The organism is Dietzia cinnamea NBRC 102147, from assembly GCF_001571065.1.
GTDB lineage: Bacteria > Actinomycetota > Actinomycetes > Mycobacteriales > Mycobacteriaceae > Dietzia > Dietzia cinnamea.
Genome location: NZ_BCSW01000001.1, coordinates 167325 through 224392, shown reverse-complemented (window position 1 = coordinate 224392; position 57068 = coordinate 167325). Strand labels below are relative to the sequence as shown.

50 protein-coding genes, 2 tRNA genes and 1 pseudogene (2 of these 53 cut by a window edge) are annotated in these 57068 nt (G+C 72.2%); 28 read left to right on the top strand and 25 right to left on the bottom strand.

What is annotated here, in order from left to right:
- The 8 genes from DCI01S_RS01040 to mbhE all read right to left on the bottom strand — a co-directional run.
- On the bottom strand, positions 1-819 hold the 5' portion of the coding sequence (locus DCI01S_RS01040; protein WP_061227579.1) for a TIGR03857 family LLM class F420-dependent oxidoreductase. It extends 378 nt beyond the left edge of the window; the window shows 819 of its 1197 coding nt (coding positions 1-819); it begins with the start codon at positions 817-819; its stop codon lies off the left edge, out of view.
- A 117-nt stretch (positions 820-936) separates the two neighbouring features.
- On the bottom strand, positions 937-2322 hold the full coding sequence (mgtE, locus tag DCI01S_RS01035; RefSeq protein ID WP_061227548.1) for a magnesium transporter: 1386 nt from the start codon (positions 2320-2322) through the stop codon (positions 937-939).
- Between the two features lies 1 nt (position 2323).
- Complete coding sequence (locus DCI01S_RS01030) at positions 2324-2674, bottom strand: cation:proton antiporter (RefSeq protein ID WP_063935410.1); 351 nt, start codon at positions 2672-2674, stop codon at positions 2324-2326.
- A 5-nt stretch (positions 2675-2679) separates the two neighbouring features.
- Positions 2680-2952: a monovalent cation/H+ antiporter complex subunit F gene (locus DCI01S_RS01025; RefSeq protein ID WP_061227546.1), complete on the bottom strand. Its 273-nt coding sequence runs from the start codon at positions 2950-2952 to the stop codon at positions 2680-2682.
- On the bottom strand, positions 2949-3281 hold the full coding sequence (locus tag DCI01S_RS01020) for a Na+/H+ antiporter subunit E (protein WP_061227545.1): 333 nt from the start codon (positions 3279-3281) through the stop codon (positions 2949-2951). The genes DCI01S_RS01025 and DCI01S_RS01020 overlap by 4 nt, the downstream gene beginning before the upstream one ends.
- Positions 3278-4846 carry a proton-conducting transporter transmembrane domain-containing protein gene (locus tag DCI01S_RS01015; RefSeq protein ID WP_061227544.1) on the bottom strand — a complete coding sequence of 523 codons (1569 nt, stop codon included), beginning with the start codon at positions 4844-4846 and terminating at the stop codon, positions 3278-3280. The genes DCI01S_RS01020 and DCI01S_RS01015 overlap by 4 nt, the downstream gene beginning before the upstream one ends.
- Positions 4843-5175 (bottom strand): sodium:proton antiporter, encoded by a 333-nt coding sequence (locus DCI01S_RS01010; protein WP_061227543.1) that lies wholly within the window; start codon positions 5173-5175, stop codon positions 4843-4845. Before DCI01S_RS01010 ends, DCI01S_RS01015 begins: the two co-directional genes overlap by 4 nt.
- Complete coding sequence (mbhE, locus tag DCI01S_RS01005) at positions 5172-8243, bottom strand: hydrogen gas-evolving membrane-bound hydrogenase subunit E (protein WP_061227542.1); 3072 nt, start codon at positions 8241-8243, stop codon at positions 5172-5174. The genes DCI01S_RS01010 and mbhE overlap by 4 nt, the downstream gene beginning before the upstream one ends.
- Positions 8244-8424: 181 nt before the next feature.
- Between mbhE and DCI01S_RS01000 the strand changes: the two genes are divergently transcribed.
- Positions 8425-9897: a hypothetical protein gene (locus DCI01S_RS01000; protein WP_061227541.1), complete on the top strand. Its 1473-nt coding sequence runs from the start codon at positions 8425-8427 to the stop codon at positions 9895-9897.
- Between the two features lie 56 nt (positions 9898-9953).
- On the opposite strand, the gene DCI01S_RS00995 is transcribed toward DCI01S_RS01000, so the two are convergent.
- The 4 genes from DCI01S_RS00995 to DCI01S_RS00980 all read right to left on the bottom strand — a co-directional run bounded on the left by DCI01S_RS00995 (position 9954) and on the right by DCI01S_RS00980 (position 15705).
- Positions 9954-12044, bottom strand: coding sequence for an acyl-CoA dehydrogenase family protein (locus tag DCI01S_RS00995; RefSeq protein WP_061227540.1), 2091 nt, complete (start codon positions 12042-12044; stop codon positions 9954-9956).
- Between the two features lie 110 nt (positions 12045-12154).
- Positions 12155-12228, bottom strand: a tRNA-Pro gene (locus tag DCI01S_RS00990).
- A gap of 52 nt (positions 12229-12280) precedes the next feature.
- Positions 12281-13264, bottom strand: a complete 984-nt coding sequence (locus DCI01S_RS00985; protein ID WP_061227539.1) for a metallophosphoesterase — start codon at positions 13262-13264, stop codon at positions 12281-12283.
- Between the two features lie 62 nt (positions 13265-13326).
- On the bottom strand, positions 13327-15705 hold the full coding sequence (locus DCI01S_RS00980; RefSeq protein WP_061227538.1) for a transglycosylase domain-containing protein: 2379 nt from the start codon (positions 15703-15705) through the stop codon (positions 13327-13329).
- Between the two features lie 268 nt (positions 15706-15973).
- On the opposite strand from DCI01S_RS00980, the gene DCI01S_RS00975 reads away from it, so the two are divergent.
- Complete coding sequence (locus DCI01S_RS00975) at positions 15974-16351, top strand: WhiB family transcriptional regulator (RefSeq protein ID WP_061227537.1); 378 nt, start codon at positions 15974-15976, stop codon at positions 16349-16351.
- Positions 16352-16493: 142 nt separating this feature from the next.
- On the opposite strand, the gene bagB is transcribed toward DCI01S_RS00975, so the two are convergent.
- Together bagB and bagA are read right to left on the bottom strand one after the other, a co-directional pair.
- Positions 16494-17603 (bottom strand): ArsA family ATPase, encoded by a 1110-nt coding sequence (gene bagB, locus DCI01S_RS00970; protein WP_061227536.1) that lies wholly within the window; start codon positions 17601-17603, stop codon positions 16494-16496.
- A gap of 1 nt (position 17604) precedes the next feature.
- Positions 17605-18660, bottom strand: coding sequence for an ATPase BagA (gene bagA / locus DCI01S_RS00965; protein WP_082767571.1), 1056 nt, complete (start codon positions 18658-18660; stop codon positions 17605-17607).
- Between the two features lie 65 nt (positions 18661-18725).
- On the opposite strand from bagA, the gene DCI01S_RS17085 reads away from it, so the two are divergent.
- The 4 genes from DCI01S_RS17085 to DCI01S_RS00950 all read left to right on the top strand — a co-directional run bounded on the left by DCI01S_RS17085 (position 18726) and on the right by DCI01S_RS00950 (position 21479).
- Entirely contained in the window at positions 18726-18896 is a 171-nt protein-coding gene (locus tag DCI01S_RS17085) for a DUF4177 domain-containing protein (protein WP_007629907.1), read from the top strand.
- The gene (locus tag DCI01S_RS00960) at positions 18896-19375 is read left to right on the top strand and encodes a RidA family protein (protein ID WP_061227535.1); all 480 of its coding nucleotides are present in this window, start codon (positions 18896-18898) and stop codon (positions 19373-19375) included. Before DCI01S_RS17085 ends, DCI01S_RS00960 begins: the two co-directional genes overlap by 1 nt.
- A 2-nt stretch (positions 19376-19377) precedes the next feature.
- On the top strand, positions 19378-20238 hold the full coding sequence (locus tag DCI01S_RS00955) for an MBL fold metallo-hydrolase (RefSeq protein ID WP_061227534.1): 861 nt from the start codon (positions 19378-19380) through the stop codon (positions 20236-20238).
- Between the two features lie 251 nt (positions 20239-20489).
- The gene (locus DCI01S_RS00950) at positions 20490-21479 is read left to right on the top strand and encodes a type IV toxin-antitoxin system AbiEi family antitoxin domain-containing protein (protein ID WP_061227533.1); all 990 of its coding nucleotides are present in this window, start codon (positions 20490-20492) and stop codon (positions 21477-21479) included.
- Between the two features lie 133 nt (positions 21480-21612).
- On the opposite strand, the gene DCI01S_RS00945 is transcribed toward DCI01S_RS00950, so the two are convergent.
- Positions 21613-22317 (bottom strand): Crp/Fnr family transcriptional regulator, encoded by a 705-nt coding sequence (locus DCI01S_RS00945; RefSeq protein WP_007629917.1) that lies wholly within the window; start codon positions 22315-22317, stop codon positions 21613-21615.
- 324 nt (positions 22318-22641) lie between these two features.
- Between DCI01S_RS00945 and nth the strand changes: the two genes are divergently transcribed.
- The 4 genes and pseudogenes from nth to DCI01S_RS00925 all read left to right on the top strand — a co-directional run bounded on the left by nth (position 22642) and on the right by DCI01S_RS00925 (position 26274).
- Positions 22642-23433, top strand: a complete 792-nt coding sequence (nth, locus tag DCI01S_RS00940; RefSeq protein ID WP_061227532.1) for an endonuclease III — start codon at positions 22642-22644, stop codon at positions 23431-23433.
- Positions 23430-24122: a TlpA family protein disulfide reductase gene (locus tag DCI01S_RS00935; RefSeq protein WP_007629921.1), complete on the top strand. Its 693-nt coding sequence runs from the start codon at positions 23430-23432 to the stop codon at positions 24120-24122. The genes nth and DCI01S_RS00935 overlap by 4 nt, the downstream gene beginning before the upstream one ends.
- Positions 24123-24211: 89 nt before the next feature.
- Positions 24212-24877: pseudogene (locus tag DCI01S_RS00930) on the top strand (NUDIX hydrolase); the annotation flags it as partial.
- A 200-nt stretch (positions 24878-25077) separates the two neighbouring features.
- On the top strand, positions 25078-26274 hold the full coding sequence (locus DCI01S_RS00925; protein ID WP_061227531.1) for a MarP family serine protease: 1197 nt from the start codon (positions 25078-25080) through the stop codon (positions 26272-26274).
- 92 nt (positions 26275-26366) lie between these two features.
- On the opposite strand, the gene DCI01S_RS00920 is transcribed toward DCI01S_RS00925, so the two are convergent.
- The 4 genes from DCI01S_RS00920 to DCI01S_RS00905 all read right to left on the bottom strand — a co-directional run bounded on the left by DCI01S_RS00920 (position 26367) and on the right by DCI01S_RS00905 (position 30722).
- Entirely contained in the window at positions 26367-27236 is an 870-nt protein-coding gene (locus DCI01S_RS00920) for an alpha/beta fold hydrolase (protein ID WP_174521495.1), read from the bottom strand.
- 95 nt (positions 27237-27331) lie between these two features.
- On the bottom strand, positions 27332-27850 hold the full coding sequence (locus DCI01S_RS00915; protein ID WP_061227529.1) for a phage holin family protein: 519 nt from the start codon (positions 27848-27850) through the stop codon (positions 27332-27334).
- Positions 27851-27931: 81 nt separating this feature from the next.
- A complete protein-coding gene (acs, locus tag DCI01S_RS00910) occupies positions 27932-29899 on the bottom strand; it encodes an acetate--CoA ligase (protein WP_061227528.1) in 1968 nt (655 codons plus the stop codon).
- A gap of 154 nt (positions 29900-30053) precedes the next feature.
- Positions 30054-30722: a PRC-barrel domain-containing protein gene (locus DCI01S_RS00905; RefSeq protein WP_061227527.1), complete on the bottom strand. Its 669-nt coding sequence runs from the start codon at positions 30720-30722 to the stop codon at positions 30054-30056.
- Positions 30723-30868: 146 nt separating this feature from the next.
- Here DCI01S_RS00905 and DCI01S_RS00900 point away from each other — a divergent pair, with 146 nt between their 5' ends.
- Positions 30869-31627 carry a Fic family protein gene (locus tag DCI01S_RS00900; protein ID WP_061227526.1) on the top strand — a complete coding sequence of 253 codons (759 nt, stop codon included), beginning with the start codon at positions 30869-30871 and terminating at the stop codon, positions 31625-31627.
- Positions 31628-32088: 461 nt separating this feature from the next.
- On the opposite strand, the gene DCI01S_RS00895 is transcribed toward DCI01S_RS00900, so the two are convergent.
- A complete protein-coding gene (locus tag DCI01S_RS00895) occupies positions 32089-32922 on the bottom strand; it encodes an HAD family hydrolase (RefSeq protein ID WP_082767578.1) in 834 nt (277 codons plus the stop codon).
- Between the two features lie 435 nt (positions 32923-33357).
- Here DCI01S_RS00895 and DCI01S_RS00890 point away from each other — a divergent pair, with 435 nt between their 5' ends.
- The 7 genes from DCI01S_RS00890 to DCI01S_RS00860 all read left to right on the top strand — a co-directional run bounded on the left by DCI01S_RS00890 (position 33358) and on the right by DCI01S_RS00860 (position 38313).
- Positions 33358-34428 (top strand): CpaE-like family protein, encoded by a 1071-nt coding sequence (locus tag DCI01S_RS00890; protein WP_156482522.1) that lies wholly within the window; start codon positions 33358-33360, stop codon positions 34426-34428.
- Entirely contained in the window at positions 34418-35596 is a 1179-nt protein-coding gene (locus tag DCI01S_RS00885) for a TadA family conjugal transfer-associated ATPase (RefSeq protein WP_043567754.1), read from the top strand. The genes DCI01S_RS00890 and DCI01S_RS00885 overlap by 11 nt, the downstream gene beginning before the upstream one ends.
- Positions 35593-36486, top strand: a complete 894-nt coding sequence (locus DCI01S_RS00880; protein WP_061227524.1) for a type II secretion system F family protein — start codon at positions 35593-35595, stop codon at positions 36484-36486. Before DCI01S_RS00885 ends, DCI01S_RS00880 begins: the two co-directional genes overlap by 4 nt.
- Positions 36483-37175, top strand: coding sequence for a type II secretion system F family protein (locus DCI01S_RS00875; protein WP_165001089.1), 693 nt, complete (start codon positions 36483-36485; stop codon positions 37173-37175). Before DCI01S_RS00880 ends, DCI01S_RS00875 begins: the two co-directional genes overlap by 4 nt.
- 138 nt (positions 37176-37313) lie before the next feature.
- The gene (locus DCI01S_RS00870) at positions 37314-37514 is read left to right on the top strand and encodes a DUF4244 domain-containing protein (RefSeq protein ID WP_082767577.1); all 201 of its coding nucleotides are present in this window, start codon (positions 37314-37316) and stop codon (positions 37512-37514) included.
- Complete coding sequence (locus DCI01S_RS00865; RefSeq protein WP_061227521.1) at positions 37511-37873, top strand: TadE family type IV pilus minor pilin; 363 nt, start codon at positions 37511-37513, stop codon at positions 37871-37873. The genes DCI01S_RS00870 and DCI01S_RS00865 overlap by 4 nt, the downstream gene beginning before the upstream one ends.
- A 98-nt stretch (positions 37874-37971) precedes the next feature.
- A complete protein-coding gene (locus DCI01S_RS00860; RefSeq protein ID WP_368664630.1) occupies positions 37972-38313 on the top strand; it encodes an Rv3654c family TadE-like protein in 342 nt (113 codons plus the stop codon).
- Between the two features lie 90 nt (positions 38314-38403).
- Here DCI01S_RS00860 and DCI01S_RS00855 read toward each other — a convergent pair whose 3' ends face one another.
- Positions 38404-40737 carry a DNA 3'-5' helicase SftH gene (locus DCI01S_RS00855; protein WP_061227520.1) on the bottom strand — a complete coding sequence of 778 codons (2334 nt, stop codon included), beginning with the start codon at positions 40735-40737 and terminating at the stop codon, positions 38404-38406.
- 214 nt (positions 40738-40951) lie between these two features.
- Here DCI01S_RS00855 and DCI01S_RS00850 point away from each other — a divergent pair, with 214 nt between their 5' ends.
- The 3 genes from DCI01S_RS00850 to DCI01S_RS00840 all read left to right on the top strand — a co-directional run bounded on the left by DCI01S_RS00850 (position 40952) and on the right by DCI01S_RS00840 (position 42689).
- Positions 40952-41155, top strand: coding sequence for a cold-shock protein (locus DCI01S_RS00850; RefSeq protein WP_007628711.1), 204 nt, complete (start codon positions 40952-40954; stop codon positions 41153-41155).
- A 103-nt stretch (positions 41156-41258) separates the two neighbouring features.
- Entirely contained in the window at positions 41259-41846 is a 588-nt protein-coding gene (locus DCI01S_RS00845) for a hypothetical protein (RefSeq protein ID WP_063935388.1), read from the top strand.
- Positions 41847-41903: 57 nt separating this feature from the next.
- Positions 41904-42689 carry an NRDE family protein gene (locus DCI01S_RS00840; RefSeq protein ID WP_061227518.1) on the top strand — a complete coding sequence of 262 codons (786 nt, stop codon included), beginning with the start codon at positions 41904-41906 and terminating at the stop codon, positions 42687-42689.
- A 76-nt stretch (positions 42690-42765) separates the two neighbouring features.
- On the opposite strand, the gene DCI01S_RS00835 is transcribed toward DCI01S_RS00840, so the two are convergent.
- Together DCI01S_RS00835 and DCI01S_RS00830 are read right to left on the bottom strand one after the other, a co-directional pair.
- Entirely contained in the window at positions 42766-43836 is a 1071-nt protein-coding gene (locus DCI01S_RS00835) for a 2-oxoacid:ferredoxin oxidoreductase subunit beta (RefSeq protein ID WP_061227517.1), read from the bottom strand.
- 26 nt (positions 43837-43862) lie between these two features.
- Entirely contained in the window at positions 43863-45857 is a 1995-nt protein-coding gene (locus tag DCI01S_RS00830) for a 2-oxoacid:acceptor oxidoreductase subunit alpha (RefSeq protein WP_061227516.1), read from the bottom strand.
- A 450-nt stretch (positions 45858-46307) separates the two neighbouring features.
- Here DCI01S_RS00830 and topA point away from each other — a divergent pair, with 450 nt between their 5' ends.
- The gene (gene topA, locus DCI01S_RS00825; protein WP_061227515.1) at positions 46308-49307 is read left to right on the top strand and encodes a type I DNA topoisomerase; all 3000 of its coding nucleotides are present in this window, start codon (positions 46308-46310) and stop codon (positions 49305-49307) included.
- 15 nt (positions 49308-49322) lie between these two features.
- Here the strand turns inward: topA and DCI01S_RS00820 are convergent, their stop codons facing one another.
- A complete protein-coding gene (locus DCI01S_RS00820) occupies positions 49323-50969 on the bottom strand; it encodes an adenylate/guanylate cyclase domain-containing protein (protein ID WP_061227514.1) in 1647 nt (548 codons plus the stop codon).
- Positions 50970-51041: 72 nt separating this feature from the next.
- Between DCI01S_RS00820 and DCI01S_RS00815 the strand changes: the two genes are divergently transcribed.
- The 3 genes from DCI01S_RS00815 (at position 51042) to DCI01S_RS00805 (ending at position 53444) form a co-directional block, all read left to right on the top strand.
- Positions 51042-52259, top strand: a complete 1218-nt coding sequence (locus DCI01S_RS00815) for a DNA polymerase III subunit delta' (protein ID WP_061227513.1) — start codon at positions 51042-51044, stop codon at positions 52257-52259.
- A gap of 122 nt (positions 52260-52381) precedes the next feature.
- A tRNA-Thr gene (locus DCI01S_RS00810) sits at positions 52382-52454 on the top strand.
- 186 nt (positions 52455-52640) lie between these two features.
- Complete coding sequence (locus tag DCI01S_RS00805) at positions 52641-53444, top strand: crotonase/enoyl-CoA hydratase family protein (protein ID WP_061227512.1); 804 nt, start codon at positions 52641-52643, stop codon at positions 53442-53444.
- A 24-nt stretch (positions 53445-53468) separates the two neighbouring features.
- On the opposite strand, the gene DCI01S_RS00800 is transcribed toward DCI01S_RS00805, so the two are convergent.
- Complete coding sequence (locus tag DCI01S_RS00800) at positions 53469-54167, bottom strand: IclR family transcriptional regulator (RefSeq protein ID WP_109148461.1); 699 nt, start codon at positions 54165-54167, stop codon at positions 53469-53471.
- Positions 54168-54423: 256 nt separating this feature from the next.
- On the opposite strand from DCI01S_RS00800, the gene DCI01S_RS00795 reads away from it, so the two are divergent.
- The 3 genes from DCI01S_RS00795 to DCI01S_RS00785 form a co-directional block, all read left to right on the top strand.
- Positions 54424-55590: an acyl-CoA dehydrogenase family protein gene (locus DCI01S_RS00795; RefSeq protein WP_061227510.1), complete on the top strand. Its 1167-nt coding sequence runs from the start codon at positions 54424-54426 to the stop codon at positions 55588-55590.
- A 104-nt stretch (positions 55591-55694) separates the two neighbouring features.
- Positions 55695-56756, top strand: a complete 1062-nt coding sequence (locus DCI01S_RS00790) for an acyl-CoA dehydrogenase family protein (protein WP_061227573.1) — start codon at positions 55695-55697, stop codon at positions 56754-56756.
- A gap of 12 nt (positions 56757-56768) precedes the next feature.
- Positions 56769-57068: the start of a CaiB/BaiF CoA transferase family protein gene (locus tag DCI01S_RS00785; protein ID WP_061227574.1), read on the top strand. The gene runs 900 nt beyond the window's last position; 300 of the gene's 1200 nt are visible here — the first part of the coding sequence; its start codon is at positions 56769-56771; the stop codon falls past the right edge of the window.

The window sequence follows — 57068 nt, the reverse complement described above, 5'->3', positions numbered from 1 at the left end:
TTCGTCGGCCCGGAACCGCTCGAGCCCCGCCGGGTCCCAGTCGTTGACGCGGACCAGGACGTCGCCGTAGCCGGTGAGGTAGGTGGCCAGCCGCCCGACGAGCTTGCGCAGTCGCGCCGCCTCGTCGAGCGAGTCCTCGATCGTCGCCATCACGGACCAGACGCGGACGCCGGCGGGATCGCGACCGGCCCGCTCGGCAGACTCGCGCACCAGGCGCACGCAGCGCTCGACCGCCGCATCGGACATGAAGGTGTGGAGCACGACCCCGTCGGCGATCCGCCCGGCCAGCCGCAGCTGGTTGTCGCCCATAGCCATGAGCAGCACGGGGATGTCCTCGGCGAACGCGGAGTCCTGCACCAGGTACGGGTAGCTGCCGGCGGGCCCATCGTGGCCGACCACCGCGCCGCCCGCCCACAGCGTCCGGTAGAGGCCGATCGCGTCCTCGAGCTGCGCGGAGGTCACGTGCGGCAGGCCCATGATGTCGAACAGCACCGGGATCCCGCGCCCCAGCCCGAGCGCGTAGCGGCCGCCGGACATGCGGTGCAGCGTGGCGGCCATCGTGGCGGTGACCAGCGGGTGGCGGGTGTTGTGGTTGGTAGCGGCGGTGCCCACGCCGATGCGGCTGGTCGCGGCCACGGCGGCGCCGGCCATCACCGCAGCGTCCTTGAGCGCGAACCGCTCCGAGAGCAGAATCGCGCCGAGGCCCAGCTCCTCGGCGCGGGCGGCCTCGGCGATGAGGTCCGCGGGCGCGGCGCTGTGCTCGGCCAGGCCGTAGCAGGCGAGCTCGGGCATGAGGTGGTCGGTGACATCGCGCGGCATGGGCACCCTCTGGCGGCGGACCGTCACCCCGGATCGGGTGATGAGGGTCACACTAGCGGCCGGGTGGGCGTTGCGGTCGGTTCCCTCCACCGACCGTGGGAGCCGTTCGGTTCACCGCTACAGGCCGAGCACCGCTCGGGCGATCAGGAAGTACACGACCAGCCCCGTCGCGTCGACGAACGTCGTGATGAACGGGTTGGAGAACACGGCCGGGTCCGCGCGGACGGCCTGGGCGAGCAGCGGCATGAGCCCGCCGACGGTCGCGGCGATCGTGCACAACGCCAGCAGCGTGAGCCCGATGACCAGGCCGAGGTCGGCGTCGTAGACGAGCCCGGTGACCGCGAAGCCCACCGCACCCAGGACGAGTCCGAGGGTGAACCCGGCCCGGATCTCCTGGCCGAGGACCCGCAGGGCGTCGCGGGGGCGCACGTCGCCGAGTGCGAGCGCGCGGGTGACCGTGGTGGCCGCCTGATTGCCGGTGTTGCCGCCGGTGCCGATGATGAGCGGGACGAACAACGACAGTGCCACCACCTGCGCGATGGTCGCCTCGAACACCTCGAGGACCTGCACCGTCAGCGCGGCGCCGAACGCCAGCACGAGCAGCCACACGACGCGGGAACGCACCAGCGTCCGCACGGGCGTGGCGAGGTAGGGGCGCCGGAGCGGTTCGGAGCCACCGGCACGTGCGGTGTCCTCGGTCTCGGCGTCCTCGAGGATCCGCAGTGCGTCGTCGAAGGTGAGGATGCCTACCAGCCGGTCCTCGTCATCGACGACCGGGAGGGCGATGAGGCGCTCGTCCGCGGAACGGCGTGCGGCCGCCTCGGCGGATTCGCGGGCGCGTGCGGTGATCGCCGGGTTCATGAGTTCACGCACCGGCGTGCCCGGCTCCGCACGCATGATCGCTCTCAGTCCCACGATCCCCACCAGCCGCCGTTGGTCGTCGGTGACAGGGATCGCGTAGATGGTCTCGGCCTCGTCGATCCGCTGTCGGACCCGCTCGAGGGTCGCACCGGCGGTGACCTCGGGATGGGTGGAGATGAACTCCGGGCTCATCCGTCGACCCACCGAGCCGGTGGGGTAGTCGAGCACGGCGGCGGTGAGGGCCTGCTCGTCGCGATCGAGCTCCCGCAGGAGCCGCGTGGCCACGTGGGCGGGGAGCTCGTCGACGAGCCCGGCGCGGTCGTCGGGGTCGAGATCGGTGAAGAGCTGGTTGACACGGTCCGCGTGCAGTTCCCGGATCAGCTCGGACTGCAGCGGCGGGTCGAGCGCCTCGAAGACCACCAGGGCGGTGCCCTTGGGCAGGAGCCGGAAGACGACGGCCCGGTCCCTGGCGCCACTGCGCTCGAGGACATCCACGACCAGCGAGGGCGGCAGAGCCTCGACCATCTCGGCCGCGGCGTGCAGATCCCCTGCGCCGATGAGGGCGTCGAGCCGTCGTGCGGCCTCGGCCGGGTCGCGGACGGTCACCGCTCCCGGCGAACGCGCATCATCTGGCCCGGTCATGTCACCCCTCGTCGGCGATGTCGTCGTAGGCGGTCAGCGGGTCGAGCCGGCCGTCGGCGCGGTAGGCGGCCCGGGCCAGGGTGATGGAGGCGACCGTGGTGACGACCACCGTCGCGCCGAGCGCCACCAGTGCCATGAGGGTCGCCATCCAGGTGAACCCGGTGGTCAGCTCGTGCACGTACGCCGACAGGATGAACAGCATCATGCCCAGGCCGGTCGCCACGGACAGGATGTTGATGCGGGTCAGCGCGTCGCCGGCGCGTGACATGGTCACCGCGGCCACCAGGAAACACAGTGACCCGAGCAGGGCCAGGACGCCGATCAGCAGGTCCGTGATCATCGAGGTGTCCATCGCGATCACCGTTGTCCCCGGGAGAGCAACCGCGCGAGCGCGACGGTCGAGAGGATCCCGATGAGGGAGCCGAGCATGACGACGTCCAGCGCCACCGCGGACCCCTGGCGGATGACGAACAGCACGAACAGCGCCACCGCGCAGAAGTAGCTCAGATCGGCCATGACGGCGCGGTTGGCGTCTCCGGGCCCGCGCACGGCCCGGACGGCCGCGACCACCATGCTCGCGACGACGATCACGGTCGACGCCCCCAGAAGAACCGTCAGGAGCGGACTCACGCGTCATCACCTCGCAGGACGGACAGCACCCGGTTCTCCGTCTGACCGAGCAATTCAATCATCTCCTCCCGTGGACCGCCCAGCACCACGTGGACCCACATCTCGTCGTCGCCGATGACCGTCACGAGAGTTCCCGGCGTGACGGTGATGGCCCAGGCCAGCGCGGTGATCTCCACGTCGGTGCGGCAGCGCATGGGGTACCGCACCAGCACCGGGGTGCCGATGGGGCCTGGGGTGACGGCCTCCTTGGCCAGCGCCCACGACGACAGGACGACGTTCCACAGCAGCCAGCCCAGGACGAGCGGGGCGCGGAGCACGCGGCGGATCACGAGGCGCCCCCGATCGTCGACTCCGTCACGGCCTCCGGTCCGTCGAGGACGGCCGTGACGTAGGCGTCGGTGTCGACGAGGCCGGTGACCGCCCGGTCCACCTCGGGCGCGACCGCTCCGTAGCCGAGGAAGAACACCACGGACACGGCGGCGAGTGCACCGCCGGGCACGAGCAGTCCCGCGGGCACGCGGGGAGCCGGGCGGGCTTCATCGCCGTCCTCGTCGCCCTCCTCGTCCTCGTCGCAGGGATCGGCGTCACCCGTGTGTCCGAGCGACGGACCGCCCCACATGGTGCCGCGCCACAGCCGGAGCATGGCGACGAGGCCGATGAGGGAGGCGACGAGGACGACGACGACGGTGACGACCCCCCACGCGCCGCCCGCCCCGAGGGCGGCGTCGACGACCTCGAGCTTGCCGATCAGTCCCGAGGTGGGGGGCAGTCCGACGAGGGCCGCGATCGCGATCACGATGAGGACGGCCAGCGGGCGATCGCGGTACCACAGCCCGGACAGCCCGCCGAGCTGCCCGCTGCGGTAGACGTGCTCGGCGGCGCCGAACAGCATCACCAACGCGCCGATGGTCACCATGTGGTGGATCATGTAGACGATCGCCCCGCCGGGGGCTTGCGCGACGGCCAGGGCGGCGAGGATGACGCCGACGCCCGAGACCATCTGCCACGCGAGGATCTCGCGGACCCCGACCGGGGAGGCCGAGGCGACGGCGCCCCACAAGGTGGTCACGAGCGCGACCACCAGCAGGACCCGCCCCCACGCGGGGTCGAGGTCGAACACGGTCGCCCAGATGCGGATGACCGCGTAGAGGGCGACCTTGGTGTGCAGTGCCGAGAACAGCGCCATGACGCCGGAGGAGGTCCCGGGGTAGGCGCGCGGCAGCCAGCCGTGGACCGGCACGGCACCGGCCTTGATGCAGAGCGCGATCAGCACGACACTCACCGCGGCGGCGACGCGTCCGTCCTCCTGCGCGGCACCTGCGAGTACGGCGAGGTTGACGGTGCCCGCGGACGCGTAGACGAAGCCGACGCCGGCGAGAAGCAGTGTCGAGGTGAGGAGGTTGATGACGACGAACAACCGGCCGACGCCGAGGCGCCGCCACGTGCCCGTCATGGCGATGAGGGCGTACGAGGGCAGCAGCATGACCTCGACGAAGACGAAGAGGTTGAACAGGTCGCCGGTGAGCAGGGCGCCGTTGGCCCCCGCGAGGAGCAGCAGCGCGAGCGGTGCGAAGTAGCGGCTGCGGCCGAACTCCCCGGTGCGGTCACAGAAGATCAACGACGCTAGCGCGACCACGCCCGTGGCGACCAGCATCAGGGCGGTGAAGGTGTCCGAGACGAACGGGATCGCGACGCCGGGGACGAACCCGCCGACCGAGCCGGCGATGACGGGCTCGGATCGGTGTCGCACGAGGAGCGCGACACCCGCCACCGCGGTGGCCGCCGGGACGGTCAGGGTCACGAGTCGGCCGACCGTGCGCGACGGCAGGATCGCGGTCACGGCGGCGGCCATCACCGGGATGGCGGCCAGCAGCGGCAGCAACAGGGCGGTCACGGCGCGGGCTCCTCACCGGTCGGCGGGACGTTGTGGGTGTCGTCGTCGCGACTCACCACGGCGAGGGAGAGCATGAACACGGTCACCGCGAGAGTGATGACGATCGCGGTGAGGACGAAGGCCTGGGGGAGCGGGTCGGCGGAGACGTCGAGCCCGTTGACGCCCTCCAGCGGCTCGGCGCGCCACGCGGCGACCCCGGCGCTGAGGAGCGCGAGGTTGACGGCATGGCTGATGAGCGACAGCCCGAAGACCACGCGGACCATGCCGCGCTGCATCATCAGGTAGACGCCGCCCGCGGTGAGGACGCCGATCATGATCGCGATCGTCACGGGGCGACCTCCTCGACGCCGCGGCCCTCGCCGCGATCCCCGTCACGATCCCGGCCGGGGCTCGCGTCCTGCCGGGCCCGGCGACCGCGCGCGCTCACACGCCGACCGGTGTCGGGCTCATCCGGGCCGGGGACCACCTCGATGGGTGCGCGTCCCGCGCCGAGCGTGTTGAAGGCGGTCATGACCAGGCCGAGCACGCCGGCGAAGACGCCGAGATCGAAGATGAGGGCGCTCGACAGGTGCTGTCCCGCCACGTACCAGTGGGCGGGCTGGAGGAACTGCCCGAGAAAGTAACCACCGATGCCGGTGAGACCCGCCACGACGAGTCCGCCGCCGATGAGCGCGACCGGGGTGGACGGCCGGCTCACCGGGCGGTCCGACTCACGGGCGAGATAGATCAACGCGAACGCGCAGGCGGCGACGAGGGCCGCGATGAACCCGCCGCCGGGCTCGTTGTGGCCGCGCCACAGCAGCATCACGGAGACCACACCGAGGATCGGCGTCACGGCGCGCGCGAGCAGCTTCAGCGGCACGGTGTTGCGGGTGGCGTCCTCCAGCGCCTCCGCCGCGGTCCCGGTGCTCTGCACGGTGCCCGGCAGCGGGTCGGCGGCGGGCGGCGGGTCGATGGCCAGGGCGGTGGCCCGCACCGAGCCGAGGACCCCGAGGATCGCGATGCCGGCGACACCCAGAACGGCGACCTCGCCGAAGGTGTCGAGCGCACGGAACTCCACCAGGATGGTGTTGACGACGTTGCTGCCGCCGGTGATCTCCGGCCCGTTCTCCAGCAGGTACATGCCGACCGGGGACCGCTCGCGGCGTCCGGTGAAGACGAGGACGCCGATGGTGGCCGTGATCCCCGACAGCACGGCCAGGATGATGGCAGCGGTGTTCCGGGGGCGGGAGGCGGCGATGAAATCGCGGGGCAGGCGCCGAAGGACCAGCACGAACATGATGACGGTGAGGGCCTCGACCAGGAGTTGGGTCATGCCGACATCGGGTGCCCCGAGTCCGAAGATCTGGATGGTCACGGCGATGCCGACCGCGGACAGCAGCACGGCCGCGGCGAGCCGGGAGTGGGCGGCGCACAGTCCGAGGACGCCGACGATCACGACGATGAGCAGGACGACGTCGATCGACCTGTCGAGTCCCCCGACGCGCGGGGGGATCGTCGTGCCGGTGGCCAGTGCCCATCCGCCGATACCGACCGCGTAGACGGTGAGGACGGCCAGCAGCGCGCCGGCGTGACGGGCGGGCGAATCCGACGCGGTGGGCCGGACGAGGGCGCGCCCGGCGCGGGTGACGGCGGAGGTCAGGGACTCCAGCACGGAGGCGCCGGTGAACGGCAGCAGCTCTCGGTCCAGCAGGCGGTCGACCGCGCGGCGGCGCCACACCAGCAAAGCGCCGACCACGAGGATCAGAGCGGTGAGCCCGACCTCGAGGGTGAGCCCGTGCCACAGGACGAAGTGGGCCTCGTGGGTGAGATCGTCGATCGTCCCGGCGGGCGGGGTGCCATAGACGACGCCGACGCCCGGCTCGTGTGGCCGCCAGCCGAACGGCCCGGCCGCGGCCTCCGCCACCGCGGACATCGGTACGTCGAAGACCCACACCACCAGTGACAGTGGCAGCCCGATCGCCGCGGGCAGGGCCGCGGGAAGCCATAACCGAACCGGTGCCTCGTGGACCTCGTCCACGTCCTTCGCGGGACGGGAGGGGTCGCGGTAGGCGCCGAGGAAGCCGCCCAGGACGATCCGCGCGCAGTAGAGGAAGGTGAGGATCGCCCCGATCACCGCGGCGGTGAGCAGCGCGGTCACCGCGACGGGCTGCCCGCCGGCGACGTCGCCGAACGCGATGAGCATGGACTCCTTGGACACGAAGCCCAGGGTCGGCGGGACGGCGGCCATGGCGGCCGCGCCGAGCACGGTGGCGCCGAACGCCCACGGCATGCGCCGCCACAGAGGGCCCAGGTCGCGGATGTCGCGCGCGCCGGCCTCGTGGTCGATCACGCCGACCAGCATGAACAGGCCGGACTTGAACAGGGCGTGGGCGACGGTGTGCAGCGCGGCGGCGGCGAGCGCCTCCTGGGTCCCCACGCCGATCGCCGCGGTGATCCAGCCCAGCTGGCTCACGGTGGAGTACGCCATGAGCTGCTTGAGGTCGGTCTTCTGCAGCGCGAACACGGCCGCCATCACGGCCGTGCCCATGCCGACGGACACGAGCAGGGCGTTCCAGACGGGGACGTCGTGGAAGGCGGGGGAGAACCGCATGAACAGGAAGATGCCGGCCTTCACGACCGCGGCCGCGTGCAGGTACGCGCTCACGGGGGTCGCGGCGGCCATGGCGTCGGGCAGCCAGAAGTGGAACGGGAACTGCGCGGACTTGGTGAACGCGGCCGTCGCCACGGCCGCGGCGACGGCCGCGGTGAACCCGGGATCGGTGTACCAGACGTCGTGGGACAGGGCCTCGGAGATCGAGGTGGTGCCGGTGCGGATCCACATGGCCACGAGCGCGCCCAGCAGCACGAGACCGCCGACGACCGTCACGGTGAGCGTGCGGAAGGCGGAGGCGTACGCGGGGCGGCCCGAGTTGGCGATCAGCGCGAACGACGCGAGCGACGTGAGCTCCCAGCACACGTACAGCAGCACCATGGAGTCGGTGAGCACGAGTCCCAGCATCGAGACCGTGAACAGGGTCATGAGCTGGAAGAAGCCGTAGTGCTGTGGGCCGCGCGTCCGGGCCCGGCCGTCGCCGTGCGCCTCACCGCCGGACAGGTACGACGACGAGTAGATCAACACCACAGCGCCGATCACCAGCGCGAGCATCGCGAAGAGCAGTCCGGTGGGATCGGCGAACAGGTCCAGGGTCCAGTGGCGGGCCGGCACCCAGGGGATCCGCACCACCTCGGTGGGCATCCCCGACAGGGCCAGCGAGAGCGGCGACAGGAGGGCGAACGCGCCCAGGAGGTAGAGCGCTGCGAGCGGCCATCCCGCACCGCGCCCGAGCCACCTCGTGAGCGGCCACGCGAGAAGCGTAGCCAGGCCGGCCGAGGCGATCGCGAGGACGGGGCTCATGGCTCCTTCCTGCCCGGCGCGGCAGAGGTCGCTGTGCGGTGGCGTGCGGCGATGCGGGCGAACGAGTGCCCGGATCGGGGGTGCGGGACAGGCCAGAGTCTAACAACCCCCTCGGACACCGATACGGGGGCATGCCGAGTGACCTGCGGGAACCCGCACCCCACCGGATTACGATCCGGCCATGACCACCTCGGATTGCCCCTCCGGCCCCTCAGTGGACACCGACGTACTCACCCCGGTCGGCGACCCCCCGTCCGCCCACGAGCCCGGGCCGAGCGGCGCGGCCGATCCCGAGGCCGCACCCGCCCCCGCCCCCGCGCCCGCGGGCGGGCCGGGTCCGCTCCGCCGGCTCGCGGGCCTGGTGCTCGTCATCGCACCCCTGGTGCTCGCCGCGCTGTGGGCGGTGGTCGGCCCGACGCCCCAGCAGGAGGAGGCCGCCCCCGGGGCCGGAGGGCCCCTGCGCTCCGCGCTGTCCGAGGCGTCGGCCAACTCCTCCTTCACCGTCGCCGGCACCGAGCAGCTCCGCTCCGGCTCAGCCGAGCTCGCCGACGGGGCCGGGCAACTCCGCGACGGTTCGGCCGAGCTCGCCGCCGGCATGGAGCAGCTGCAGGCCGGGATGGGCCAGGCCGGCACGGGCGCCGACGAGGTGGCCGGCGGGGTCCGGCAGGTCGTCGGCGCGGTCCGCGGGGTCGCCGTCATCCAGGGGCAGGTCTCCACTGCGATCGAGGACGCCCTGTCCCGTCTCCGGGGGGACGCTCCCGAGGTGGTCCAGGCCCGCAACGCCCTCATCGGCCTGCGAGACCAGCTCTCCGCCCAGGGGCTCGACCAGAACACCCTGAGCAACCTCGACCGGCTCGACTCCGGCGCCGCCGAACTGGCCCGCCAGCTCTCCCAACCCGGGGCGGACCTGCGCGACGGCGTCTACGAGGCCACCCGCGGTGCCCGCGAACTCGCCACCGGGGCGGGGGAACTCTCCACCGGCGCCGACGCCCTGCGCGACGGTGCGGCGAGCGTCGCCGACTCCGCCGGCCGCACCCAGGACGCCATCGGCAGGACCGGGCGCGCGCTGGCCGCCGAACAGGGCGAGGCCGCGCCGGCCGCCGCCGCAGCCGCCGACGACGCCCAGCGGCGAACCTCCGCCGGGATCCTCGGCGTGGCCGCCGCCGCCGTGCTCGGCGCCCTGCTCGTCCAACTCGTCCGCCGGCCCGGCTCGTCGCGCGCCGAGTCCGTCCTGGCCCTGACCCTGCTCACCGCGGGCCTGTCCGCGTGGGCGGTGGCCACCGCGGACGGCCTCTCCGCGGCCGGGGTGGCCGCGGTCGTGGCGGTGGTCGCCCTCGTCGTCGTCGCCTCCTCCGCCCTGTGGAGCGCACTGGTCGCGGTGCTCGGCGAGTGGCCGGGGCGCATCGTGGGGGCCCTCCTCGCCGCCGCGTCGGCCGGCGCGGCTTGGTGGGTATGGGTCGCCGGGGGCGCACCGTCCGCGCTCGTCACGGCGACCTCCGCCACCACCACCGGGCAGGCCACCGCCGCACTCGACGCGCTGATGCTGGCCGGGCCCGCGCCGGTGGCGTGGACCGGCGCGGCGGTGTTGGCGGCGGTCGCGGTGTGCTCGCTGCTCGCGGTACGCCTCGCCGGACGGCCCCGGGCCCGCCGGTAGGTCCCGCGCCGAGGCGGCCCCGGGCCCGCCGCAACGAGAAGAGGGGTCGCGCGAGGTCAGTCGGCCAGACCAGCGACCTCGTGCTCGTCCGCCGGCTCATCGGTCAGCGTGTCCACGCCGCCGTCGGTGAGCATGGGCACGTCGAACACGAACTTGGGGATCGCGAACGCGTCCACCAGCGTCCGAGCGCGACCGGCGAGCTTCGTGCACAGGCGGTTACGGGCTGCCGTGGCCGCCTTGGTGCGCTCCGTGGTCAGGCGGTTGTGCTCGAGGAACCAGCCCTTGTCGGCGTCGACGATGTCCAGCACATACAGGTCGCACAGCATCCCCAGGACCTCCTTGGCCTCCGGGTCCTCGCAGGCGTCCACGGCCTCGGCGAACCGGGCGAACACCCAGCTGTCCATGTGCGCACGGCCGGCCTGCAGCAGGTGATCCTGCGCCGAGTTGAACACCTTGAACGCCGCCGACCCGTCCTGGCCCTGCGCCTTCCGCAGGCGGCGGGCGACCGTCTCCAGCAGGTGCTCCTCGCGGTCGACGAGCAGCTCGAGCTGGTTGCCGCGGTCGAGCAGATCGGTGTGCTCACGGTCGGTCACCGCGTCGACGAGCTTCTGCCACAGGGTCGAGGCGCGGGCCTTCTCCTGCACCACGTCCACGGCGGTGCCCAGCGCGAACGCCACCGTCTCGCGCTGGTCCATGTTCCCGAACTCGGACGCGTAGGCGGTGAGCAGCTCCTTGCCGACGAGCTGCGTGAGCACCACGTTGTCGCCCTCGAAGGTCGAGAAGACGTCGCAGTCCTTGCGCAGCTCGGTGATGCGGTTCTCGGCCATGTAGCCGGCGCCGCCGCAGGCCAGGCGGGCCTCGGTGATCGTGTCGTTGGCGAACGCCGTGACCGTCGCCTTGATCCCGGCCGCGTGGGTCTCCATCTCGCGGCGCTGCGACTCGTCGAACGACTCCGGGTCCCGCTCGAACCGGTCGAGTTCGGCGATGATCGCGTTCTGTGCGCACGCGTAGGCGAACGCCCGCGCCACCCGCGGCATCAGCCGACGCTGATGCTCGCGGTACTCGAGCAGCGGGATGCCCTTGCCGGTCTCCGGGTGGTCGAACTGGCGGCGGACCAGCGAGTACCGCACGGCCATCGCCAGCGCCGTGCGGGCCGCCGCGCCGGAGGCCGCGCCCACGGACACCCGGCCGCGGATGAGCGTGCCGAGCATGGTGAAGAACCTGGCGCCCACCGACTCGATCGGGGAGGAGTACGTGCCGTTCTCGTCGACGGCGCCGAAGCGGTCGAGCAGCGCCTCGCGCGGCACCCGCACGCCTGAGAACCAGATGCGGCCGTTGTCCACACCCAGCAGGCCACCCTTGTGGCCGTGGTCGGTGGTCCGCACGCCCGGCAGGTCGTTGCCCGACTCGTCCCGGATCGGCACGAGCAGGCAGTGCACGCCGTGGCGCAGTTCCTCGCCGTCCTCGTGGGTGATGAGCTGCGCGAAGACCGCCGCCATCCGGCCGTCGCGGGCCGCGTTGCCGATGTACGCCTTCTCGGCGCTGGGGGTGGGGGTGTTGATGACGAACTCGCCGGTCTCCCGGTCGTACGTCGCCGTGGTCTCGAGGTTCTGCACGTCCGAGCCGCCACCGATCTCGGTCATGGCGAAGCAGCCCAGCAGATCCAGGGACATGACGTCGGGCAGGTACTTCTTACGCGTCTCGGCGTTGCCCAGGTTGGCGATCGCGCCGCCGAACAGGCCCCACTGGACGCCGGCCTTGACCATCAGCGACAGGTCGAGGTGGCCGAGCATCTCGAACGACGTCAGCGCGCCGCCGGTGTCACCCGTGCCACCGTCCTCCTCGCGGAAGCCGAGCTTGGGCATCCCCGAGTCCGCCAGCCGCTGGAGCTGGGCGAGGACGTGGTCGCGATGCTCCTCCATGGTCAGCCCGATCGGGTTGAGCATGTCCGGGGTCATGGAGCCGCGGGTGAACTCGCGCGCGTCCGCCCAGGTCCCGTCGAGGACCTTCTGCAGTGCGGCGGCGAGGGCCGGATCCCCGGCGCCGGTGGTGGTGATGCGGCCGAAATTGGGGTGCACCGGCGCGCCGTTCCCGGGCGCGGAATCCCCGGAAGTGGCGGCGTTCTGGACGTCGGTCTCGGAGGTCATGCCACGAGAATACGGAGGGTCGTCCGCTCTGTGCACCGGTAGACCGCCGCCGCGCGGCCGGAAATGAGCGGAGGGCCCGGACCACTGACGTGATCCGGGCCCTCCCATTGTCGGGGTGGCGGGATTTGAACCCACGGCCTCTTCGTCCCGAACGAAGCGCGCTACCAAGCTGCGCCACACCCCGGTCGACAACGAGGATCACTGTAGCGCCCCGTGGCCGGAATCGCGAAACCGGGTCAGGCGGGCTGGGGCACCTTCTCCCGCTGCGGGGTCACCGGAACCTCGGATCCGCCGTCCCCACCACCGGGGACGGCGACCAGTTCGAGCAGCGTGGCCTCCGGCCGGCAGAACGTCCGGATCGGCACATACGGCGAGGTGCCGAGGCCGGCGGACACATGCAGGACCAGGTCCCGGCCCCACGCGGAGAGGCCCTGGGCCCGCGAGCGGTCGATGCCGCAGTTGGTGATGATCGCGCCGGTGGGCAGCCGGATCTGACCGCCGTGGGTGTGCCCCGCCAGGGCCAGGTCGTACCCGTCGGCGTCGAACCGGTCGAGTACGCGCGGCTCGGGCGAGTGGAGCAGCCCGAGCCGCAGATCGAACGCCGGCCCGGCGGGTCCGGCGACCTCGTCGTAGCGGTCGCGGCCGATGTGGGGGTCGTCGACGCCGGCCACCAGCACGCGCCGCCCGTCCACCGCGATCTCGGCGCGGCGGTGGGTGGCGTCGACCCAGCCGCGCTCGGTGAAGGCGGCCTTGAGGTCACGCCACGGCAGGGGCACGGCGGAGTGCTTCTTGGCGCCGAGTCCGATGTAGGACAGGGGGTTCTTGGGCACGGGCGCGAAGTAGTCGTTGGAGCCGAACACGAAGGCGCCGGGTCGGTCGAGCAACGGGCCGAGGGCCTGGACCACCGAGGGCACGGCGCGGTCACTCGAGAGGTTGTCGCCGGTGTTGACCACCATGTCCGGCCGCAGCTCGGCCAGCGAGGAGACGAACTGCTGCTTACGCCTCTGGCCCGGCATCATGTGCAGGTCCGAGATGTGGAGGATGGACAGTGGCTCGGAGCCCGGGGCGAGCAGGGGCAGGGTGTGGCGGCGCAGCGTGAAGGCGTTGCGCTCCCAGCCGCTGGCGTAGACGGTCCCGGCCACGGCGGCGCCGGCGAGGACGGCGGCCGCACGGGCGGGGTAGGTCGGCGAAGCCGGGTTCTTCCGTGGGGGACGACGCATCTTCCCAGACTACCGACGCCGCGCGGCGTCGCCGCCGGACGCGAGCCCCGCGTGTGGCGCGGCTACCGCGGCGGCGAGATGGTGATGGGTGCCAGGCCGGGCACGTTGAGGACCAGGGGCTGGTCGCCGACCGCGGCGCCGGGTCCGGTGGCACCCTGTCCCGAGGCGCCGGAGGTCCCGCCGCCCCCGCCCGATCCGTCGGACACGCGCAGGGTCACCTGGGAGCCGGGGATGCCGGTGCCGCCGTCGAGGCCGATGACCGTGCCGTACGGGCGGCCGGTGCCGGAGACGAACTGGGTGTTGACGGTGAAGCCCGCGTTGGTGAGCAGGGAGGTGGCGGCGGACTGGCTCATGCCCTCCACGTCCGGGGTGCTCTCGCCACTGGTCCCGGCCTCGTAGGCGGGGTCGGGCGCGGGCAACTGGACCGGGCCGTAGACGTCAGCGATGGGGGAGAAGGCCGAGAACCAGGTCTGCGCCGGCTCGAGGCCGCCGAAGAGGTTGCCGTAGGAGCACTGGCGCAGCGGGCTGGTGCACAGCTCGGTGGTGGTGGTGCCGTCGTTGAAGGCGTAGACGGCCGCGGCGTAGTGGTTGGTGAAGCCGAGGAACGCCGAGGAGCGGTTGGCCTCGGTGGTACCGGTCTTGCCGGACATGGGGCGGTTCCAGCCCGCGCCCGCCGCGGCACCCGCGGCGGTGCCGGCGCCGACGGAGTCCTTGGACATGGCGACGGCGAGGGTGTTGGCGAGCCCCTCCTCGACCACCTGCTCACACTGCGGTTCGTTCAGCTCGACGGGCTTTCCGGTCCGGTCGGTGATCGACTCGATGGGGCTGGGAGGGCACCACACGCCGCCGGACGCGAGGGTGGCACCGACGTTGGACAGTTCCAGCGCGTTGACGGCGGTGGGCCCGAGGGTGAACGACCCGAGGTTGTTCTTCTTGATGAACCCGCTGATCGAGTCGCCTCCGGCCGCGGTGCCCTTGCGGTCGTACGAGCGCAAGCCCAGCCGGACGGCCATGTCGACGGTCGGGGCCACGCCGACGTCCTTGATGAGGTTGACGAACGTGGTGTTGGGGGACTGGGCCAGGGCATCGGGCACCCGCAGGGACGCCGGATACGAGCCGGCGTTCTCCACGCAGTACTGGCCGGCCGGGCAGCCCGCGGCGCCGCCGGAGCCCAGGCCCGCCACCTGGACGCGGCGCGGCACCGGCAGGGAGGTGTTGGTGCCCATGCCCTTCTCCATCGCGGCGGCCACGGTGAAGACCTTGAACACCGAGCCCGCGCCGTCGCCGACCAGCGAGAACGGCTGCGGTTGGACGGTCTGGCTGTCGCCCAGTTCGAGGCCGTACTGGCGGCTGGAGGCCATCGCGACGACCTTGTGGGAGTCCTTGCCGGGGCGGACGACGCTCATCACCTCGGCCACACCCTGTGCGGTGGGGTTGCCGTAGGTGTCGACGGCGCGCTGGACGTTGTCCTGCACGGTCGTGTCCAGGGTGGTGCGGATCGTGTAGCCGCCCTGCTCGACCATCTCGCGGCTGAGCCCGTTCTCGTCGAGGTACTGCAGCACGTAGTCGCAGAAGAACCCGCTGTCGCCTGCGGTGATGCACCCTCGCGGCAGGGAGTTGGGCCGCTCGAGCACCCCGAGGGGCTCGGCCATGTACTGCTCGCCCTCGGCGGGGGTGATCGCACCGGTCTGGACCATCGTGTCGATCACCGTGTCGCGGCGCTGCTTGGTGTCCTCGGGATTGGTGAACGGGTTGAACCGGCTGGTGGACTGCACCATGCCCGCGAGCATCGCCGCCTGCGGGACCGTCAGGTCCGCGGCGTCGACGCCGAAGTACGTCTGGGCGGCCGTCTGGACGCCGAACGCGCCGTTGCCGAACGAGACCAGATTGAGGTACTTGGTGAGGATCTCGTCCTTGCTCAGCTCCCCGTCGAGGGTCAGCGCCATCCGGATCTCTTTGATCTTGCGGGCGGGGGTGGTCTCCACGGCGGCACGACGTTCCGCGTCGTTCTCGGCGGAGACGAGGAACTGGTAGTTCTTGACCAACTGCTGGTCGATGGTCGACGCGCCCTGCTCGACCTCTCCGGAGGTGGCGTTGGTCAGGGCCGCCCGGATGGTGCCCCGCCAGTCGACGCCGTTGTGGTCCGCGAATCGTCGGTCCTCGATCGCGATGATCGCGAGCTTCATCTGCGGCGAGATCTGCTCGCTGGGAACCAGCACCCGCTGCTGGTCGTAGAGCCACGCGATGGCCTGTCCACCGGCGTCCGTGACCGTCGAGATCGAGGGCAGGTCGCCCTTGATGAGATCGGCGGACGTCTCGGCCAGGGAGTCGGCCATCTTGTTGGACGCGAGACCGGCCGCGCCCGCGATGGGGAACAGCGAGCCCGCCGCCACCACCCCGGCCGCCACACAGGTCGCGACCAGCTTTCCCAGCGAACTCATAGCCGACACGCGCCCAGAGTACGTGACAGACATCGCCGGACCACCCCGTGAGCGGGGTTCCGGTGTCAACTCTTTACTTCTGTTGTGTGACTGCGGTAACAATATGGGGGAACGCGGGACGTTCCGGACCGAGATGGGGTCGCACTCCTCCGACCCCGGTGCGGGCGCATCGCGTACACAGTGGGACCGCCGCGCCGGGCGGGCTCAGAAGGCCGGAGGCGTGTGCGGTGAACCCGCCCACGCCTTCACACAGACTAGGGGTTTTTCGATGACGGCTACCCTCCCCGGGACCACCCGCTCCTCCGGTAACGGGGTCCGCCCCGGCTCAAGCAATCCCCTCGGTTCCGAGGAGGTCATCATCGGGGAAGGGCGCCAGGAATGGGTCGCCCAGGCCCGCTGCAAGGACATCGATCCCGACGAGCTGTTCGTCCGCGGGGCCGCTCAGCGCAAGGCCGCCTCCATCTGCCGCCACTGCCCGGTACTCCTGCAGTGCCGGGCGGACGCGCTGGACAACCGCGTCGAGTTCGGCGTGTGGGGCGGGATGACCGAGCGTCAGCGGCGTGCCCTGCTCAAGCAGCATCCCGAGGTGCGGTCCTGGGCCGATTTCTTCGCCCAGCAGATCGAGCGGCACTCCGCCGCCTACTGAGTCAGCTCGGTCCGGGCTTCGACGCCCCCTCGCGTCGTCGCCCGTAAGACCCCGACCGGCTTCCCGACGCGGCCCGCGGCATCCGCCTGCGGGCCGCGTTCGCACATCCCGGCCGGAGCCGATCGGTCCGCCCGGCGACGCCTCAGCCGCAGAGCTGGTCGCCCACCGAGCGAAGCGCCTCGAGGCTGGAGATCTCGAACGGCAGCGACGGCACGCCGACGATCCGCACGTCCGGATGTGTGTCGGTGAACGACTCGAGCAGCCGCAGCTCCTGCTTGGCGGTGCCGGCCCGGTCGGCGTGGATGCGCAGGACCGCCTCGGCCTCCGCGTTCCGGCCGCTCAGCCGGTCGGCGGCCGCGCAGGCCTGCTCCGCGCTCAGGTCGGTCAGCCGCGGGTGGGTCCGGTTCACCACGACTCCCGCGAGCGGCATGCGTTCCTCGGCCAGGCGCTCGGCGAAGTAGGCGGCCTCGCGCAGCGCGGGGCGCTCAGCAGAGGAGACCACGAGGAACTCGGTGCCCTTGCGACGCAGGATCGCCTGGGTGCGGGCCGCGCGCGTGGTGAAGCCGCCGAACGTGGAGTCCAGTGCCACCACGACCTCGGAGGCGTCCTTGAGCATCGATGAGCCCACCACGGCCGACACCCCGCGCATGGCGGTGCTCATCGCGCCGGAGACGAGGCGCCCCACCCCGCGCCCGGGAGTCGAGAGCAGGCGCATGAGTCGGCTGTCGAGGAACGCGCCGAGCCGGCGCGGGGCGTCGAGGAAGTCGAGGGCGTTGCGCGAGGGAGGGGTGTCGACGACGACGAGGTCCCACGCCGAGTCGTCGAGCAGTTGCCCGAGCTTCTCCATGGCCATGTACTCCTGGGTCCCCGCGAACGAGGTGACCATGGTCTTGTAGAAGCGGTTGTCGAGGATGGCGCGCGCGTTCTCTTCGGAGGTGTTGGCCACGACGAGCTCGTCGAACGTGCGCCGCATGTCGAGCATCATCGCGTGCAGCGACCCGGCGTCGGCGGGTGTGTCCGGTCCCAGCCGGACGGGCGCGGGCTCGTTGGAGAGCTCGTCGATCCCGAGGGCCTGCGCGAGGCGGCGGGCCGGGTCGATCGTCAGCACGACCGTGTCGCGGCCGAGTTCGGCGGCCCGCAGCGCGACCGCGGCGGCGGTGGTGGTCTTGCCCACGCCGCCGGCGCCGGTGCACACCACAACGCGGGTGGCGGGGTCGGTGAGCATGGCCGTGATGTCGAGACGACGTGTCATGTCAGTGCACTCCCTGGTCGACGAGGGCGGAGGCGAGGTCGTACAGGTCGGCGATCTCCACCCCGTGGGGCAGGGCCGGCAGGACGAGGGTGGGGCAGGCTGCCGACGTCAGCGTCTCGCCCGCCCGGAGCTGCCCGCGGGCGACGCGGGCGTGCTCGATGGCCTGCACCAGCAGCCCCTCGAAGCCCTCGTCGTCGACCTCCACCGCGGTCTCGGAGAGGCCGGCGCGCACCGCCTCGGCGTCGATGTCCTCCTCGGCGATCCGCCCGAGCGCCTCGTCGTCCAGGTGCCGCGTCTCGGCGCGGTTGATGATCACCTGGCCGACACGCAGGCCGTGGCTCTTGAGCTCATCGATCGCCTCGAGCGTCTCCTGCACGGGCAGGGACTCCAGCAGCGTCACCAGGTGCACGACCGTCCTCGGCGAGTGCACCAGTTCGGACACGGCCTCGGCCTGGCGCCGGATGGGCCCGCCCCCGCCGGCGAGGTCGGCCATCGCGGTGGTGACGTCGAGGAACTTGCCGATCCGGCCGGTGGGCGGCGCGTCCACGACCACCGCGTCGTAGACGACCTCGCGCTTGGCGTGCTCGCGCGTGACGACCTCGTAGATCTTGCCGGTGAGCAACACGTCCTTGAGGCCGGGCGCGATCGTGGTGGCGAACTCGATGGCGCCCACCGACTTCATCACCTTGCCCACCACGCCGAGGCGGTAGAAGGTGTCGAGGTAGTCGAGCATCGCCGCCTCGATGTCGATGGCCAGCGCGAACACCTTGCCGCCTCCGTCGACCCGCGCGACGAGCTCCTCGCTGTACGGCAGCGGTTCGCGGTCGAAGGTCCGGGCGATCCCCTGGCGCTCCTCGACCTCCACCAGCAGTACGCGCTTGCCGGTCGAGGCGAGGGCCAGCGCGAGCGAGGTGGCGACCGTCGTCTTGCCCGTCCCGCCCTTCCCGGACACGTAGTGCAACTCGGCCCGCTCGGAGCTGTCCGACCATCCGGTGGACAGCGCATCGGCGATGGTCGCCCGTGTCGACCGCGTACCTGGGTTCTCAGTGGACGGCATGGCCCCACACTAAGCGCTCACACCACCGCGCGCGGGACGCTCGTCACTTACCTAGAGTGGGGCCCATGAGCGAATCCACCGGAACAGACCGGTTCGAATACGTCACCGTGCCGCTGCTGACGCACGCCACCAAGCAGATCCTCGACCAGTGGGGGAGCGACGGCTGGGAGCTGGTCTCCGTGCTGCCCGGCCCGACGGGCGAGCAGCATGTCGCCTACATGAAGCGACGGCTCTGATGCCCGAGCCCGAGTCCGGGGGCTACTGGAGCCGCAAGCTCGAGCAGCTCGGCGTGGAGCTGCCGACGGTCGTCCCGCCGGTCGCCAACTACGTCCCCGCCGTCCGGGCGGGCACGTTCGTCTACACCTCGGGCCAGCTGCCCATGGTCGACGGCACGCTGGCCGCCACCGGCAAGGTGGGGGCCGAGGTCGACCCCGAGCAGGCCGCCGACCTGGCGCGCACGTGCGCACTCAACGCGCTGGCCGCCGTCGACGCGCTCGTCGGCATCGACGCCGTGGTGAAGATCGTCAAGGTCGTCGGCTTCGTCGCCTCGGCGCCCGGCTTCCACGGGCAGCCCGCGGTGGTCAACGGTGCGTCCGACGTCCTCGGTGAGCTCTTCGGCGACGCCGGCGTCCACGCCCGCTCCGCCGTCGGCGTCTCCGAGCTGCCGCTCGACGCGCCCGTCGAGGTCGAGCTGGTCGTCGAGGTCGAGGTCTAGCCATGACTGCAGGACTGACCCCGATCAGTTTCCCGGCGTACGAGACGCTCCGGCCCGTCACGGACCTGTCCGGGGTCATCCTCTGCGACAACCCCTCCGAGATGACCTTCGAGGGGACCAACACGGTCGTCCTGCGGGCCCCCGGGTCGCCCACCTGCGTGGTGGTGGATCCCGGGCCCGACGACCGCGCGCACGCCGAGCGGATCGCGGCGATCGTGGGGGAGATCGGGCTCGTCGTCGTCACCCATCGCCACGGTGACCACACCGACGGCATCGATCACCTGCGCGCCTTCACCACCGCCCCCGTCCGGGCCGTCGATGAACGGTTCTGTCGCGACGCCGCACCGTTGGTGACGGACGGCGACGACGACGAGGTGATCCACGCCGCCGGACTGGACATCACCGTGGTGGGCACGCCGGGGCACACGGCCGATTCGGTCAGCCTCGAGGTGCGGCCCGCGGGCGCCGGGTTCACCGCCCGGCCGGACTGCGTGGTCCTCGGTGACACGATCCTCGGCAGGGATTCGACCGTGCTCGACTCGACCGACGGCGATCTCGGCGACTACCTGGGCAGCATGGATCTGCTCGCCGCGCGGGCCGACGGTGTGATCGGCATCCCCGGCCACGGGCCCGACGTCGAGAACACCGGCCGTGCCGCCCAGGTTCTCGGGCAGCACCGGCGCGATCGACTCGAGCAGATCGTCGCCGCGCGGGCCGAGCTGGGCCGCGACGCCTCCGCCGGGGCGATCACGCAGCACATCTACCGCGACGTGTCGCCGTTCCTGCTCAAGGTGGCCGAGCAGTCGACCACGGTGGCGCTGCGCTACCTCGACCGCCTCGACCGCCCTGACGCGGAGGCCTGAGCCGGGCCGGCCTGCCCGGGGCGCCGGCCCGGCCTGCCCCACCCCCTCCCGGATCCGCTACCCGCCCTCCGGATCCGCTACCCGCACAGGAGTAGCGGATCCCCAGTGGGAGTAGCGGATCTCGGGGAGGGCGGGGTGATGGGCCGGGGTGTCGACCCGCGTTGTCCACAGGGCCGGGCGTCTCCACAGGAGGCCGGCCCGCGAGGCCCTGAACCGCCGGGACGTGGCGACACCGGCGGGACGATGTCCGCATGAACACCTCGACACCCGCCCGGAACCGCCCCACCCGCCTGTCGACGTACGCCGATCTGGCGAGGGGCGGCCTGACCCACGCCGACATCGCACGGCTGATCGCGAACGGCGAGCTCAGACGTGTCCGCACCGGGGTCTACGCTCACGCCGCGGACGACGCCGGCCCGGACGGCCGATCGCCCGGTGAACCCGCCTATGAGCGGCGTCGCCGGGTGTTCGTCGAACGCACGGCGGCCGCAGCGCGAGCGGTGGAACCGGGGACGGTCTTCTCCCACGCCTCGGCGCTGGCCCTGCACGGGCTACCGCTCCACGGGATGGTGCTCGATCGTCCCACCGCCACTCGTCACCGCGCGGGCGGCGGGAGTCGTCGCAGCTCCGCGCTCATCGTCGCGAACCTGCCGCTCGACGGGGTGGTGCAAATGCTCGACGGCATACCGGTGACCTCGCCGGCCCGGACGATCGTCGACGTGGCCCGGACGTCCGGGTTGGAGAGCGGGGTGTGCGCGGCGGACCAGGCCATCCGCCGAGGCCTCTGCACCCGGTTCGACCTGCAGGTGGAGGCCGAGGCGGCGAAGGGGAGAACGGGCGTCTCCCGGGCGCGGGCCCTGCCCGAGCGGACCTCCGGGCTGGCCGAGTCGGTGCTGGAGACGCTGATCCGGCTCATCCTGGTGATGGCGGGGCTGCCGGAGCCCGAGCTGCAGGTGCGGCTGGCGGTGCGCGGAGGCAAGAGGTTCCGGGTGGACTTCTTCTGGCCGCAGTGGCGCCTGATCGGCGAGGCGGACGGCTTCGGCAAGTACGGGACGGAACCGGAGGAGATCCGCCGGAACTGGGCTGCCGAGCGGCGCAGGCAGGCCCAGTTGGAGGACGCCGGATACGTGGTGATCCGGTGGACGTGGGCGGACCTGCAGGATCCCCGGGCGATCGTCCGTCGAGTCCGTGAGGAGATGTGGCGGCAGGAACGACTCGGGCTCGGCCCGAACTCTGCTTGATCGAGAAAATCCGCTACTCCGACCCGGGATCCGCTACCCATGTCGGGGTAGCGGATCCGGAGTCCGGGTAGCGGATTTCGGATGGGGTCCGGGGTGGGCCGCGACGGGTGGGGCTGAGCCGGCCCGACCAGCGTCAGCGGGCGCGGCGGGCCAGGCGCTCGGTGTCCGAGATGATGACGCTCTTGCCCTCGAGCCGCAGCCAGCCGCGGTGCGCGAACTCGGCCAGCGCCTTGTTCACCGTCTCGCGGGAGGCGCCGACGAGCTGGGCGATCTCCTCCTGCGTGAGGTCGTGCGTCACGCGGATGTTGCCGCCCTCCTGCGTGCCGAAGCGCTGCGCCAGCTGGAGCAGGGCCTTGGCCACGCGACCGGGGACGTCGGTGAAGATGAGGTCGGCCAGGTTGTTGTTGGTGCGGCGCAGGCGGCGGGCCAACACGCGCAGCAGCTGGTCGGAGATCTCGGGCCGCTCGGCGATCCACCGCTTGAGGGCGGAGCGGTCCATGGCCTGGACGGTGACGTCGGTGACGCACACGGCCGACGAGGTCCGCGGACCCGGGTCGAAGATCGACAGCTCACCGAACATGTCCGACGGGCCGAGGATGGACAGCAGGTTCTCGCGGCCGTCGGGCGCCTTGCGGGACAGCTTCACCTTCCCGGAGGTGACGATGTACAGGCTGTCGCCCTGCTCGCCCTCGCGGATGATCACGTCACCCTTCGAGTACTCCTCGCGGGTCAGATCGTCACGCAGAGCGGAGACCGCCGCGGGCTCCACACCCTGGAAGATTCCGGCACTGGTGAGGACGTCGTCGGCAGACTGGTCCGTGCGGCGATCAATCGTCACAGTCTGTGACCCTCCGTTCGGGCGGGGACATGCTCGTCCGCGCCATGGCGTGCGTGTGGCGAAAGCCACTGTAGTCGTTCACGCGTCGAGATGTGGTCGACGCGCGGTCAGCGGGATGGTTCAGGCGTCGATCTGCTCGGGTTCGTCGAGGATCGCGTTCTCGAATCGGTCCATGAGAAGCGCGAACCCGGCGAGGAGCACCGGCACGAGGACGACGAGGATTCCCTGCATGCCCATGATTATCCACCGCCGACCGCGTGGGTGCACACGTGCCCGTCCGGAGCGGCGCGGCGCCGTGTGCGCGCGGAGCCGTAATGTGGACTCATGCCCGACCCCGCTCCAGCCGTGAAGCGCCGCAGACGAGGGGTGGCCGCGAGGGGGGTGGAAACCGACCTCGGGCGCACCCGGCGCGCCAGGCGCATGCTGCGCACTCTCGAGAAGGCGTTCCCGCACGTCTACTGCGAGCTCGACTTCACCACCCCCCTCGAACTCTCCGTCGCCACCATCCTGTCGGCCCAGTGCACGGACAAGCGCGTCAACGAGGTCACCCCGGCGCTGTTCGCCCGCTACAAGACGGCCGCGGACTACGCGGGATCGGATCGCGAGGAGCTGGAGGAGTTCATCCGCCCGACGGGCTTCTACCGCAACAAGGCGCGCAGCATCCAGGGCCTCGGCGCGGCCCTGGTGGAGAGGTACGACGGCGAGGTGCCGCAGCGGCTCGAGGACCTGGTCACCCTCCCGGGATTCGGGCGTAAAACCGCGAACGTGGTGCTGGGCAACGCTTTCGGCATCCCGGGGCTGCCCGTCGACACTCACTTCATCCGGCTTGTGAACCGCTGGAAGTGGACCGATGCCACCGACGCGGTCCGCATCGAGCGCGAGGTGTCGCAGATGCTGCCCCGGGCCTCCTGGACCGACGCCAGTCACCGGATCATCTTCCACGGCCGCCGGGTGTGCCACGCGCGGACCGCGGCCTGCGGGGCGTGTGTCCTGGCCGACGACTGCCCGTCCGCGGGCGAGGCCGGCCCGCTCGATCCGGCCGCGGCCGCCCGCCTCGTGGCGGGACCCGAGCGTGATCACCTCCTCGAGCTGGTGGGACTGGGGGAATACGCGTGAGTGCCTCCACCCGGTGGTCGCTGGTCGCGCTCGTGGCGCTGGTCGGCGTCGTCGTCGCCCTCCTCACCACCTTCGGTGACTCCGGCGACGGTTCCGGTGACCCCACCGCCGCCCCCACCGTTCCCCCCGCCGGTGCCCCCGGGGCGCCGCCGATCGGAGGCCCGCCCGCGGACGAGCCACACACGGTCGTGGACGCCGGGACCCGCGCCACCGCCGACCTGCCGGCCTGCCGCGACAGCGCCGCGCCCGCCACCACGACCGGCCCCGTCGCCGGCCTCATGGTGCGGTGTATGGACGACGGCTCCACCACCACGCTCGGCAAGATCCAGGCCGGCAAGCCCATGGTCGTCAACATGTGGGCCTACTGGTGCGAGCCGTGCCGACGCGAGCTGCCCGCGATCCAGGACGCGGCCGCCACGCTCGGTGACGACGTCCGGGTGGTCATCTCGCACACCGACCCGTCCGAGACCAAGGGCTTCGACACCCTCGGCGCGCTCGGTATCGACGAACTCGTGTCGGTCTCCGACCACGACGAGGAGCTCCCCACCGTGCTCGGCGCGCCGCCCGTCCTGCCGCTCACCCTCTTCGTACGGGCCGACGGGACGGTCGCCCACGTGCTGGTGCAGCCCATGGACAGCGAACAGGACGTGCTGGACGCCGTCGCCGAGCACCTGGGGGTGACCGCGTGAGCGAGACCGCGAACGACCCGGCGAGCCGTCGCGTGCCCCGTCCCGGTGACATCACCGGCGTCCCGCATCCGGGGTGGATGGACCCGCTGATGTCGGCGTGCACCGACGGCAGCTTCGACGGGCTGCTGCCCCAGCGCAAGCCGCCCGCCCATCGCGGGCCCAACGAGGTCGGCCGCCCGCACCGCGACGCCGCCGTGTTGGTGCTGCTGTCCGGCTCGCCCGACGCGCCGGGACCCCTACCGCCCGAGGACGCGCGGGTCCTGCTCACCCATCGCGCGCCGACCCTGCGCAACCACTCCGGACAGATCTCCTTCCCGGGCGGCGGGGTCGACGACACGGACAGCGGTCCCGTCGAGGCCGCCCTGCGCGAGGCGTGGGAGGAGACCGGCCTGGACCCGGCCGGCGTCGACGTCCTGGCGGTGCTGCCCGAGCTGTACATCCCCGTGTCCAACTACTCGGTCGCGCCCGTGCTGGGGTACTGGCGTGAGCCGATGGAGGTCGGAGTGGTGGACCCGGGCGAGACCGCGCGCGTGATGACCGTCCCGGTGGGCGAGCTGCTCGACCCGGCCAACCGCTTCCTGCTGCGGCACACCACCGGCTGGACCGGTCCCGCGTTCCAGCACGACGATCTGGTGGTGTGGGGCTTCACCGCCGGAATCCTCGCCGCGATGTTCCACTCCGCCGGCTGGGATCTGGAGTGGGACACCGACGACATCCGCGATCTCGAGAAGACCCTCGCCGCGTCCGGCAACGGCGAACAGCACCGCATGTCGGCCGAGGAGGCCCGCCGCGAGTCCGCTGATCCGCTGGCCGACCACACCGTCGCCGGCGTGCCCGGACTGAGCGCCGGAGCCGACACCGCCGAGCCCGCGGACACCCGTGACGCCGGTGACGCGGCACCCGACGGCGAGGAGCCCCTCGACCTGCCCGCCGACAATCCGCGGAGGGGGCTTCGGTGACGGGGTCGCAGTGGCTCGACCTCGCCCTGTTCGCCCTGGCCGCCGCCGCTGCGATCTCCGGCTGGATCAACGGCGCCGCCGCCTCCGGGTTCGCCCTCCTCGGCGTGGGGATCGGCGCGACCTCCGGGTTGCTGGTGGCTCCACACCTGGTGCGCGAGGTCGACGAGCCCCTGGGCCGCCTGGTGGCCGGACTGGCGATCATCGCCGTGATGGTCATCATCGGGCAGGTCGCCGGGGTGACGATCGGTCGGGCCGCCCGGCGCTACATCTCCGGCACCGGCGCGAGGCTTCTCGACAGCACCCTGGGCGCGGTGTTCCAGTCCGCCGCCATGCTGCTGGTGGCATGGCTGGTCGCCGTGCCCATCGCCGCCCAGGAGGGCCCCGGGCCCGGCAAGGCGGTGCGGGGCTCGACGGTGCTGGCCAAGATCGACGACGTCGCACCCGAGCAGCTGCAGCGCATCCCGGCGGCGTTCACCCAGGTCCTCGGCACGACCGGGTTCCCGGACATCCTCGGCCCGTTCGGCACCACCCCGCTCCAGGAGGTCCCGCCGCCCGACCCGGTGCTGGCGGGATCGGAGGTCGTGGCGCGGGTGAAGCCGTCGGTGCTGAAGATCCGCGGCCGCGCCGAGTCGTGTAGTCGGGCCCTGGAGGGCTCCGGCTTCGTGGCCGCCCCGGGCCTGGTCATGACCAACGCGCACGTGGTGGCCGGCACCGGCTCGGTCACCGTGGTCGCCGGCGACGGCGAACTCGACGGCGAGGTCGTGGTCTACGACTCCTCGGTGGACGTGGCAGTGCTGCGCGTGCCCGGGCTGCAGGCGCCGGTCCTGCCCTTCGCCGAGAACCGCGCCCGTACCGGCGACGACGCGATCGTCGTGGGCTATCCCGGCAACGGTCCCTACCGGCCGGACGCGGCCCGGATCCGCGAGCGGGTGACCCTGCGCGGACCCGACATCTACCGTCAGCAGACCGTGGAGCGCGAGGTCTACATCCTGCGGGGCAGCGTCCGCGAGGGGAACTCCGGCGGCCCGCTGATCACACCCGACGGGAAGGTCGTGGGCGTGGTGTTCGGTGCCGCGATGGACGCCGCCGACACGGGTTACGCGCTCACCGTCGAGCAGGTCCTGCCGCAGCTGCAGGCGGCGGTCGACGCGCCGGGCGCGGTGCCGACCGGCCCCTGCGTCGGCGTCCGCTGACCGGACCGGGGCCCCGCAGCGCCGGGGGTCCGGTACCCGCCGTCGGTGGGGGCCGGTGCCTGCTGTGCGCGGGCGGCGCGGGGCGGCCCCGGTCAGGCCGGGGTGACGCGGCGCGCGAAGTCGACGATGAGGCGGGACGTCTCCGCCGGGGCCTCCATGGCCGGGAACTGACCAGCGCCAGGGACGAGCGCGGTGGTGAAGTCGCCGGCCCAGGCCGAGGACGCGCGGACGGTCGCCGGCAGGATGAAGCGGTCCTCGGCACCGCTGATGCCGAGCACGGGCTGCGGCAGAACGCCGGAGACCGCGCGGCGGAAATCGCGCCCGTCCGGCCGGAGCTGGCTGCGCACCATCCAGCGGCGGCTCTCCAGCGACAGGTGGGCCACCTTGGGGATGAGCATCGCCCGCCGGAGCAGGTCGACGGTCTCGCGGAAGTCGTCGGTGCCCGGCCACGCGGGGCCCGAGCGGCTGCGCAGCATCTCCTCGACGTCCGCGGCCCCGTCGCGGGTGAGGCGCCTCTCGGGCAGGCGCGGAAACTGGTCCGCGAGTAGGCGGGGCACGAGCGCCCGCCGTTGGTGTCGGTCGAACAGTGCGGCGCGACGCGTGGCGAGCGGGTGGGGGGACCCGACGACGACTAGGCCCCGCACCGCGCGGGGCCGGCGGTACGCGGCGGTCCACGCGTAGAAGCCGCCCTCGCCCTGTCCGACGATCACGGCCGAGGAATGGCCGAGCGCCCGCACGAGATTCGTGATGTCGGACGCGAGGGTCCAGGCGTCGTATCCGCGCGGCGGTTTGTCGGAGTCGCCGTGGCCGCGCAGGTCGACGGCGACGGCGTGGAAGCCCGCCTCCGCCAGCGCGAGCATGGGCGTGCGCATCGTCCACCAGATTCCGCCGAGGCCGTGGACGAGCAGGACCAGCGGCGGAAACTCCCCGGCGACGGCGTCTGCGGGGAGCGCCTCGGCCACGTGCAGGCGGATGCCGTTGGCCGAGACGTCACGATGCCGCCACGACCCGTCGATCCTGACGATCGACGGGTCGGGCGGCCTGTGAGCGGGCGTTTTCAGTTGCGCACGGGGGGTTCGGGCGTGCTGGTGACCCGCACCGTGTGGGGCCGCTGCGGCTCGGACCCCTTGGGCATGGCCAGCTTGAGGTCCGACACCGAGTCGATGGTGCGCTGCGGCTTACGGATCTTCTTGACCTTGCGGTACCCGAGCAGTCCGCACACCGCGGCCAGAAGGACCAGCACCACGAACACGATGAGGAAACCCATCCAGTCCCAGCTCTTGGTTCCGAACCACAGCGAGATGAGCTTCGCCCACATGAACACGAACGGGAAGAAGGACATCAGGAGGAATACGAGAGCGGCCACGAAGAACCCGGACCCGGTCGCGGCCTTCTTCACCTGCTCGGTGATCTCGGTCTTGGCCAACTCGATCTCGGCCCGCATGAGAGTGGACACGTGGGTCGACGCGTTCTTGACCAGGGTGCCGATGCTGGCGTCGCCCCGGCCGATCGAGTCCGCGTCATGCAGGGGGATCGAGGCCTCGGTCGGCTTGTGCGTTCCCTGGGCGTGGCTCACGGTTGCTCCTCCATTGTCCGGCGACGGCTGCACCGTCATCCATCGTGCCACGTCACGTGGCGACCTTCACCCGCTACCCGGTCATCCGCGCGTGCCCTTCTCGCGGATCTGGTCCATGATCGTCGGATCCGCCAGGGTCGAGGTGTCGCCGCCCTCGCGGCCCTCGGCCATGTCCTTGAGCAGTCGACGCATGATCTTGCCGGAACGGGTCTTGGGCAGTTCCGGCACGATCGTGATGTCGCGGGGCTTGGCGATCGGTGAGATCTCCCGCGACACCTCGGCGCGCAGTTCGTCGATGAGCTTCTGCCGGTCCTCCTCGGCGTCCACGTTCCCGCGCAGGATCACGTAGGCGACGATCGCCTGGCCGGTGGTCTCGTCGTTCGCGCCGACCACGGCCGCCTCCGCGACCGCTCGGTGACCGACGAGCGCCGACTCGACCTCGGAGGTCGAGATGCGGTGGCCCGAGATGTTCATGACGTCGTCGACACGGCCGAGCACCCACAGGGCGCCGTCCGAGTCCAACTTGGCGCCGTCACCGGCGAAGTAGTACCCCTCCTCGGCGAAGCGAGACCAGTAGGTGTCGCGGTAGCGCTCCATGTCGCCCCAGATGCCGCGGAGCATCGCGGGCCACGGCTCGGTGAGGACCAGGAAGCCCTGCTCGTCCGCGGGGACCTCTTTGGCGTCCCCGTCGACGATCGCCGCCGAGATCCCGGGCAGCGGCCGCATGGCCGAACCCGGCTTGGTCTCGGTGATGCCCGGCAGCGGCGAGATCATGATCGCACCGGTCTCGGTCTGCCACCACGTGTCGACGATGGGGGCCTTACCGCCGCCGATGTTCTCGCGGTACCAGCGCCACGCCTCCGGGTTGATCGGCTCGCCGACCGAGCCGAGGAGGCGGATCGAGGACAGGTCGTGGGCTGCCGGGATCTCCTTGCCCCACTTCATGAACGTGCGGATCAGGGTCGGAGCCGCATAGTAGATGGTGACGCCGTACTTCTCGATGATCTGGAAGTGCCGGTGCTCGTCGGGGGAGTTGGGCGTGCCCTCGTAGACGATGCACTCGGCGCCGTTGGCCAGGGGGGCGTACACGCCGTAGGTGTGGCCGGTGACCCATCCGACGTCCGCCGTGCACCAGTAGACGTCCTCGCCGGGCTTGTGGTCGAAGACGTTGTGGTGCGTGTAGGCGGCCTGCGTGAGGTAGCCGCCGGAGGTATGGACGATGCCCTTGGGCTTGCCGGTCGTGCCGGAGGTGTAGAGCAGGAACAGGGGGTGCTCGGAGTCGAAGGCCTCCGGGGTGTGCTCGGTGGACTGCTCGGGGATCACCTCGTCCCACCAGACGTCGCGGCCCTCGGTCCACTCGACGTCGAGGCCGGTGCGGCGCACGACGAGAACGTTCTCCACGGACCGGGCGGGGCCGTCCACGCCCTCGAGATTCCCGGCAAGGGCGTCGTCGACGCCGGCCTTGAGCGGGGCGGGCCTGCCGCGGCGGAACTGGCCGTCGGCGGTGATGACGAGCTTGGCCTCGGCGTCGTCGACGCGCGAGCGCAGGGCCGCGGGCGAGAAGCCGGCGAAGACGACGGAGTGGGTCAGGCCCAGGCGCGCGCACGCGAGCATCGCGATGTAGACCTCGGGCAGCAGCGGCATGTAGATGGCCACCCGGTCGCCGGCCACCAGGCCGAGCGAGCTGAGGTAGTTGGCGGTCCGGCTGACCTCGTCCTTGAGCTCGGCGTACGTGATGTCGCGGGCGTCATCCGTGGGCTCGCCGATCCAGTGGATGGCGACGCGGTCACCATTGCCGGCCTCGACGTGCCGGTCGACGCAGTTGTAGGCGACGTTGAGCTTGCCGCCGACGAACCATTTGGCGACGGGGGCGTCGGACCAGTCCAGCACCTCGGACCATTCGGTGTCCCAGTCGAGACGACGGGCCTGCTCCTCCCAGAACGCCAGACGGTCGTCCGCGGCACTGTCGTACAGATCTGCCTGCGCGTTGGCCTGCGCGGCGAAGTCGGGATCGGGCGCGAAGGACGGGGTGTGTTCGGGAGCGGTCATCAGCGGCTCTCTCTCGGGGATGAGGTTTCACGGACGGCCGGGGTCGCCGCGGCGGACGTGACCAGACCGATGTCTGTGAGCGTAGTCACATGCGACCGGTCGTGTCGGGCAACCCACCCGAGGGGGTATGACGGGGGAGTCCTGCCCGCCACCATCAGTCGCGACGCGGTTCCGGGCCCTTCGGGCCGGCGTCCTCGGACCGGCCCGTGCCCGTGCCCGGGGTCGCGGGGCCCGGGCCGGTGGCCTTCGCGGGCGCGGGGGAGTCGGTGGTCTCCTCGCTGTCCGACGTTCTCGTCGTCGTCGCCCCCTTGCCGTTCCGGCCCGCCGACGCCGGGTCCGCCGCGGCGTCCTCGCCCGCGCCGACGGTCTTGGTGGGGTTTCCCGCTCCGGCCCCCGCGGTCTCCTTCGCGGCGCCCCTCGACGTGGTCTTCCCGTCGTCCTCCGCCGGCTTTCCGGCCGCGCCCGCCGACGGGCCGGACGACTGCGCGGCCGTGCCGCGGAGGCGCGTGGGCGTCTCGATGCCGTAGTACTCGAGCAGCTTGGCCTCCTGCTCGGGGGTGAGGGCGTCCTCGGTGTTGTCGGGGCGCGGGGAGTCGCGGATGACGGCGCGGGTGTGGTCGACGTGGAGTTCGTCGTCGAGGAGCCGCGCCCCGTGGAGGGGGACGATCGCGTCGGCGGAGAAGATGCCGGTCGAGACGGCCGCGAATGTGATCTTGCCGCTGGCGTCGTCCACGTAGACCTGGCGCACCGCGCCGATCTTGGCCCCCGTCGAGTCGAAGGCGGTCGCGTCGAGCAGTGCGTCGAGCTGGTCCTTGAGGTTCACGCGGATCTCCGGGGTGTCGAGGGTGGGCGGGCGGTGCCGGCGCGGGCCCCGACCGGGTGGAGGTGATTACACCAGCTCCACACCGGTTGAGGCAGCTGAAAATTGCCTGTGTCGGCCGATTGTGACCCGATGGGTAACCTCGACCCGTGACCTCCGCAGCTCCCGACCCGCTCGCCCCGCTGACCGCCCTGCCGGGCGTGGCCGAGGCCGCGGACACCGCCCGCGACGCCCTCGCCGCGGTGCACCGGCACCCCGCCAACCGCCGCGGATGGCCCACCACCGCCGCCGAATCGGTCCTGCGCGGGGCCCGCGCCTCCGCCGGAGTCGAGGGCGCGTCCGTCCGTCTGGACAGCGACGGCGAGCCCGACGAGATCCTGTCCGGCGCCCTGCGGGTCGCCGGTGAACTCACCGGCGAGTCCCTGGATCGTGCCGTCGCCGTGTGGACCCGCTCGCCGCTGCAGGAGCTCGCCCACCTGCATCTCCTCGCCGCGGCCCGGCCCGACGTCGACCCGCAGACGCTGGGCCGCCCCCGCGCCGGAGATGGCGTGGCCGAGCGACTCCAGGGCCTGGCCGGGCTCGTCACCGGCGGCACGCGCGTGCCGGCACCGGTGCTCGCCGCGGTCGTGCTGGGGGAACTCTCCGGGCTCGCGCCGTTCGGTTCGGCCGACGGGATCGTCGCCCGCGCCGCGTTCCGGCTGGTCGCGGTGTCCACCGGCCTCGACCCGCACTGCCTGGGCGTGCCCGAGGTGACCTTCTACCGCGACCCGGAGGCCTACCGCGCCGCCGTCGCCGGCTTCATGGCGGGGACCGAGGAAGGCGTCGCCGCCTGGATCCTCTACTGCTGTAAGGCGCTGGAGGCGGGGGCTCGTGAGGCCACCTCGATCGCCGATGCCGCCGGGGCCTGACACGCGAACGGCGGGTCGGGTCTGGCGCGCGCACGGCGCACTGGCTTGACACGCGAACGGCGGGTCGGCCGAAGCCGACCCGCCAACTCACTGCGGTTCATCGAGAGATCCGGGTACCAAGCGTCCTGTGGTCCGCCGTGTCGCCGGCCCGGGACAACCGTCGGTGACGGCTGGCGCGGACCCACGGCTGGTGTTGCCTCTCGGGCGTTATCCGTCGCGTGGGTTTCCGAACGTCGATGACGGTAGATCAGGCGGGGGGCCGTGACTTCTCTTCCGTCGCGGTCCTGGCGTCCTCACCACCGTGCCTTGAGCATGCCGTCGAGCACCCTGCCGGGGCGATGGTGGGAACCCCCAAAGAACCCGCCGACTCCTCGGTCGATCCGGCTATCGCTTCTGACTCCGTCCGCGGCCCACGATGAGTGATTGGGGCGTCGGCGGATCTACCGCACCGGGCCGTGCAGCTACGGCGCCGCCCGCCTCGCACCACGCGCGAACGCGGCGGCCGCCGCGCTCATCGCCACGACGATGGCTCCGACACCCACGATCGGCCCCGTCGCCCTCTCGAGCGTCGGCAGCAGCGGGGTGGGGTTGGAGAACGTCAGGATCGGCCAACCCCGCTCGAGCGCTTCGCGGCGCAGCGCGCGGTCGGGATTGATCACCGTCGGATGGCCCACCAGCTCGAGCATCGGCAGGTCGGTCGAGGAGTCGGAGTAGGCGTAGCTCGCGTCGAGGTCGTAACCGTACCGGTCGGCGAACCCGCGGATGGCCTCCGCCTTGCCGGGGCCCTGGCAGTAGAACTCGATCTCCCCGCCGTACCGGCCGTTCTCGTCGCGGTTCATGCGGGTGCCGGCGTAGTGGTCCACCCCGAGCATGCGGGCGATCGGCGCGACCAGTTCCTCGCCCGACGCGGACACGATCACCAGGTCGTGGCCCAGCGCGCGGTGTTCGGCGAGCAGTTCCTGCGCCTCGGCGTACACGGTGGGCGAGACTTTCTCGGTGAGCGCCTCGGTGACGATCCGCTCGACCTGCTCGGGCGCCCAGCCCCTGGTGGCGGTCGCCATGGCCTGGCGTACCTTCTGCATCTGCTCGTCGTCGGCGTCGGAGAGGCTGAACGCCAGCTGCGTGTAGGCCAGGTCGATGACCGACCGGCGGGAGAGCAGGCCCTCGTCGAGAAACGACTTGTTGAACGCGAACACCGACGAGGTCGCGATGATCGTCTTGTCGAGGTCGAAGAACGCGGCCACGCGGCGCGGCCAGTGCGAGATCCTGGGGCCCGGTGGGCGGGGGGCGGACACGACACCCACGATACGGTCCTTGTGTTGCCCACGCAGATGGGTGATACTGGATGTGCCCTTAACGGGGCATCCCCCTACAGGTGCTCAGTTCATCCCCCCGAGAACTGAGGCTTTGAGAAACCGCGGCACCCCCTGCCGCGGTTTCTCGCATTTGTGGGTATCCGAAGGCGCCACGGGCATTCGCAGCCGCTCCCCGGGATGGCGTCTCGCACCCGCCGCGGGCTGCGCGAGACGCCATGTTCGCGTGCGGCTGCGATTGGGAAGGCCGGGCGGCTGCGGCTGAGCGGGCCGAAGACCGCGTCGACACCACGGGTGAGTGCGCCACGAGCGCCACGCCCCGCGCGTTCTCCACAGCCCCGTCCCCCTCCACAGGCCGACCGCCGTCCCGCGTCGCCGCGGGGTCGACGGTCGCCGGCATGGGCGAGGGTGGGCGCCGTGGACACGACTACGAGAGCGCTGACCGTCGCGGTGGAGATCACCGATCCCGACCTGGACGCCGACGTGCGCGCGGTGCTGGCCGCCCTGGCGATGGAACCGGGGACGGGGCCCGCCGACGTCCTGGTGACCGACCGCGCCGCCGAGCGCGTGGACCGCGACGGCGACCGTGCCAGCGGTGCCGGCGGTGCCGTGTCGGACGCCGCCGCGGGGAGGGTGGGAACCGGCGGGTCACGGGTCGTGCGGGTCGGCTCGGACCGCGATCCGGGTGACGACGACGAGGTGATCCGCCTGCCGTCCGGGACCGGCGATCTCGTGGGGGTGCTGCTCGCGCCGGTGCCGACCCGGGCGGGAGCGGTGGTGGTGGTCGTCGGCGCGGTGGGCGGTTGCGGGGCCAGCACGCTCGCGGCAGCGATGGCGGTCCGTGCCGCGCCGTCTCACCGGACCCTTCTGGTGGAGACGGACCCGCACGGCACCGGCGTCGACCTGCTGCTGGGGACGGAGGACCACTCCGGCCTGCGCGTTGAGGATGTCCGGGCCGACCTGGGCGGGCCCGACCCCGACGCCCTGTGGGGCGCGGCACCCGAGGTGCTGCCGGGACTGCGGGTACTGGCCAGGTCCAGAAGCCGTCCGGCGGACGCCGACCCCGCCCCCGCCCCCGATGGCGGACCGGGTGCCGTGCGGGCCCACCGGGCGGGCAGCGGACTCGCGGTGAGCGATTCCGGCGGCGCCGAGGACTGCGGGCCGGTGCGCGACGAGGCTGACCTCGTCGTCGTCGTCACCAGGGCCGACCTCCAGGGCGCGGTCGCGGCCCGACGGGCGGTTCGGCGGTCACCCGGCGCGGCGTTGGTGATCCGGACCGGGCGCGGTGACCCCCTGCATGCGGCCGACGTCGCCGGATCGGTGGGGGCTCAGCGGTGGCACGTGCTGCCCGAGATCGGCTCCATGCGGCGCGCGGCCGGCGCCGGCGAGCTGGCCGATGCGCTGCGTCGCGGTCGCGCGGGCGGGATGCGGCGGCTGTGCGCACTCGCCGACACCCTGCTCGGGGAGGTGGGCGCCGGTGAGCGCTGAGGACCCCGGCGCCCCGCCCGCCGACCTGGTCGACCGCGTCCGCGCGCGCCTCGCCGGCCTGGGCGTGGATCCCGAGCCCGACGAGGTGGTCCGCGCGGTGCGGGCCGAATCCGGGGTCCTGCACGGGCACCTCGACCTGCTGCGCACCGCCCGGCTCGTCCGCGAGCACCTCGCCGGCGCCGGGCCGCTCGAGGCGCTGCTCGCCAGTCCCGGGGTGACCGACGTGGTGGTCGACGGACCGGGCCCCGCGCTGGTCGATCGCGGTCGGGGGCTCGAGGAGACCGACGTCGTGGTGCCGACCGAGGCCGAGCTGCGCGCGCTCGCGGTGCGACTGGCCGGGCGGGCGGGCCAGCGGCTCGACGACGCTCGCCCCTGGGCCGACGGCGTGGTGCGGTCGCGCGACGGTATGGCGTGGCGGCTGCACGCGGTCCTTCCTCCGGTCGCCGTCGACGGGACGTGCCTGTCGCTACGGGTGTCGAGGCCGGCGCAGTCGACGTTCGACCGGCTCGTGGCCGCGGGCACCGTCCCCGACGACGCCGAGCCGCTGCTCCGCGCGCTCGTCGCGGCCCGGGTCGGCTACCTCGTCGTGGGCGGCACCGGTTCCGGCAAGACCACACTGCTCGCCGCGCTGCTGGGGCTGGTCCCGGACTCGGAGCGGCTGCTGTGTGTCGAGGACTCGCCCGAGCTGCGACCCGCGCACCCGCACGTCGTCAGGCTCGTGGTGCGGCACGGCAACGTCGAGGGCGCCGGCGAGGTGACGATGGCCGACCTCGTCCGGCAGGCGCTGCGCATGCGGCCCGACCGCATCGCCGTGGGCGAGGTCCGCGGCGGCGAGGTCGCCGACCTGCTCGCCGCCCTCAACACCGGCCACGACGGGAGCGCGGGCACGGTCCACGCCAACTCGCCGACCGAGCTGCCCGCGCGACTGGAGGCGCTCGGTGCCCTCGGCGGTCTGGATCGCGCCGCGCTGTCCGCCCAGGTTGCCGCGTCGCTGCGGGTCGTGGTGGGCATGCGCCGCCTGCCCGACGGGATGCGCGGCGTCGACTCGATCGGGGTGGTGCGCCGCGAGGCACAGGGGATCGTGGTGGACCCGGCCTGGCGTGCCGACGGGGGAGACGTGCCCGGTCGTGCGGCCCTCGACGCGATGCTCGCGGAGCGCGTCCGATGACGGCCGCGCTGGTGCTGGTGGCCGTCGCGCTGCTGGTGTGGCCGGGCGGGCGCGCGGCTGACCGTCTGGTGGCGCTCGATGCCGGCGCGATCGGCGCGCGCGGTGAGCCCAGCGGGCCCGTCCGGGCCGCGGGCGGCCTTCTCATGCAGGTTCCGGCGAGCCTCTCGTGGCCGGTCGCGGCGGGGCTGGTCGGCCTGGTCGGCGCCGGACCACTGCACGCCTGCGCGGCCGCGGTGCTCGGCGGTGTCGCCGCCGACCTGCACGGCCGCGCCACCGAACGCCGCGGCCGCCTCACGCGGTTGGGCGCGTGGGAGCGCGCGCTGGACGACGCCGCCTCCGCCCTCCGGGCGGGCGCCGGGCCGGGGGCCGCCCTCGGCCGGGCCGCTGACGCGGCCGCTGCCCACGACCCGCAGGTCGGGAACATCCTCGCCGCCGCCGGATCGCACGCCCGCCTGGGCGGCGACGTCACCGCGGCGCTGCGACCCGCCGCGACCACCACGACCGGTCCGGCCGCCGCGGCCACCGCCGATGGTTCGAAGCGTGACCTCGGGGGCGACCGTGTCCCCGGCGAGCTCGCCGGGGCCTGGCTGCTCGCGACCCGGCACGGGGTCGAGCTCGCCGACGTCGTGGACGGTCTCCGCGCCGACGTGGCCTCCCGCCGCGAGCGCGCCGTCCGGACGCACGCCACCCTCGCCGGACCCCGAGCCACCGCCGTCATCCTCACCGCCCTGCCCGGCCTGGGCGTGCTGCTCGGCGCGGGTTTCGGAGCCGACCCCCTGGGCGTCCTGCTGGGCGGGACACTCGGCGGCGCCCTGTGCCTGGCAGGGGCGGTTCTCCTCGCGGCCGGTCTGGTGTGGACCGACCGGATCGCGGGCGGGGCGGGCAGGTGAGCCCGGCAGTTCTCCTACTCGCCGCCGCGGTGTGCATCGCGCCGTGGCGCCCGCGGGCCGCCGAGAGACTCGACGCGGTCCTCCCCGATCCCGCGGGGCCTGCTCGGCAGCACGCGGCGCCGGGGCGCCCGCACGGCGTGGCGACGTCCGCGGCCGCGGCGTTGACGGGCCGCATCGCCGGTCCAGTGGTGCGCCTGGTGGCCCCGCTCACCCGGCGCCGCCACGCCCCAGCCGACACCGAGGTGCTCGCCCACCTGCTGGACTTGCTCGCGGTCGCCCTGCTCGCGGGCCTGCCCACGCCGGACGCACTGTCCGCGGTCGCCGACGCCGTCGAGCACTCCGACCCCGACGCCGCGGAACCCCTGCGCGCGGCGGCCGCCCGCATGCGGCTAGGCGCGACGTCGGCCGAGGCCTGGCGGGACGTCCCGGGCGCCGCCCGGCTGGCCCCCGTCGCTCCTGTGCTGATCCGCGCGGGCGACGGCGGCGGGTCGGTCCGCTCCGCGCTGGAGCACGCCGCCGCACGGATGCGCTCCGAGGCCGACGCCGCCGCGACCGCCCGCGCCGAGCGCGCCTCCGTCCTCGTGGCCGGGCCCCTCGGCCTGTGCTTCCTGCCCGCGTTCGTCTGCCTTGGCGTGCTCCCCGTCGTGGTGGGTCTGGCCGACGGGATGCTGCCGGGGGTCATGCCGTGAGCAGCGCCGCCGGCCACTCGGATTCCGGGGCGGAGACGCCGCCCCGGTCAGTGAAGAAGGAGAAACCGCATGTCCACTCACCACACCCATCAGACCGCCACCCTCGCCACCCGGACTCTCGCCACCCCGACGGCGGCGGTGGCGCGCGCCCGTTCCGCCCTGCATCGCCGATTCCACGCGACGACCAGCGCGGACGCGGGGATGTCCACCGTCGAATATGCCGTCGGGACCATCGCCGCGGCGGCGTTCGGGGCCGTGCTGTACACGGTCGTCAGCGGCGACTCGATCCCGGACGCGCTCGGCGGCATCATCGAGCAGGCTCTCAACACCTCGGTGTGACGGTGCCGCGACGGCTCCGCGCGGCGGCGGCCCGCGACGACGGGTCGGTGACCGTCGAGGCCGCCCTCGGGATCGCCTCCCTCGTGGTGGTGGTCGCGCTCGCCGCCGCCGGTGCCGGCGCCGCGTTGACGCAGATCAGGATGGTCGACGCCGCCCGCGAGGCGGCGCGGGTGGCCGCGATGTCCGGGGTGGAGGAGGGCACGGCGGCCGGCCGGGTTGCCGCGCCCGGTGCCGACGTCTCGGTCGTCGGCGGCGGGGGAGCCGTCACGGCCGAGGTCGTGGCGCCGGCGCGGGGCCTGCCCGGCGTGGAGTTACGCGGTCGGGCCGTGGCGCGCGCCGAGCCGGGCGCTGCGCCATGACCGGGCGTGGCGCCGTGGCCGGGCGTCGTGCTGTGACGGGGCGTAGTGCGGCAGCCTGCCGACGCGCCGTCGTAGCCGTGCGCACGGGGTGGCGCCGGGTGGGTGACGACGACGAGGGGGCCATGACCGTGGCGACCGCCTTCGCGGTGGCGGCCGTCCTGGCGCTGGCCGTGGCCGTTCTGTTGGTGGGACGGGCGGCAGTGGCCACGCATGCCGCCCGATCCGCCGCGGACCTGGCCGCACTGGCCGGCGCGCACGCGCTCCGCGAGGGCCTCGACCCGTGCACGGCGGCGTCCGGGATCGCTGCCGCGAACGGCGCGGACTTGCCGGTGTGCACGGTCGACGGCCACGACCTGGTGGCCCGGGCCGAGGTGCACGTGGATCTCGGGGTGTTCGGCTCGCGAGCGGCGTCGGCGATCGCGCGGGCCGGGCCGGTGTGAGACCCGGCCCGAAATGAGACCCGGGGCCGCCGTGGGGCCGGGCCGGTGCGAGTTCCGGGCCGGGGGGCGGACAGGTCTGGCGGTGGTCCTCTACCCGGCGACCACGGCGAGCTGTCCCACCACCTCCGTGAGCAGCGCGATCGCACCCGGCTTGGAGAGCGGGTCGTTACCGTTTCCGCACTTGGGGGACTGGATGCAGGAAGGGCAGCCGGACTCGCACTCGCAGGCGCGGATCGCGTCCAGGGTCGCCCGCAGCCACGGGGTCGCGCGCCGGAAGCCCCGCTCGGCGAAGCCCGCCCCGCCGGCGTAGCCGTCGTAGACAAAGACCGTGGGCAGGCCGGTGTCGGGGTGCAGGGCGGTGGACACCCCGCCGATGTCCCAGCGGTCGCATGTGGCGACCAGGGGCAGCAGCCCGATCGCGGCGTGTTCGGCCGCGTGCAGCGCCCCCGGCCAGTCCGCCTCCTCGAGCCCGGCCACGCGCAGGAGCTGCGGGGTGAGCGTGTAGACCACCGCACGCGTGGCCAGGGTCGTCTCCGGCAGGTCCAGTGGGGGCACGTCGAGGATCTCCCCGCCGCGCAACCGCCGCTGATAGCCGGTGACCCGAGTGGTCACCTCCACGTCCGCCAGCGACAGGGTCACGGGCCCGGCCGGCACCGTCTCCAGCGTCTCCATGAGGTCGATCGACACCTGCTCTCGCGCGGAGGTCGTCCACTCCGGCACCTCGGGGTGACACAACGCCAGTCCCTCGTCGAGGTCGAGTTCGTCGACGATGAACGACTCGCCCTGGTGCAGGTACAGCGCGCCGGGGTGGACCTGCGAGCGGGCGCGGACGGAGTCGATAGTGCCGAGCATCCGGCCGTCCACCGCGTCCACGATCACCACCTCCGCGCCGCCCGTGCCGCGGATGTCGACCTCGGCGTGCGGGGTGTGGTCGTCGGCGGCCGGGTACCAGCCGGCGGGCCGGCGGCGCACGAGGAGGCGCGCGGCGAGGTCCTCGAGCACCTCGGTCGCGCCCCAGGCCCGCGCCTCGTCGTGCGACATCGGCCGCTCGCTCACGGCGCACCGCAGCTGCCCGGCCAGCAGGACGGGGTTGCGGGGGTCGGTGACGGTGGCCTCGACGGGCCTGCCCAGCAGGGCCTCGGGGTGATGGACGAGGTAAGTGTCCAGCGGGTCGTCGCGCGCGACCAGCATGACCAACGCGCCCTGGCCGCGGCGCCCGGCGCGCCCGGCCTGCTGCCAGAACGAGGCGATGGTGCCGGGGAACCCCGCGCTCACCACGGCGTCGAGGCCGGAGATGTCCACTCCCAGCTCGAGCGCGGACGTCGAGGCCACGCCCACCAGCTCGCCCTCGGCGAGGCCGCGTTCGAGTTCGCGGCGGTCGTCGGCGAGGTAGCCCGCGCGGTAGGCGGCGATGCGGCCGGCGAGCTCGAGTCCGCGCGCCCCGTGTTCGGAGGCGAGGCGCTCGCGGGCGCGCAGCGCGGTGGATTCGGCGCCGGCGCGGGACCGGACGAACGTCAGGGTGCGCGCGCCCTCGGCGACGAGGGAGGCCATGATCGCCGACGCCTCGACGGGCGCGGGTCGGCGGACGGGCGCGCCGTGCTCGCCGGCCAACCCCTCCATCAGCGGCGGTTCCCACAGGGCGACGGTGCGGCCGCCCTGGGGCGAGGCGTCGTCGGTCACCTCCACGCACTCGCGGCCGACCAGCGTGGTGGCGGCGGCCCCGGCGTCGGAGGTGGTGGCGGAGGCCAGGATGAAGGTCGGCGCCGCGCCCATGGCGCGGGCGAGCCTGTCGAGCCGTCGTAGGACCAGGGCGACGTTGGAGCCGAATACACCACGGTAGGAGTGGCATTCGTCGACGACGACAAAGCGGAGTCCCCGCAGGATCCGTGTCCATTGACGGGCCCTGCCGAGCATCGACAGGTGGAGCATGTCCGGATTGGTGACGATCCACCGGGAGTTCTCCCGGATGAACGGTCGGGCGTCGGACGGGGTGTCTCCGTCGTAGGAGGCCGGTGCGATGTGGGAGAGCCCGGGCACCGAGTCCACCAGCGAGATCACAGACGACAGCTGGTCCTGCCCGAGAGCCTTGGTCGGGGCCAGGTAGAGCACGCAGGCGTTGCGGTCCTCGGCGAGGGCGCTCAGCGCGGGCAGTTGGTAGCCGAGGGACTTCCCGGACGCGGTCCCCGTCGCCACCACGACGTGTCGACCGGCGTGCGCGTGTTCGGCGGTGGCGACCTGGTGCGCCCAGGGCCGGTCCACGCCCCGGGCGCGCAGTTCGTCGACCAGGCCCGGGTGGGCCCAGGTGGGCCAGTCGGTGTACCGCGCCTCGCGGGCGGGCAGGTCGGCAGCGTGGGTCAGTGGCGACGGACCGGCCGGGAGCTGTTCCAGCAGGTGGCCCAGGAGTTCGCGTCCGAAAGTCGTCACCCTTCGACCGTAGAGGCATCCGCTCCGCCGGTCGATTCGCCGCCGGCCGAGGACCGACGTGCCAGGATCTGTTCTCCTCCCGCTGTTGTCGTGGTCTACTGGAGCCGGTCGTCACAACCGCCCACCGGGCAGCCGGTGAACGGGGGCGTCGGCCCGACACGCGCGGCCATCCCGCGAGTCGCACCTGGCAGTACGGAAAAGGAACGCAGTAAACATGGCACAGGGCACCGTCAAGTGGTTCAACGCGGAGAAGGGTTACGGGTTCATCGCTCCCGAGGACGGTTCCGCCGACCTCTTCGTCCACTACTCCTCCATCGAGGGCACCGGCTTCAAGTCGCTCGAGGAGAACCAGCGCGTCGAGTTCGAGGTGGGCGAGGGTCAGAAGGGGCCGCAGGCGCAGGAGGTCCGCGCCCTCTGACCGATCAGGTCCGACACGACGAGGCCCCCACCGCGCTCGCGGCGGGGGCCTCGCGCCCGTGTCGGGGTCGGCGGTGTCGGGGGCCGACCGTAGGCTCGGAGCCGTGACGCAGCTGTCGTTCTTCGCCGCGGACGACCATGTCCCCGACCCCTCGGACCTCGAGGGCGTCCTGGCCGCCCGCGGCCAGTCCACTCTGGCCGGTGAAGTGGCTCAGGTGTCGGTGGCGCTCGACGCCGCGTGGCGGGCGGACGCGTTCGAGACGATCCTGACGCAGGCGGGGCTGGATCCCGTGCGCTCCGAACCGGATCCCGACGGCCGGTGCACGGTTTCCACGGCTCGGACGTCGGTGCTGACGCCGGTGGTCCGCCGCTGGCGGCGGGGTGCCGTCACCGCGGTCCCGGAGGGGTGGACCCCCTCGGCCGGGGCGCTGCGCATCTGGGTCCTCACCGCCGGACACGTCGCCGATACCGGTGTGGTCGAGCTGGGCATCGACGCCGGACTGGAGCACCACGCCCCCCGCCGGGACGCGCTGCGTGCGGCGCTGGAGCGGGTCGGCATCCGGACGACGTACGTCGGGTCGAAGGGCGGCGGCCCGCTGCTGCGACTGGGCACGGCCAGGGCGCGGGCGCGGCTGGCGCAGAACATCGGCGCGCCACCCGCCGGGGTGCCCGCGGAGCACTGGCCCGGCTGACGCAGGGCGCGTCCCCGCCGCGCGCTGCCTCGTCGCAGGTCGACGTACCGTGGGGGTATGTGCATGCTCGTGGTCGCGCGACGGGTCCACCCCCGTTATCCGCTCATCGTGGTGGCCAACCGGGACGAGGACCTCGCCCGGCCCACCGAGCCGCTACACGAGTGGACGGTGGAGCACGACGGTGTCGCGGACGTCGTCGCCGGCCGGGACGCCACCGCCGGTGGAACCTGGATGGCACTGGCGACGGGCGGGCGGTTCGCCGCGGTCACCAATGTCCGCGAGCCCGGGCCGGCGATCCCCGCGCCGGCGTCGCGTGGCGAGCTGCCGGTCGGTGCGCTCACCGGGCCGGTGCCGGTCACGGAGTTCGCCCACCACGTCGTCGCCGATCTCGATCGCTACGGAGGCGTCAACCTCCTCGCCGGGGACCTCGACCGGATGTGGTGGGCGTCCAACCGGTCGACCCGCGGCCCGGTTGCCCTCGGCACCGGTGTCCACGGGTTGTCGAACGCCTCGCTGGACACTCCCTGGCCCAAGGTGGTGGGTGCGGTCCGCGACGTGAGGACGCTCGTGGGCACCGACGTCATGGAGGACCCGGACTGGTCCGGGGCACTGATGGACGTGCTGGCCGACCGCCGCCCCGCGGCACCGTGGAAGATGCCGCGCACGGGCGTACCGCTGGCGCACGAATGGCGCCTGTCGGCGCGGTTCGTCCGCATCGGCGGGATCTACGGCACCCGGTCGACGACCGCGGTCCGCGTGGACCAGCACGGAGTCGCCGACGTCGTCGAACGGACGTGGGACACCCGCGGACGCGTCACGGGGACGGTCACGCGGCGCGTGTGAGCCGGTGACCGCCCCCGTGAGCGGTGGTGCGTGCGCTGTCGACGTCCCCGGGACGCGGCGCGGGTAGTGCTCGGTCCTACTCGACGGTCCAGGTGCTGGAGCCGTCGAGGAGGGCCTGCAGGTCGCTGGTGGCGGTCTCCTTGGCGGTGGCGACCTGGCCGCGGGCGAGGTCGTCGTAGGTGTCGCGGGCGACCTGGCGGATGATGCCGGTGACCGTGTATTCCAGGTCCTGGCTGGACAGGTTGGCCAGGGCGTGGGCGTAGGTCGGGTCGTCGGTGTGGGCGTCGTGGACGACGATGTCGGCCTCGTCGACGTCCGCGGTGGCGGCCACGGCCAGGGAGAAGCCGCGGCGGACCACGCAGTGCTGGCCCTCGTCGCCGAAGATGATCTTCTCGCCGTGACGCACCGGGATGAGGTGGTCGGCGGCGTCTTCCTTGCGGAGCAGGTCGAAGGAGCCGTCGTTGAAGATCGGGCAGTCCTGCATGATCTCCACGAAGCTGGTGCCGCGGTGGCGGGCGGCGGCCTCGAGGACCTCGGTCAGGCCCTTGCGGTCCGAGTCCAGGGCGCGGGCGACGAAGGTGCCCTGGGCGCCCAGTGCCAGGGACAGGGTGTTGAACGGGTGGTCCAACGAGCCCATGGGGCTGGACTTGGTGACCTTGCCGGTCTCGGAGGTGGGGGAGTACTGGCCCTTGGTCAGGCCGTAGATCCGGTTGTTGAACATGAGGATGTTCATGTTCACGTTGCGGCGCAGGGTGTGGATGAGGTGGTTGCCGCCGATGGACATGGCGTCGCCGTCGCCGGTGACGACCCACACCGACTGGTCGGGGCGGGTGGTGGCCAGGCCGGTGGCGATGGCCGGGGCGCGGCCGTGGATCGAGTGCATGCCGTACGTCTCGAGGTAGTACGGGAAGCGGCTCGAGCAGCCGATGCCGGAGATGAAGGTGATGTTCTCGCGCTTGAGGCCGAGCTTGGGCAGCAGTGCGCGGATGGTGGCCAGGATGACGTAGTCGCCACAGCCCGGGCACCAGCGCACCTCCTGGTCGGAGGTGTAGTCCTTGGGCTTCTGGGGGGCGTCGGTCTTGGGTACCGAGGACAGGGCGTCGAGTGGCAGCTTGGTGCCGACGAGTCCGGGTTCGGTTGTTGTCATGGGGGTCTTCTCCTCGCTCGTCTGTGTCAGCGGGTTCGGTTGGCGGTGGTGGTGCCGGTGGCGGTGTGGCCGATCTGCCGGGCGCGGGCCGCGGGTTTACCGGTCGTGGTGACGACCCCGTCGAGCGCGACACGGTACTTGTCGTGCTCGGCGTGGGTGAGGCGGCCGGCGAACTCGGCTTCGATGGCGTTCTGCAGCTCCTCGGCGGAGAACGCCATGCCGTGCACCTTGGTGATGGGCTGGATGTTGGCGGGGAAGCGGGCCTTGAGCAGCATCGACAGCTGGCCGAGGTTCATCTCCGGCACCAGCACGCGGCGGTAGCGCCCGAGCACCTCGCCGATGTTGTGGGGCAGCGGGTTGAGGTGGCGCACGTGCGCGCGGGCCACGCGGTGGCCGTTGGCGCGGGCGCGGCGCACGGCCTCGCCGATGGGGCCGTAGGACGAGCCCCAGCCCACCACGAGGACATCGGCCTCGCCCGACGGGTCGTCGACCTCCAGATCCGGCACGTCGATGCGCGCGATGCGCAGGGCGCGCGTGCGGGTCATGAGGTCGTGGTTGTCCGGCGTGTAGGAGATGTTGCCGGTGCCGTTGGCCTTCTCGAGGCCACCGATGCGGTGTTCCAGGCCCGCGGTGCCGGGCACGGCCCAGTCGCGGGCGAGGGTCTCCGGGTCGCGCGCGTAGGGCAGGTAGTCGGGGACCGTGTCGCCCTCCTCGCCCGCCTCGGGCGCGGTGGCCAGGTTCTTCTCGATCTTCGGCAGCGCGTCGACCTCGGGCAGCAGCCACGGCTCGGACCCGTTGGCGATCGCGCCGTCCGAGAGCAGGATGACCGGCGTGCGATAGGTGACCGCGATGCGGGCGGCGTCGCGGGCGGCGTCGAAGCAGTCCGCGGGGGACTGGGGCGCCACCACGGCCACGGGCGACTCACCGTTGCGGCCGAACAGCGCCTGCAGCAGGTCGGACTGCTCGGTCTTGGTGGGCAGGCCGGTCGAGGGGCCGCCGCGCTGGACGTCGATGATGACCAGCGGCAGCTCGGTCATGACGGCCAGGCCGATCGCCTCGGACTTCAGGGCCAGGCCCGGCCCGGAGGTCGAGGTCACGCCCAGCGCGCCACCGTAGGAGGCGCCGAGCGCGGAGGCGATACCGGCGATCTCGTCCTCGGCCTGGAACGTGGTCACGTCGAACTGCTTGAGCTTGCTGAGCTCGTGCAGGATGTCCGAGGCGGGGGTGATGGGGTAGGTGCCCAGGAAGACCGGCATGTCGGCCGAGGTGCCGGCGGTGACCAGGCCGTAGGCCAGGGCGGTGTTGCCGGTGACCTGGCGGTAGCGGCCCGCGGGCAGCTTGGCGGGGGCGATCTCGTACTCCGACGCGAACGCCTCGGTGGTCTCGCCGTAGTTCCAGCCCGCCCGCAGCGCGAGGGTGTTGGCCTCGAGGATGGTCGGCTTCTTGCCGAACTTGTCGGCCAGGAACTTCTCGATCGAGTCGACCGTGCGCCCGTACATCCACATCAGCAGACCCAGCGCGAACATGTTCTTGCAGCGCTCGGCGTCCTTCTTGCCGATGTCGACCGACTCCACGGCACCAATGGTCAGCGTGCTCATCGCGACCTCGTGCACCTGGAACGCCTCGAACGCCGGCGAGCCCAGCGGGTTGGACTCGTAGCCCACCTTCGTCAGGTTCCGCTTGGTGAACTCGTCGGAGTTGACGATGAGGATCCCGCCCGAGGGCAGGTCGCCGATGTTGGCTTTCAGTGCGGCCGGGTTCATCGCCACCAGGACGTCGGGACGGTCACCGGCGGTGAGGATGTCGTAGTCCGCGATCTGGATCTGGAAGCTCGAGACGCCGTGGATGGTGCCCTGGGGAGCCCGGATCTCGGCCGGGTAGTTGGGCTGGGTCGCGAGGTCGTTGCCGAAGGCGGCCGCCTCGGACGTGAACTGGTCACCGGCGAGCTGCATGCCGTCACCCGAGTCACCCGCGATGCGGATGACCACCTTGTCCAGCTTGGTCTTGGACGCATTGCCCACCGCTGCTGACCTCCAGAAAGTCGTGATGATCGGGACTCGTCGTGGCTCCCGTACGGCCATCGACGGTACGCCTTTTACGGCGCAGCCCGCGGCCACGGCCGGAATGCCGGAACTGTAACAGGTTGCAATCCGCGGTCGTGGGTGTTCCTCCCAATCATAGACCGACCTGTCTATCTCTGCCACTCACGACGGTGTGGCCTGGGGGGACGACGACGAGGGGGCGCTCGCGTCCGGGGTGCATATAGAGGAATAGGCCGGACCGTCCCGGGGGGTGGTGGCGTCCGGGTGGGCGTGCTCACGGTGCCCGCGCAGGGGTGGATCGCGTTTCTTCCCGTGACGGACCGGCCTGGTATGAATCTGTATGGAAAGGCTCCGGCACGCGTACCGTAACCGGGACCGGAGTCGACGGCGGGCGTCGCCGACGGATCAGCGCAGGTTGGGAGCACTCCAGTGGCGAGCAAGAAGACAGCATCGGGCGGCAAGCGGAGCCTGGTGATCGTCGAGTCCGCCACCAAGGCGCGCAAGATCCAGCCCTATCTGGGGTCCGACTATGTGGTCGAGGCTTCCGTCGGTCACATCCGCGACCTGCCCAAGGGCGCCGCGGACATCCCGGCCAAGTACAAGAAGGAGCCGTGGGCGCGGCTGGGCGTGAACCCGGAGGACGACTTCGAGCCCATCTACGTGGTCAGCGCCGACAAGAAGAAGAAGGTCTCCGAGCTCAAGAAGGAGCTCGCGGGGGTGGATCAGCTCCTGCTGGCGACGGACCCCGACCGCGAGGGTGAGGCGATCGCCTGGCATCTCCTCGAGGTGCTCAAGCCCAAGGTCCCCGTCAAGCGCATGGTGTTCCACGAGATCACCAAGCCCGCCATCCTCGCCGCCGCCGAGAACACCCGCGAGCTGGACACCGACCTCGTCGACGCCCAGGAGACCCGCCGCATCCTCGACCGTCTCTACGGATACGAGGTCTCGCCCGTGCTGTGGAAGAAGGTCATGCCGCGGCTGTCCGCCGGGCGTGTGCAGTCGGTGGCCACCCGCGTCATCGTCGAGCGCGAGCGCGAGCGCATGGCGTTCGTCGCCGCCGACTACTGGGACATCACCGCAACCCTGGCGACGCAGCGCTCGGCCGGAGGTGACGCCGGTGAGCCACGCAGCTTCACGGCCAAGCTCTCCGCCGTCGATGGCGCCCGGGTGGCGCAGGGCCGTGACTTCGGCCCGGACGGCAGGCTGAAGACCACCGGCGCAGCCAAGGACTCCGTCGTGCTCGACGAGCCCGCGGCCCGCGCGCTGGCCGGGGCTCTCGACGGTGCCGACTTCGTCGTCGACACCGTCGAGTCCAAGCCCTACACACGGCGCCCCTACGCGCCGTTCATGACCTCGACCCTCCAACAGGAGGCCGGCCGCAAGCTCCGGTACACGTCCGAGCGCACCATGCGCATCGCGCAGCGGCTGTACGAGAACGGCTACATCACCTACATGCGAACGGACTCCACCACCCTGTCCGAGGGTGGCATCGCCGCCGCCCGGGCGCAGGCGACGGAGCTCTACGGCAGCGAGTACGTCTCGCCCACGCCGCGGCAGTACACGCGCAAGGTCAAGAACTCGCAGGAGGCGCACGAGGCCATCCGCCCCGCCGGTGAGTCATTCGCCACCCCCGGCCAGCTGCACAGCGTGCTGGACGCGGAGGAGTACCGCCTCTACGAGCTGATCTGGCAGCGCACCGTCGCCTCCCAGATGGCCGACGCCCGCGGCACCTCGGTGAGCATCCGCATCAGCGGGCAGGCCGGGGCCAACGCCTCCGGATACTCCCGCGCCACCTTCTCCGCCTCCGGCCGCACCATCACGTTCCCGGGCTTCCTCAAGGCCTACGTCGAGGCCGCCGACGATGCCGCCGAGTCCGCCGACAAGCCCATGGCCGACGACGCCGAACGGCGCCTGCCGCAGCTGTCCGAGGGACAGCACCTCACCGGCTCGGACCTCCTGCCCGAGGGCCACACCACCAGCCCGCCGGCCCGCTACACCGAGGCCAGCCTCGTCAAGGCGATGGAGGAGATGGGCATCGGACGCCCGTCGACCTACGCCAGCATCATCCGCACCATCCAGGACCGCGGCTACGTCTACTCGCGCGGCAACGCGCTCGTGCCCAGCTGGGTGGCGTTCGCGGTGGTCGGGTTGCTCGAGCAGAACTTCGGCCGGCTCGTCGACTACGACTTCACGTCCCTCATGGAGGACGAGCTCGACGCGATCGCCGAGGGTCGGGAGAACCGGAGCGACTGGCTGCGCCGCTTCTACTTCGGCGTCGGTGGCCCGGGGGGCCACGGCGAGGGGGGTGAGGGCGACGCGGACTCGAACTACGCGGTGGGGCTGAAGAACCTCGTCGACGTGAACCTCGAGGCCATCGACGCCCGCAGCATCAACTCGATCCGCGTGTTCGACGACGCCGAGGGGCGCCCCGTCTACGTGCGCGTCGGTCGCTACGGTCCGTACCTCGAGCGGATGGTGACGGGCGAGTCCGGAGAAGAGGAGTCGCAGCGCGCCAACCTGCCCGAGGGTATGAGCCCCGACGAGCTCACCCTGGAGGTGGCCGAGAAGCTCTTCGCCACCCCGCAGGACGGGCGTCCGCTGGGCGTGGACCCCGAGACCGGGCACGAGATCGTCGTCAAGGACGGACGCTACGGGCCCTACGTCACAGAGAAGCTGCCCGAGCCGAGCGACGCCGAGAAGGCCGCGTGGGCGAAGAAGGTGCTCGCCGACGCCGAGGCGGAGAAGAAGCGGATCGACGCCGAGCGCGACGCCGCGATCGCCGCGGCGAAGGACGACGAGGCCAAGGCGGAGGCCAAGAAGGCCGCCACGAAGGCCAAGGCCGCGGTCACGCGCAAGGCGAAGAAGGACTCCGAGAACCCGACCGGGCCCAAGCCGCGGACCGGGTCGCTCATGCAGTCCATGGACCCGGCGACGGTCACGCTGGAGGACGCGCTCAAGCTCCTGTCACTGCCCCGCGTCGTCGGCGTCGACCCCGCCAGCGGCGAGGAGATCACCGCACAGCTCGGCCGGTACGGGCCGTACCTGAAGAAGGGCACCGACTCGCGCACCCTCGAGTCCGAGGACGCGGTGTTCACGGTGACGCTCGAGGAGGCGCTGAAGATCTACTCCGAGCCCAAGCGTCGGGGCCGCCAGGCCGCTGCGCCCAAGGCACTGCGCGAGATGGGGATCGACGAGGTCTCCGGCAAGCAGATGCTGGTCAAGGACGGCCGGTTCGGCCCCTATGTGACCGACGGCGAGACCAACGCGTCTCTGCGCAAGGGTGACACCGTGGAGAGTCTCACCGATGCGCGGGCCGCCGAGTTGCTCTCGGAGCGTCGGGCCAAGTCGCCGCCGGCCAAGAAGGCCCCCGCCACGAAGTCGGGCGCCCGTAGAGCCCCGGCGAAAAAGGCGGCCTCCTCCCGTCGCTGACGGACTGCGGGTCGGTCAGAGCGTCGCGTCGTCGACGACCGCGTCGGCTGCCGGAGCGGCGGCGGGGCGTGCGTCCGACGCCGCGGATGCGACGGACCCGGCGTCGGTCGCGGACCGCCGTACGGCGTCGCCCGCCTGCCACCGATCCGCCAGGGTGGGGCGAAGGGGCCGAGCGAGCTGGGTCATGATCCCGCGGCCGCGCAACTCGACGCTCTGGCCCAGCACCCACCGCGCGGCTTCCGGGCCGTCCGCGTGGTGGATCGTCGCCGCCGAGGCCAGCACGTGCCCCTGCTCCATCTTGGCCAACGTCGTCAGGCGCGCGGCCTCGTTGACCGGGTCGCCGATCACCGTGTACTCGAACCGCTTGGCGTGACCGATGTGCCCGGCGATGACCGTCCCGTAGGAGACGCCGATGCCCGCGGAGAGCGGCGACAGCTCGGCGAGGCGGCTCTGCAGTGCGCGGGCGGCGCGCAGGGCGCGGCCGGCCTCGTTGTCCACCTCCAGGGGCGCGCCGAAGACCGCGAGGAGTGCGTCTCCCTGAAACTTGTTGATGTACCCGCCGTTGGAGTCGACGGCCTCGACCGCGATCCGGAAGAACTCGTTGAGCACCGACACGACCTCGGCGGGCTCGTGTGCTGCCGCGAACTCGGTCGACCCGGTGAGGTCCACGAACAGCACCGCGACCTCCCGCTCCTGCCCACCGAGTTCGGTGCCGCGCTCGAGGGCGTTGCGGGCAACGTCCTCGCCGACGTAGCGGCCGAACAGGTCCTGGATCGCCTCGCGCTCCTGCAAGCCGGTCACCATCTCGTTGAAGCCCTGCGCCAGGCGGCCGATCTCCGAGCTGTCGTAGATTGTCACGCGCGTCTCGAGGTCGCCCTGCTTGACGCGGCTGACACCCGCTTGCATCTCGCGGACGGGGTCGGCGATCGAGTCCGAGACCAGCCCCATGCCGATGGCGCCGGCGATGACGGCGACGCTCGCCAGGACCGCCAGCGCGACGAGGATGGTCCCGGGGTCGTCACCGAACAGTCCGAACCAGTGGCCGGTGAGGATGAGCAGGATGCCCGCGATCGGGATGACCGTCGTCAGCGCCCAGCCCAGGAAGATCCGGCGCCGGACGCCGGGGACGTGCCGGTTGGCCGGCACGCCGCTGGCCAGCGCGCGCACGGTGATCGGCCGCATGATCCGCTCGGCCTGGAGATAGGAGATGAGGACGGTCGTGCTCCCGCCCAGGAGGCTCGTCACCGACACGATGAGGGCGAGCCTGGGGGAGTGCCCGACGTTGACGGCGGCGAACAGCAGGGTCCCGATGAGCCACATCGTGCCCGAGATGATCGCCTGGTGGAACGGCAGACGCAGGGTGCGGCGGCGGATGGCGCCGTCGAACTCCGCGCCCGCCCGGTCCACTCTGAGCACGGGTAAGAGGAGCAGTGTGGAGGCGATGACTCCGCCGATGAAGGCCAGCACCAGGTAGCCGATGAAGAGGTACTGGTTGAGGAACCGGAACTCGTCGAGGTCCAGGAACCGGTCCACCGGCAACACGAAGCGCAGGAACGAGAACACGAAGACCGCGCCGATGATGTTGGCCTGCACCATCGTGAGCGCATACACGGGCCAGGGGGTGGCCCACAGCCACCTGAACAACCTGACCCAGCGCTCCATCGGTCCCAGCCTAGTTCGCGCCGGTGCCGGTGGGGGCTCAGGTGTGTCGGTCCGCGGGGATAAGGTGGGGCCATGCCCGGGGTGTTCGAACGATTGGCCGGACAGGCCGACGTCGTGGCGGAGCTGACCGCTGCCGCGACGGCCGCCCGTGCCCGCGTCCCGGGCCAGGGGTGGGACGAGTCCGACCCGCGCATGGTCCACGCGTGGTTGTTCACCGGGCCGCCGGGCAGCGGACGCAGTGTGGCGGCAATGGCATTCGCGGCGTCCCTGCAGTGCGAGGACCCCGACGTGGTGGGGTGCGGTCGGTGCCGCGCGTGCCATACCGTCCTGGCGGGAACTCATGCCGACGTCCACCTGCTCGCCCCGCAGGGCGTGAACATCCTCCTCAAGGACGTCAAGGAGACCATCCACCGCGCGGCCAGCCGTCCAGGGACCGGTCGGTGGCAGATAGTCGTGGTGGAGGAGGCGGACCGGCTCACGGAGCAGTCCGGCAACGCGCTGCTCAAGGTGGTGGAGGAGCCGCCGAGCCGGACCGTGTTCCTGCTGTGCTCGCCGACCACCGATCCGATGGACATCATGGTCACACTCCGCTCGCGGTCGAGGAACGTCGCGCTGCGCCAGCCGAACGCCGAGGCGGTCGAGCGGGTCCTTCTCGCCGACGGCGACGCGATCGAGCCGGATCTCGCGCGGTGGGCCGCCTCGGTTTCCTCCGGGCACGTGGGGCGGGCGCGGTGGCTGGCCACCGATGAGGCGACCCGCGAACGTCGGGACGTCGTCCTCCAGCTGCCGATGGTCATGCACAACCCCGGGCGGGCCTTCCCGCTCGCGAGCCGGCTCGTCAGTTCCGCCGAGCAGGAAGCGCTCGCGCGCAACACCGAGTCGGACGAGCGAGAGGTCGAGGAATTACGTACCGCCCTCGGCGCCGGCGGCACAGGTAAGGGCACCGCGTCCGCCGGCCGCGGGGCGACGGGCGCGGTCAAGGAACTCGAACGTGCACAGAAGTCCCGGCGAACCCGCTCCACCCGTGACTCGCTGGACCTCGCCCTGGTCGACCTGGCCGGCTTCTACCGGGATGCACTCATCGTCGCGCTCGGTGCCCGCGACGTCGCCGCGGTCCACCCCGACAAGGCCGAGGAGGCTGCGCGCCTCGGCGGGCACTATTCGGCTGCCTCGATCCTCAAGGCGATCGAGGCGGTGCAGGAGTGCCGGGCCGCGATCAAGGTCAACGTCAAGCCGAAGTTCGCGGTGTCGGCGATGGTCGGTGCGATTCGCGCGGCGCTCGGCTCCTGACCCGCCAGGCTGGAGTGGGCCGGCGTGAGCGCCGGGGGAGTGACGGCGGAGGCGTCCCGGCGCGGGCCGTTTTTCGGCTCAGGGGGTCCGTCGGATATAGTTGCGTCGCCCCACAAGGGCTCGCCGCGTTAGCTCAGTCGGTAGAGCATTTCACTCGTAATGAAAAGGTCGTCGGTTCGATTCCGACACGCGGCTCCGCAGAGAGTTCCTCAGACCCCCGGTCCTCACGGCCGGGGGTTCTGTCGTTCCGCAACCGTGCGTACGGGCGGACCCGAGACGGCGGTGATCGTTGACGGTGACGCGCCGGGTCGATACTGTCGGGTAACGGTTTACGTAGTTAGATAGCGAGCCGGTTTCCGCGACCACGAAAGAAGTCCCCTCATGGCCTCAGCGCCCCTGCTCGTCGAGCGAGCCGACCACATCGAGACGTGGACCCTGAACCTCCCGGACACCCGCAACCCCATCTCGGATCCGGCCATCGTCGACGCCCTCTGTGGGCAGGTTGCGGTGGTCAATGCCGACCATGATGTGCGCGCCGTGGTGCTCACCGGCGCGGGTTCGGCGTTCTCGGCGGGCGGCAACGTGAAGGACATGGCCGACCGGGCCGGCATGTTCGGGGGTTCGCCGTATCAGCTCCGCGACGGCTACCGCCACGGGATCCAGCGGATCCCCCGCGCCCTGTACCACTGCGAGGTCCCTGTGGTGGCCGCGGTCAACGGGCCGGCCGTCGGGGCGGGGTGCGATCTCGCGGTGATGTGCGACCTGCGGGTGGCGTCCACCAGCGCGTGGTTCGCGGAGAGTTTCGTGCAACTGGGCATCATCCCCGGCGACGGCGGGGCCTGGCTGCTCACCAAGGCGATCGGTCCGGCGCGCGCGGCGGAGATGGCTCTCACCGGCGACCGGGTGCGGGCCGAGCAGGCCGCCGAGTGGGGCCTGGTCAACCAGGTGGTCGACCCCGACGACCTGATGGACGCGGCTCGCGGTCTCGCGGCGCGGGTTGCCAAGAACCCGCCGCACTCGGTGCGGATGGCCAAGCGGCTGCTCCGCGAGTCCCAGCACCAGTCGCTGGAGTCGCTGCTCGAGCTGTCCGCGTCGATGCAGGCCCTGGCCCACCACACCGAGGATCACCGCGAAGCGCTCGCGGCGTTCGGGGAGAAGCGCGCCGGTCGGTACGAGGGGCGGTAGCCGGCGGCGGCCGCGGGTCCTCGGCTACCGGAGGCCCCACGAGGTCGCGTGCTCGAGGCACGCGCTCGCGAGTTCGTCCTTGCGGGCGAGGATCTCGGCTCGGCTGCCGATCACGCCGACCGTCGCGATGGTGCGGCCGCGCTCGCGCAGTGCGACGGAGACCCCGTCCCCGCCGTCGACGGCCACCCCGGGCGCGCGGCAGACCCCGGTGTCGATCAGGTCGTCGAGGGCGGCGAGGAACCGGTCGACGTACTCGGCGTCCTCGCGGGGCCGAGAGTTGAGGTAGGCCCACACGTCCCGCCGCTCGCGGTCCGCGAGGAGCAGCCACCCGGACGAGGTCCGCAGCAGAGAGCGACGCAGTTTGTTCTCCGCGAGGTAGGCGTAGTGCGGGTCGGAGGAGACAAAGTCCACGTAGAACAGGTCGTCGCCGACATCCGTCGACAGAGTCGTCGTGAGCCCGGTCTGTGAGTGCAGCGCCTCCAGCTGCTCGTGGGACACCGAGGTGACGGGCGGGCGTCCCGCGATCACGTTGAGCAGGTACGGGGCGGTGCCGAGCGTGTAGATCCGGTTCCGCTCGTCGAGATATCCCACGGCGACCAGGCCGTTGAGGAGTCCCTGGGTGGAGCTGATGGGCGCGTCGAGGGCCTTGGCCACCGCGGTCAGCGTCATCCCCGAGCCGGAACGCGCGACGAGTTCCATGATCGCGGCGACCCTGTCGACCATCCGGTGGCGTGGTCGTTCGGTGGCCCGGCCGACGTCGCTCGCGGAATCGCCGCCCGTCGTCTCGCTCTCCGTCATGAGGTAACAGTATCCGGCCTCTCGGAAAACAGCCCAGTGATCCGTAGACACGTACCCCATTCCGTCATTGCGTAAGACTCGCGACCGTGCGATGCTGTTCCCGTGGCGCTGGTCACTATCGGCGCCGGGAATCCCCGAACCGGCTAACCCCGGTCACCGCACCCCGACCCGAGGAGCACCGATGAGGTCCGCGCTCGCCCCACCCACGACCCTGGCGTCGGAGCAGATGACCGCCCTGCGGGCGGAGGTCCGTGCCTTCCTCGCGGACGAGATCGCGGCGGGGCGACTGACCCCGTGGATCGACACCTGGCTGACCAAGTGGGACGAGGACTTCACCCGGCGACTGGCCGAGCGTGGATGGGTCGGGATGACGATCCCCACCGAGTACGGCGGTCGGGGACGCACGTTCCTCGAGCGCTTCGTCGTCACCGAGGAACTGCTCTCCGTGGGCGCACCGGTGGCAGCGCAGTGGGTCGCCGACCGGCAGATCGCCCCATCGCTGCTGCGCTACGGCACCGAGGAGCAGAAGCGCGAGTACCTGCCCAGGATCGCGGCGGGCGAGTGCTGCTTCGGCATCGGGATGAGCGAGCCGGACTCGGGCTCCGACCTCGCCAGCGTCCGCACGAAGGGCGTGAAGGTCGACGGCGGCTGGTCGATCACCGGAACCAAGGTGTGGACGTCCGGCGCCCAGCACGCCGAGGCGTTCATCGCCCTCTGCCGGACCGAGCCCCTCGACACCACGATCCGCCACGCGGGCCTGAGCCAGTTCATCGTCGATCTGCGCAGCGAGGGGGTGACCATCCGGCCGATCGTGTCGCTGTCGGGCGACCACCACTTCAACGAGGTGATCCTCGACGAGGTGTTCGTCCCCGACGCCATGGTGTTCGGGGCCCTCGGTAACGGGTGGGAGCAGGTCAATTCCGAGCTCGCCTTCGAACGCAGCGGCCCCGAGCGGTTCCTGTCCTCGTTCCGCCTCTTCGCCGCCGAGATCGGGGCGGTCGCGGAGGGAGCGCTGCCCGCCCGCGCGGACCTGGGTCGGTCGGTGGCGCGGATGGCCGGCCTGCACTCGCTGAGCCAGAACATCGCCGGCGCGCTCCAACGAGGTGAACCCGCCGACACCGCCGCCGCGCTGGTCAAGCTGCTCGGCACCACCACGGAGGGGGACCTCGTCGACGCGGTCTCCACCGGCCTCGGCGACGAGTTCCGGCCGGGCGACGGCGACGCGGCGGCGTCCGAGCTGGCCGACCTGCTCCGCGCCGGACTCCATCAACGCCCCGGCTTCACGCTGCGCGGCGGGACCAACGAGATTCTGCGCGGCGTGATCGCGCGGGGACTGGGGATGCGATGAGCCACGCCACCACTGATCTGCAGACCACCACCGACCAGCAGGCCGCCACATCCGACCAGCAGGCCGCGACCGCCGACCTCGCCGTCGACGAGGACCTTCTGGCCATGATGGGCGACGTCCTGGCCGAGCACTCCGGCCCGGGCATCGAGCCGGACCCCGCGGCCGTGTGGCGGACCCTGGCAGAGGTCGGCCTCGCCCGGCTCACCGCCCCCGAGACCTCAGGTGGCAGCGGTGCCGGTTGGGCCGAGGCGGCTGCCCTTCTCCGCCTGTCCGCGGCCGCGGGAGTGGCCGTTCCCTACGCCGAGACCGACCTCGTCGTCGGGCCCCTCCGCCGCGCCGCCGCGCTCGACGACACCTCCGCCGGAACGGCGACCCTCGCGGTGCTCGGCCCCGACGGACACGCACGGAGGGTCCCCTGGGCGGGTGCGACCGACACCGTCCTGTTCGTGCGACCGGCAGGAGGGGACGACGACGAGGTGGGCGGCCGCCCGGCCGGCGGGTACGAGGTGGCCGAAGTGCGGACCGGCCGGACCGGCGTCGCGGCGGCCCGAGGGGTCTCCGCGGTCCCGCTGGCCGACGTGACGCCGCCCGAGGACGTCGAGTGGACCGCCGTCGAGCCGGGCCCGGTCGAGGTCGCAGTCCTGCGGGGAGCGTTGGCGCGAGCGGTGCAGTGCCTGGGCGCCGCCGAGGGGATGCTCGACTCGGCCGTCGCGCACACCACCGAGCGGACCCAGTTCGGCCGGCCACTGGCCCGATTCCAGTCGGTGCAGAACCTCGTCGTCGACATCGCCGCGGAAACCGTCCTCGCCCGGGCGGCGGCCGATCAGGCCGTCGCCGATGCACTGGCCACCGACCTCGCCGGTCCGCTGTCCGGATTCCGGGTGGCCGTAGCGCGAAGCGTCGTCTCGCAGGCGCTCGCCGTGGCCGTCCGCAACGCACACCAGGTCCACGGCGCGATCGGGACGACCCACGAGCACACCCTGCACCGCGTGACCCTGCCCGCCCTGCAGTGGCGTGGGGAGTTCGGCTCGGCCGCCTACTGGGAGTCGCTGCTCGCCGACGCGGCGGTCCGCGACGGCATGGACGGTGCGTGGCCCCTGATCGTCGAGGGCGCCCCGGTGGAGAGCCCCGCCGCCGCGTGGCTCGACCGCGTGACGGGAGCCTGAGCCGTGACCGACATGCCGCGCACCGGCGCGCTCACCGACATCCGGGTGGTGGACCTGTCCCGCGTCCTCGCCGGTCCCCTGTCTGGGCAGATGCTCGCCGACCACGGTGCCGACGTCATCAAGGTCGAGCCCCCGGACGGGGACGAGACCCGCGGGTGGGGGCCGCCGTTCGTGCGGGCCGACCACAGTGCCTACTTCGACGGGCTCAACCGCAACAAGCGCAACGTGAGCATCGACCTGCGCACCGAGGACGGGCAGGCTCTGCTGCGGCGGATGCTCGAGGGCGCGGACGTGGTGATCGAGAACTTCAAG

Bases quoted from the DNA above. Each gene is read 5' to 3' on its own strand.
- mgtE (WP_061227548.1), bottom strand. From the start codon at position 2,322: ATGACCGGGCCAGATGATGCGCGTTCGCCGGGAGCGGTGACCGTCCGC.
- DCI01S_RS01030 (WP_063935410.1), bottom strand. From the start codon at position 2,674: ATGGACACCTCGATGATCACGGACCTGCTGATCGGCGTCCTGGCCCTG.
- mbhE (WP_061227542.1), bottom strand. From the start codon at position 8,243: ATGAGCCCCGTCCTCGCGATCGCCTCGGCCGGCCTGGCTACGCTTCTC.
- DCI01S_RS01000 (WP_061227541.1), top strand. From the start codon at position 8,425: ATGACCACCTCGGATTGCCCCTCCGGCCCCTCAGTGGACACCGACGTA.
- DCI01S_RS00995 (WP_061227540.1), bottom strand. From the start codon at position 12,044: ATGACCTCCGAGACCGACGTCCAGAACGCCGCCACTTCCGGGGATTCC.
- DCI01S_RS00985 (WP_061227539.1), bottom strand. From the start codon at position 13,264: ATGCGTCGTCCCCCACGGAAGAACCCGGCTTCGCCGACCTACCCCGCC.
- DCI01S_RS00980 (WP_061227538.1), bottom strand. From the start codon at position 15,705: ATGAGTTCGCTGGGAAAGCTGGTCGCGACCTGTGTGGCGGCCGGGGTG.
- DCI01S_RS00975 (WP_061227537.1), top strand. From the start codon at position 15,974: ATGACGGCTACCCTCCCCGGGACCACCCGCTCCTCCGGTAACGGGGTC.
- bagB (WP_061227536.1), bottom strand. From the start codon at position 17,603: ATGACACGTCGTCTCGACATCACGGCCATGCTCACCGACCCCGCCACC.
- bagA (WP_082767571.1), bottom strand. From the start codon at position 18,660: ATGCCGTCCACTGAGAACCCAGGTACGCGGTCGACACGGGCGACCATC.
- DCI01S_RS17085 (WP_007629907.1), top strand. From the start codon at position 18,726: ATGAGCGAATCCACCGGAACAGACCGGTTCGAATACGTCACCGTGCCG.
- DCI01S_RS00960 (WP_061227535.1), top strand. From the start codon at position 18,896: ATGCCCGAGCCCGAGTCCGGGGGCTACTGGAGCCGCAAGCTCGAGCAG.
- DCI01S_RS00955 (WP_061227534.1), top strand. From the start codon at position 19,378: ATGACTGCAGGACTGACCCCGATCAGTTTCCCGGCGTACGAGACGCTC.
- DCI01S_RS00950 (WP_061227533.1), top strand. From the start codon at position 20,490: ATGAACACCTCGACACCCGCCCGGAACCGCCCCACCCGCCTGTCGACG.
- nth (WP_061227532.1), top strand. From the start codon at position 22,642: ATGCCCGACCCCGCTCCAGCCGTGAAGCGCCGCAGACGAGGGGTGGCC.
- acs (WP_061227528.1), bottom strand. From the start codon at position 29,899: ATGACCGCTCCCGAACACACCCCGTCCTTCGCGCCCGATCCCGACTTC.
- DCI01S_RS00880 (WP_061227524.1), top strand. From the start codon at position 35,593: ATGACGGCCGCGCTGGTGCTGGTGGCCGTCGCGCTGCTGGTGTGGCCG.
- DCI01S_RS00850 (WP_007628711.1), top strand. From the start codon at position 40,952: ATGGCACAGGGCACCGTCAAGTGGTTCAACGCGGAGAAGGGTTACGGG.
- DCI01S_RS00840 (WP_061227518.1), top strand. From the start codon at position 41,904: ATGTGCATGCTCGTGGTCGCGCGACGGGTCCACCCCCGTTATCCGCTC.
- DCI01S_RS00835 (WP_061227517.1), bottom strand. From the start codon at position 43,836: ATGACAACAACCGAACCCGGACTCGTCGGCACCAAGCTGCCACTCGAC.
- DCI01S_RS00820 (WP_061227514.1), bottom strand. From the start codon at position 50,969: ATGGAGCGCTGGGTCAGGTTGTTCAGGTGGCTGTGGGCCACCCCCTGG.
- DCI01S_RS00815 (WP_061227513.1), top strand. From the start codon at position 51,042: ATGCCCGGGGTGTTCGAACGATTGGCCGGACAGGCCGACGTCGTGGCG.
- DCI01S_RS00805 (WP_061227512.1), top strand. From the start codon at position 52,641: ATGGCCTCAGCGCCCCTGCTCGTCGAGCGAGCCGACCACATCGAGACG.
- DCI01S_RS00800 (WP_109148461.1), bottom strand. From the start codon at position 54,167: ATGGTCGACAGGGTCGCCGCGATCATGGAACTCGTCGCGCGTTCCGGC.
- DCI01S_RS00795 (WP_061227510.1), top strand. From the start codon at position 54,424: ATGAGGTCCGCGCTCGCCCCACCCACGACCCTGGCGTCGGAGCAGATG.
- DCI01S_RS00790 (WP_061227573.1), top strand. From the start codon at position 55,695: ATGATGGGCGACGTCCTGGCCGAGCACTCCGGCCCGGGCATCGAGCCG.